Origin of the sequence: Clostridium sp. OF09-36 (assembly GCF_003481985.1) — a bacterium.
In the GTDB taxonomy this organism is placed as follows: domain Bacteria; phylum Bacillota; class Clostridia; order Lachnospirales; family Lachnospiraceae; genus Brotaphodocola.
The window spans coordinates 1-57,671 of sequence record NZ_QUMD01000015.1 but is presented as its reverse complement, the minus strand read 5'-3'; the positions used below and the strand labels follow the sequence as shown (position 1 = coordinate 57,671).

The following is a 57,671-nucleotide window of genomic DNA, read 5'->3' as shown; positions in this document are numbered from 1 at the left end:
AACAGCGTGTTGGCATTGTTGTTATCGAAGATGATGGCATCAAAGTTGCAGGCACCCAGACAGCGTCCGCAGCCGACACAGTGATCCTGGCTGACATGCATTTTCCGGGATCCCTCATCGAATACCAGGCCGCCGTTTGCGCATTCTTTCTGACAGCGTCTGCAGCCTCGGCACATGCTTTCCTCAATGTGGGGCTTGCCGCTGCAGTGTTGCTCAGTTTTTCCGGCGCGGGAGCCGCAGCCCATACCGATGTTTTTGATGGTACCGCCAAAGCCGGTCATCTCATGGCCCTTAAAATGAGTCAGGCTGATGAAAACATCGGCATCCATAATAGCGCGGCCAATCTTTGCGGCCTTGACATACTCGCCGCCCTTTACCGGTACTTCAATATCATCGGTTCCCTTTAAGCCATCACCGATGATAACCGGGCAGCCAACAGAAAGAGGAGTAAAGCCATTCTCCCAAGCGCACTCCAGATGCTCCAGAGCATTCTTTCTGCTGCCCGGATACATGGTGTTACAGTCAGTAAGGAACGGCTTTCCACCCAGTTCCTTTACCACATCGGCAACCGCTTTTGCATAGTTGGGGCGAAGATAGCTGATATTGCCCAGCTCGCCAAAATGCATCTTGATGGCAACAAATTTGCCGTCCATATCCAGATCAGCAATGCCAGCCTTTTTGATGAGTTTTTTCAATTTGGTTGGCAGACTGTCACCAAACGCAATTGTGTGAAAATCTGTAAAATAAACCTTGGATTTTTCCATACAATCTGACTCCTTCTATGTATAAGATGAATCCCGTGGATTTCTGAGAGATATTTTATAATAACTGAGAAAAAAATTCAATGAGCTTTTCGGAATTATTGAGTATTATTCAGAAAAACTATCTGGTAAAAAATTCACATTTTGATTGATTTTTGTCATGGAAGCGTGTACTATAAAAAAGACAAAGATATATGTAAATGATGACAGGCAGTTTGAAAGAAAAAGTTACTGTTGACAGCGCATGAAAATAGTAACGGGAAAAGGACAGGTGGCTTGCGTGGAAGGACAGAAAGAAATGAAACCAGATAAGATTTATATTCAGATGCTTGGAAACTTTAGTATGGTGTATCAGGGAAAGTAGATTCAGCTTGGAAAATGGCTGAGCGCGAAGATGATCCATCTTCTCCTGCTTTTAATCTGCAGCAGAGAAGATGGCGTCAGCCGTGAGGAACTGATCCGTCGGCTGTATGATGCCGGTGAAACGGACAGTCAGGCAAGCAATTCCCTACGTGCCATGATTTTCCGGCTGCGCCGCAGCATTCAGGAATCGGGACTTCCGGAGGGAGAATACATCTCTACCAGAGGGGGCCGTTACACCTGGACCAATCAGCCGCTGGAAACGGAACTGGATGTAGAAACCTTTCAGAAACTCGTGAAAGCAGCGTTTGAAGAGGTTGATCCAAAGCTTCGCGCGGATCTTTTAAAAACCGCCTGCCGATCTTATCATGGAGATTTCATGCCGGATATGGTGTCAGACGAATGGGTTGGAAAGACGAGCTGGCGCTACCGGGAGCTGTATATGCGCAGTCTTCGGGAACTGAACCGTCAGCTGAAAAAGCAGAAGCGGTATGAGGAGCTGCTGGAAGAATGCGAGCGGGTACTGGCCAATTATCCGCTGGAAGAATGGCAGAGAATGAAAATGGAATGCCTCATTTCCATGAAACGATACCGGGAGGCGGCAGCGTATTATGAGGCACTGGAGCAGGAGGCCAGACAGACCTGCAGTCCGTTCATGACTGGAGAACTGAAAGAAAAATATCTCAAAGCAAAGCATATGATCCAGTACGAATCTGCCAATCTGGACCAGATTCAGGCTGACCTGGCTTGCGAACCGGAACAAGAGGGCGCGGCATTCTGTGAGTATCTGGAGTTTACGGATATTTACCGGTATCTGCAGCGAGTATTTGCCCGGGAGGGCATTACTTCCCAGCTGCTGCTCCTGACACTGACCGATGAGAGCGGAACAGACCCGGAGTCATCTCCGGAACTGGAAAGAGCACGTTCCGCCGCAGAATATGCCATTCGAAAAACATTCACCCGTTCGGATCTCTACACCCGCTATGGCAACAATCAGTATCTGGTACTGCTAAGCAGCCCGGAACTGCGAGATGGAAAGAAAGCACAAAACGGCATTCAGAAATATTATGAAGAAGCCAGCCGCAACGCACGGATTATGCTGAAATGCGAACAAAATGCGGTGAAGCTGGAAGACAAGTAGACCAGCGGAAAAACAGATCAGAATAAACCAGGAGCGACAGATCCTTTGTGGGGGATGTTGCTCCTGGTTTTGTTTTGGAGAAATAATGATAAGACAGATGATCAGTGCCAAGTTTCTAATCAAAATGCACCAATATTCCGATTAAAAACAAGCCAACATTCCGATTAAAAACAAGCTAACATTCCGGTCCTAAATTATCCAACATACCGAGTGATTTTATGCCAACATACCGAAAAATATTGAAATGCACATAATTTTGGGATATACTATGGATATTATGAGTGGAAGCGAGGCATTAAATGAAAAAGTATAGAAAACGAATTGCGGATGATATACTGGCACGCAAGCTGGAGGGCAAGGGAGCAGTTTTAATTGAAGGACCAAAATGGTGTGGAAAAACTACCACTGCAGAACAAATTGCTGCAAGCATCTTATATATGGATGAACCAGAGAAGAAAGAACAAAACATTGTCATGTCTGAGTTGAATCCCAAGCGGTTACTGAAAGGTGCAGCGCCACGGCTGATTGATGAATGGCAGATTGCACCAAAGCTGTGGGATGCCATTCGTTTTGAAGTTGATCATCGCGGTGAACTTGGGCAGTTTGTGCTTACCGGTTCTGCGGTTCCGGTCGACACTAAGGAAATTACTCACTCTGGTACCGGTCGTTTTACCTGGCTGACGATGCGGCCTATGAGCTTATACGAGTCAGGCGACTCTACTGGTGAAGTCAGTTTAAAAGACTTGTTTGATGGTGCACTGGAAATTGATGGCGCTTCTGAACTCGACATTGATCGCTTGGCATTTCTGGTATGTCGTGGTGGCTGGCCACAGGCAGTGGACATGAGGGATGAGATTGCTTTGGATCAGGCAATGGATTACTATGATGCTGTTGTGCGTTCTGATATTAACCGGGCAGATGGTGTGCAGAAAAACACAGAAAAAGTTCGGCGGCTTATGCGTTCCTATGCCAGAAATCAGGGGAGCCAGGTGGCGAATACCGTGCTTGCACAGGATGTGTCTGCAAATGATGAAAGCTCAATGAGCGATGAAACAGTAGCATCTTATATTAATGCTCTCCGTAAAATATTTGTAGTGGAAGATATGCCGGCGTGGAACCCGAATCTGCGTTCTAAGACCGCTATCCGCTCTTCGGATACCAGGTATTATATTGATCCGTCTATTGCTGCTGCGGCATTGGGAATTGGACCGAAAGACCTTATGAATGATCTCAAAACATTTGGTTTTCTCTTCGAAACACTTTGTATTCGTGATTTACGCGTTTTTGCAGATGCTTTGAATGGAGAGGTTTACCATTATCGGGATAAGGATGGTCAGGAATGCGATGCGGTTATTCATTTGAAAAATGGCAAATATGGATTAATTGAAATAAAATTGGGCGGCGACAAACTTATTGAAGAGGGAGCAGCAAGTTTAAAAAACATGGAAGCAAAAATTGACACGGATAAGATGAACGTACCATCATTTCTTATGGTTTTAATTGGTATCGGTGACTATGCTTACCGCCGTCAGGACGGAGTGTATGTTGTACCAATTGGGTGTTTGAAAAATTAAGTGTAAATATCCCTGCAGGAAGGGAAAACAGAATGAAGCTGGCACCGACTGCCTTTGGTGAGGGCAACCGCCTGTTCACTGAATTCAAGGGAGCATTGACGGAGAACTTTGTTCTTCAGACTTTGGTGACTCAGTTTGAAGTGGTTCCCCGGTACTGGACACAGACAAATCCTCCTTACGAAGTGGATTTTCTGATTCAGCGAGAAAATGATATTTTTCCTGTAGAGGTCAAATCTGAAGCTGGATGATGATATGCTGAACATTCCGCTGTTTATGGCAGATCAGACAGACCGGTTGATTGGTTTGGCATTAAGGCAGAAAAAAGAAAGAGGGTAACTTCATTGATGGTGCCAGAAATGGAAATGTTGGAAAACTAACACTGCCAATACCCCAGATGGAATGGGACAATGGCATTTATATAAGGAAGAAACACATGTCTTCAAAGCAGGCAGTTGCCGGTTTTCATACAGAAACCGGACAACTGCCTGCTTTTCTCTGCGAAAAAATACAAATACCTGTCCTTTTTTAACCAAAAAAGTTCACAAACTTTTCGTATAAAAAACACAAACATATTAAGAAAAAATTATGAAAACATGAAAATATAATAAAATGGAAAAAACAGATAAAAAAGTGATAAGGGGAAACGCCACTTATGACGAATATAGGCGAAAAACTTAAAAAATGTATCAAAGATATTGCTGCCGGAAATAAATAATAAAAAATATTACCAGTGTACTCTGTTGACACTTTTTATGCATGGGTTTAATATAAAAGATACTAGAATAATAGGCTAACTATGCACAAAAGGGACATTGACATATGATAAAAGAAAAATTTGAACTTTTAAGAAAGCATGGAAAAAAAGTTGTAGCAGGGCTTTTGGCGGCTACCATGACGATTGAACAGGTTCCATTTGAGATTGGAGGTGGAACCATAACGGCAGAAGCCGCGGGAACGGCGAATGATCCGACAGATGAGCTTTATATCCCGCAGCTGTTTGCTACAATCTCATATAAGAAAACAGATGAATCTCAGATAAATAACGCGATTACACTGTCGCGTTTAACTTCACAGGACACAACGATTACGATTACAACAGAGGAAAGCGGATATACCATCGACAAGCCGGGACTTCATGTGGATACGCCGGTTATCTTCTACAGTGAGGCGGAAAAAAAATATTTTGCCAGACTTGTGGGACTGGACAGCAGTGGAAACCCTATGGGACCGTATCAATATGCAGAAGCCAATGGGCTGGAGGTAGTTGGTGGTGTTGCGGTTCATTTCTCTGGTATTGATGGATGGGAGTATGTAGATACGGAGCTACGCAGAGTCTGTATGATGAATGGGACGATGAAGACGAAGCGGATGTGACGGATTCTGTAAACGTTGAAAACAGTCGGTCTGCTGCAGCTGTGGATGAGAAAACTGCGGAAAAATCAGAATCGACTGTAGATACTTCAAATGCTGAGCAGGAGGTATCTACAGCAGAAGCAGAGACAACAACAGCAGAAGCTGCAAAGAAAACCGAAAAAGCTGGATCCGCACAGGAAACGGAAAAAGAAACAAAAGAATCTGCAGTGGAGACAGACACGAAAAAAGAAGAGTCCGAAACAGAAGCAGGGACGGAAACAAAGGCAGAGGAGTCTAAAGCAGAAGCAACGACAAAAGCAGCGGAGTCTGTAACAGAAACAGAGACGGAAACAAAGACAGAAGAGTCTGCAACAGAGACAGAAACGGAAACAAAGGCAGAAGAGTCTGCAACAGAGACAGAAATAAAAGCGGAAGAAGCTGCGAAAGAAGCAGGAGCCAGTTATGACATTGATGTGTACGACGGTGATCAGATCCCGACATATCCGTATGTATTAGAGCCGAACAGCGCTCAGATGCTGCAGGTCCTTGGCGATGAGGGATACTATTGGGGCAATGTAAAACTTAAATATCAGAAGAGCATATCAACATCGGATCATCTGACCATTAAAGCCAATTTTAAGTTTTTCATAATAAATAGGGAAAAGTATCAAATCCCAGAGGGATTGGAAGCTGAATGCCAGGCATGGATTGATATGGAAGGCTTTACAACGCCGACCGGAGAGAAAAAAGATAAATATGATTTTGGAGCAAACTGCACAGCAGGAGCAAAGAAGACCGATCCGAACTCCTTTATTCGTTTTCTATATTCCAATATTGACTGGACTTGTTCTTTGAAGACCATCAATGGTACAAAAGAAAAGCCGGTTGTGGTATGGCAGAAGAATAACTATGCGTCCTATTTGCTGACGATTAAAAATACTTCCGGACTTGTAGATGGCGAATTGAAAGAAGACCGCATGGTTCCGGATGAGACCATATTTTCCAATTACGATATCACCATAAAGCCACCTTATGATACAACTGAGAAAGCATATTCAGAATCGTGGCAGTATACGAGATATTATCGCGGAGAAGATGGCACAATTCAGGAAAATCCGGACTATTGGAACAGTAATAAAGACGAGAGCGAGACAGACAATAAGGACGATGACAGAACATATACCGGAAAATGGATTGCCAATGACCTGTCGAATGTACATTACCGCGCGGAAGAATATGATAACAGCGGTGGTGCCGTGATTGTTGATGTCACGGATGTTCCGAAAGATCTCTGGGAAACAGAGAATCCTGATGACCTGATAGCCAAAGGAGGAAAATTGATTGGTTACCGGCATAGTACCGGCGCTAATTTCACGTTCCGTGTGCGCAATCAGACTCTGTATCCACCGCAGTTTGGTGAGAATGATAACGGCGATCCTTATATACCTGGCTATTCGAAAGATCCGGATAAAAAGATTAGTCGTGCATACCGTGTGTTCGTTCCGTTTACCAGTTCTGTATACGGGCAGCGGGGCGATACCGTAAACATTGATGTCCAATCAGATGCGTATGTTTATTTTGGTGGAAATGGAATCGCAAGTCAGGAGGCCATCAGAGCCATTGAGGCTAATGCTGAAAATTCAGATGAGCATCGTGTAGCGGATACGGGAGTACCGTTAATAGATGACAGACCGGAGGAAGAACGGGAAGCAGCATTGCATTATGGAGAAAAACAGGAAGACGAGCAGTCGGAAGAAAACGCAGATACTCAGGAACTGGATGAAGAAGATTCTGCGCAGGTTCAGGCAGATACAGCGGTTTTGGACGAAACTGCAGATGAACAGCCGTCTGGAACCTGGACAGTCGATGAGCAGCCTGGAACAGATACAAAAGGCCTGGGACACCGTCTGTTACAGACTTCAAGTGCGACTACCTATTTCACGCTTCCACAGTATGAACCATCCGGTGAGAAAACATTGCAGTGGGCGGATGCATATTACGCAGGAAAGAAACTGGTTTATACATTAGAGAATGTGGGAATTGCAAACTCAAAAACCAGTGGCGATTTAAAACTGAATTTTTCAGCTCCGATGTATCGTCCGAATGTAGTGGATACACTTCCGGATGCATTTGATCTTCAGGAAATCCAGTTTGTATTTCCTAAGCGCCTGAGTGACGATTATAGTAAGGATGGAAAAAACCCGGCAGATTATTGGCTTGGCGGAACAGATCCGCTTCTTGGAGTCGGTATAGTAGGAGATCGGGATCAGAATGAATATCCAGTAATCGAATATGTTGAACCAGGCAAGGAATCTGATAAGAATAGAGTCTGGATTCCGGTAGACCGTGAGAAAACCGGTGATTTTAAACTGCTGTCCGACACAGCAGAGACGATAAATGGAGAACCGGCTAACGTCTACTCTATGGATCTGACGAACTACTTTGATGAGCTGGGGATTTACCCGAAGCTGGTGCGTATCAATTACCGCTGCTGCTGGGTACCGCTTACAACCTGCCTGGGTAATGTACGTTTGGTTGGTGTGTCAAGAATCGCAGGACAGCGGGTCAATACGATCAATACCAACTTCAACATTCTGCTTTTTAAGAATGAACGTTTGCCGGTGGCATTGGAACAGGGACAGCTGACAGATAAGGTTGGATATTTTGACCTGGATAATACTGTGATGAACTACAAAGAGAAAAAGTTCAGCACAGATCCGGCTCATGTAGAAAAGTCTCAGATTGAAGCTAATGTTTTTGCCGAGACAGAAATTAAAAACAGACATAACACGGACCCGGATAAGCTGGAGACACCGATTACGCTGGATTATGGTAATTACCTGATTCAGGTGAAAAATAAGATGCCAGCAGAAGGTTACAACGTAGATATTAATTTCAAATTAAATAAGGAAGAAATTGATCAAAGCGAGGATGCAAAACCGAATACTCTGGTACCAGCGTTCTTCACAAAGGGAATCCGCATTAGCAGACAGCTTTTGGAAGCGGGAAAACCACATTATAAGAGAGAAGATGACGGTACTCTTACAGAACAGCCAATCCTGATCCTGAACTATGCGGACGGAACGAAAGTAACCTATACGAAAACGGAGCTGCTGCGCGATTACCTTGTAACAGATCCGAATCAGGGAATCAATCCTCATCAGGAGTATGTTGTAGATTCTGTTTATATTGATCTGGAGGGTGAGAAGAAAAACGGATGTCAGATTGAAACATTCACCTTGTCCTATGCCTCCTTTATGGCCAGCGATGATCTGAAAGATAAATTTGGAACATCGGACGATGAGAATACATCCGGAGATGCCGAAGATCCCATGGATTATCTGTGGATGCGCGTTTACGGAACTTCCTCCAGCATTTGCGAAGCAACCGGTACGAGTAAGGTTGAGGTGACTGGATGGAAAGACCGCCTGACTGGACAGATCTTTAAGGATGAGGATGAAAATATTTACACCTTTGAGGATGATGGAATCCTGAAGTTTGTTATGGCTAAGCGACCATCGACGCAATGGTAACCTGGAGTCATAACGGAAAGTCGTTTTCCTCAAAACAGCAGCCGGTTCCGTACCAGCAGGAATTTTCCTATGATCTGAAATTAGGAAATGATTCTACTGCAGTTATGTATACCGGAACGGTAGATTTGGGCCTGGATATGTTCACGAACGGCGATGATGTTCCGGATGGACTGAAACACCGGGGCTTTGTACTGGATTGTCTGGAATTTGATGTAAAACATATGCTGGGCGCTTCTGCGGATAACTGGGCAGAAATCGACCAGATCAAATTTTACGATGTTGATGATACCGCTGCAAATGCTAAGCCAAAGGCAACTTTTACAGGGCAAGAGCTGAAGCAAAATTATGTTACTAATGGTATATTAACCATTAAACGTGAGGATATTTTTAAGCAGAGTAATGAGACAGCGGAATCCTGGCAGATCGGCCGGGTAGTGATCTGGCTGAGCGATATGGATGACCAGATGACAGAAAACAGCGTACAGATCGGCAGCGATGGTACGACGACAACGCTGGACAAGCGTTTGTACTGCAGCCTTATCGGACATTCCAATGTGTATGAGCAGGATCTGGAACTGAAGAACTCTTTTACAGCAGAGACTATAGGTACCGGAACAGTCAAGTATGTATACAAAGGAGAAGATCTGGGACTGGATGACGAGGGAAATGCTCTTGGAGTGAAAAAGCTGTATGTAGATCCAAATCCAAATGTTGTTCTGGGGCTGAAAAACAGCACTTCAAACGGCAATTACAGAGATTCTGCGAATGGTTACTCTTGGCAGTACGCAGTTACGCACCCGAATGGAACAAAGGAATACAAATACATTCAGGCCGGTGTGGCAAGTGCTGGTGTAGAGCAGACCATTTCTGTCAAGCTTACAAACAGTGGAGATCCGGCTGTAAATGATGGCCTGGCCTCCGCTCTGATTGCCGGAGTCTTGGAAGTGCAGTTCCCAAGCTGGGTGAATGATGGACTCACCTCCGATGCAATAATGAATCCGCAGCCTGGCACTACAATATTGGATGATTATTACCAGCTCCAGAAAGGCAGAAAAGAAGGATTTGTTTCCAGTGAACTGCGAATCCCGGATGATCCGGCAAAGACAGGTGCGATTCGTTCTGTTATCATTGAGGGTTATAAGTACGATAGCAGCAACAAGCTTGTGAGAAATGGAAAGAGGATTATCAGTGGTCAAGATCTCGCAAACCTTAAAGATCAGAATGGAGACTATGTGATCGACAAAAAGGTGTGGGAGACTCCGTCAACCACAGCCGGAGATGGTCAGGATACCATTCTGCTTCCGGCCAAGTTTACCGTGATCTTTGAAAATTTCCATGGAGATGTGGATGATGCAAATCCTGTAAATGTGGAATTAAAAGGTGCGGCGAGCTATGGTGGTGAGTACCGGTTTGAAGCATCCTTCCATACGGAAGAAAAACGTCCGCAGGATGTAACAGATCGTGTGCCGAAGAACGATGATGACACAGACAGAATCCGCAAGGCAGGAGAATACTATGCCGAAGCAAATGATGTGTTCTGCGCAGTTTTGAAGTCTGCAAATAATGCGTATCTCGTAGCAGATTCCTACTATAAAGCATATCAGGATGTTGCGGATCGCGCAAAACTGATGGGTTATGACCAGCATGATCAGACCATTTATGTTCCATACAATCAGCATGAGAAGGAGTTCCACTATTATATAGGAGCATGCAATAATAGTAATTATGAAAAATACATGCTGACTATGGGAACCTTGTTCATTAAGCTGCCGTGCGTAAAAGATACGAACGGAAACGCTGCCGGTTTCCTGTTTGACAGTCTTATCATTGACGCGGATCAACTGAGTAAGTATGGTTCTGTGTACAGCGTGGAATTTGGCGGACTGTCTAATGACATACAGTATGGCGAGGATGTTGGTTACAACTATGGACTGAAGAAAGAGGAGACTCTGGTGATAGCCGGTATCAACGAAAACCTGGATGGAGTTAACGATTCGATCAGTAACTATATGCAGGGTGGAAAGCTTGTTATTACCAAAGCACAGATGGAAGCGAAACAGGGCAAGAAACTGGATGGTGTACGCTATATTCGTATTCGTTTCCGGAATGTAAAGGGCAATGCGGCTTCCAATGCGGATTTCGCAACAATGCAGGCAGAAGGAGTTAAAATTCGTGTTTGCGGAACCACCAATGTGTATGCGGATTATGAGGATAACAGCGGACTTTACAGCGAGGCTGCGTTTATTCGCCCGGAACAGCTTCAGTTTTATGGCTATACTGCAAACACGAGTCTGGAACAGATCTTCAGCCCTGCTAAAAGTCCGGCTCAGAGCGCAAAACCGTACAGGACAACAATGTATGTGGAAAAACCGCACCCGTATGGTTTCCTTCAGGCAATTTTTGAGGATACAAAGCTCAAGGATGCAAGCGGAGCCCCGCTTAATCCGAACTACGGTAGTCGGACAGCGAATGCCAATACGAACTATTATAATTCGTCATCGGAGAATAAACGTTCCATAGATGCACCACTGGGTAATGTGGATGATCGGGCAATGTATGACAGATTCCAGCACAGTTATCTCTTTACTTATGGAAATAAGTTGTTCCAGGATAGAAACAATACGGCGAGTGTCTATCGCCCGTATAGTGACCGCAGTTACTCTGATATTCCGGATGCCCGATTCCGTGTGAATGTTCCGATAGTATCAGAGAGTACCGGAAATATTGGTTTTGACGTGACCGGTCTTTGCATCGATAAGGACATCTGTGAGTATGGTACGAACCCGGCCCTGACATTTTATGATGCGTCCGGAGCTCAGATTGCTTCGTACAATGAAACACAGCTGAGAAAGATGGTGACCGATGCGGCGGCAGCAGCGAATGGTGGAACATCTGTTACATCTGCTACCATTGGACAGAAGACTGGCGGCGGACAGGTGATTGCTGATTTGGATGGAAATCCGAAGATTGCAGTAGTAAAAACGATGCCGCAGTCGACAGATGCAAATGTAACATATCTGGTAACAAGTGAAAAAATTGCATCGATTGAGGTTAGTTACGATATTTATTATGGCAATGAACATATCCCTGATGTAACCTCACAGGATTATGCAGCAGCAGCTCCGACCGAAAGTGCATATATATTTGATAGTTCTTACTGGTATAACATAAATGCGGTGAAACCCATCATTAATACGGTAAGTCATCAGAACTGGATCCGTATTTACGGAAATCCGGGAACCTTTAATGAGAAGCAGGCGAACCAGAATCGGTATGGTGGAAATCTGACGGCCACTACGAAAGCAAAATCTGCGCTGCCAGAGACTACATCTGACACCAACCCGAAGGGCTATCAGCAGTGGAGCAGCAGTGAGAAAGTATCTCCGGCACTGGATAAGACATATGTACAGAATATTGATATCCGTCCGGCCAAGGCTGTCATGACCAATAAGGTACTTCCTTACGGAGCATCCAATTCAAGCTGGAGTTACGACAACCGGGATAATGTCAAACGAGAGCGCAATGCAACCATAGGCGGACGAAGAGCGTACTATGCAGTAAAGCTTGGCAATACAGGAGCCAGCCGTGCATATTACGGAATTGTGAAAGCTGAAGTTCCGGTTACCAAGACACCGGAGAGTCAGGGTCAGACCTACATTCGTGGTTTTGAGGTGGATGAACTTACCTCAGATGAATTCCTGATCCCGAATATTACACGGGAAGGATATATCTGTCTGGATACCATCACCTTAAAGGAACATAGACCGGTAAACGGGGACGTCGCGGCTCAGGTGGTGATTCAGGCTCAGAAGGTGAAGGGAGCAGATGGCGTAGAGCGTTCCGTATACCCAACAGAGGCTACGCTGGACAGTTATCTGTATACATTGACGTATAGGGGGCGCCGAGGAGAAGAAACGACCAGAACCGTAAAAGCTTCGGATTTGATCACCAAATCTGATGGACAGCTGAAGCTGGAAGTAAAGGAGAGCGTGTGGAACACTGCCCAGGAACCGTTAGAGCATGTGAAAACAGTTTCTATGGCGGTTGGTCATTACCAGAGCAGTTATGAGGATCCGGTTTCTTCCCATAACACTTATGTAAAAAAGAATGAGAGCCTGTTCATGATCAAGGGTTCACCGAGTGGATATATTTATGCGGAAGATGGGAATGGCGATATTGGCAGCAACACAGATGCTATTAAGAAACTCACTCTGACTGCAGACTGGAGCTGCCTGTATGAGACAAGCAGCAAACTGGGAACACTGCAGTCCAGTGCCCAAAGTGAGGGAACTCTGCTGTTATCACCGTCTGAGGCTACGATTAAAATGACTGCAGTAAAGGACCGCGGAGAAGGAAGCACGCTGACAGATGTTTCTTACGAGAATGAGAAAGATACCTATTATCACATTCTCCTCGGAAATGATTCAGAAAGTGCCATGTCTCAGCCAATACTGCGGGTAGAACTTCCGCTGAATGACAATGAGCCGAAGTATACTCCTTATAAAACAACCGGCACTGAGAAAGCGGATGCGCCTCAGGAAGAACGCCGACGTGGTTTCCAGATGACAAAGATTCGTCTGGACAAGGATATATTCGGCCCGCCAAAGGCAACGAGCAGTGATGCGGACAGTACCGGTGAACTGATGGAAATCCGGGTATATGGATATGCGTCTTCGAATGAAAGTGCAGACGCAGATGGAAATGCGCCGCATGTCTGCACAATTGAGCGCAGTGAACTGCTGAATCTGTGTGGTCCTGACTACACCATTCCATTCGATGCCTGGTATGTTCCGGGTTCAGAGGAGAAATGCATCAAATATCCGGTTTGCGTAGAACTGGTATTCAGCTCCTTTGGAAGTCAGGTAAAAGATGATAAATGCGGTGCGGTAGATATTTATGGTCAGATTAACCGTTATGCGGATTACGAAACCTATCCACAGCAATTTGCTGAGAAGAATGGCTATGACAATGCACTGACAGCAAAGGCTACATTTAAAGATTATGTAGCTGGAACAAACAGTCTGATTCAGAGTGCAGATGGCGTTGAACCGGAAGTATCCGCGGCATTTTCCGTGAAGGAACCGCGACCAAAGGTTCATGCGGAAAGCTATTACTACAAGCGTGCGGGAGGCATCCTGGAAAATAAAGATACGGAAGACGGGGATACACAGTACAACGTAGTTCCGTACTCCAGAGAGTATCTGTCTGTATTTGGCCTGACCAACGACAGTATTTCCCGTATGGAGCAGTTCCGCTTTGAGATGAAACCGGATATGGGACAGGATGAAGGCGAGCCAGATCGTGGTTTCCATACCATGGATATGATCATCCGCAGCAAACTCTTTGAGGAAGCGGTGATCGACCGGATCACGATTGTAGATGCATTAAATAAGAAGAAACTGGTTCTGACCCGTGATGGCTACACACCATCGCAGCCGTCAAACCTTGCATCTGACCGAGATCCGTATAGTAGACTTCCGCGTGCGACAGAAGGAATCGGTGATCCGGCACAGACCAATGGAAACGGTGTCTTTAACCTTAAGCTGTATGACGAGAATGGAAACGATATAACCCCTGCTGGCATGGCGACAACGCTGCAACGGGAAACTGAGAAGACGAATCCGTCTCAGGTAGCTTCTCTGGGCAAGGGACTGTATCAGACCTATGAAGGAGATCTGGTCATTCCGCGAACCCTGCTTATCAGCTCAGCGAATGGAACAACAAAACTCGGCATGACCACCATTTCCAGTGTGATCATTGAGGGCTCTGATTTCCTGCCGATGAGAGCAGGACAGGAGGACGAAAGCCTGAGTGTAAATCCGATTATGGATCAGACCCAGACCGGTTCCGAGTCTGTTGTGTTTGTGGGAATCAGCGATAAGGAAATCAAGGACAATGATAATGCTGTAGAAGGACAGAAGCTTCAGAATGCCCAGAAGACAGAAAACATTGGAACCTTTGATACCCTGCTGTACAGTCATACCTATGAGCAGTATGAGAAAGCAGAGCAGCAGGATACAACAAATCTGGTAAATGGATATCAGGACCAGCAGGGAAATAACTTTGCGGAGATTGCGGTTCTGAATCATAAGCGCAGTGATACCGATGAGACTTTCGTGTATACACCGAGAATGTTCTTTGATACAACAATCAGTGCGGTATTTAAGGACGCTCCGCAGGATGAAGCCGGATATCTGGATTCCAAGCGGTTCACAGATGAGACACGGGGAAAGTATCAGAATAGAAACAAATTAACAACTCCCTGGTATTGGATTAGCCATCCAGCAGGTAGATGGCCGCATGAAGATCCATACTATTATAAGGATAACACAGAGGCGAAGATTGGTTATAAGGCACTTGCCGCCTACACGGTAGATTTCCGGCAGCTTGGTGTAAATGATAAGATTTACAATTCGGGCTATCCGAATAATCTGTATGCGGGCTGGTGGAATTCTGGTGTCAAACAGGTAGAAACAAATTCCGCAGATTACAATACGGCGGCCAATGTCGATATTGCAGTATCTCTGCCGTCTGACAGGTTTGAGGCATATTATGTCAAACTGCGTCCTGCATTACGCCCGTATCTCAACCATATTACCGTGTACCCGGTTGACGGAGATCCGTATGTGATTACCAAAAACCAGTGGCAGACTAACGCAGACGTACAGGTAAAGAAATGGAATGTAACGGAGGATGGCGATGAACACTGGTGGCGTATCAATCTCCTGGCCACGGATACAGACCGTTTTACACATCAGACGATTCCGGCCTACGATGCCCGTGTGTTAACGGCCACCAGATCCGATGCACTCTATTATGAGACTGCATCATTGGTGAAAGAAACAGGCAGTATTGATAAAGTAGTATTGAACCTTTCCATCAATGCAGATCCTGCCTCCGGCGAGACGGAAAACCTGTGGGATGCAATTGCTGCAGATGAGGGAACCTGGTATCAGGAACCCCAGGATCCGGAGATTCCGCCAATTAGTACTTATATTGATGAAACAGGTGAAAAAATCAAGACGGATAATCCGCCATACAATCAAACCTATCAGGTTCAGAAGCAGAATACCCGTCATTCCGTGGAGATTGCAGGACGTGTTCTGAAAGTTGGACCGCAGGAGGCTCAGGTTGCGGCACGTCTGGAACTGGGAAATCAGTTCAATATGGATGCATCTACATCAATGGATCCGTCGTATCAGGTAAGAGCACAGGATAAAGTCAGCCATATCCGAGTTCAGCGTTCCGCACTTTATGATGCGTGGTTTAAGAACAGCGATCCGGTAGGAAATGGCTCGCTTACCATCAACCGTAAGGATGATGCGATAACAAGAACAAAGGATAAAACCGTCTTAAATAAAACGAGTGGAACAGAAAACGGAAAGAGTAGCTGGTCTTATCGTGACTGGTATGCATATCAGACAAGTTATGGTGCTACATATTCTTATGCGGAATGGCATGCGGGACATCTGGAGGATGCAGCTTCCATATATGTAATCCCTCCGGTGATTCGCCAGAAAAATGGACTTGGCATGCCGGCTGACGGGGCACCGTTTGCAGATCCGAGTGGAGATATCACGAAGAATTATCCGAATACTTCTGACGTTCCGGCTTATGGACTTCTGCGAGGCTATGGACTTGGAATTTACCAGCAGAACCATGATGGAATCGAGATTGCATCGGCAAGAACGGGTCATTATGATGAGGTGCCTTTACGGGATGATTGGAATGGAAGAATCACGCATGCAGACTATGTGAGCATGCGCGATACACTCCCCTATATCGGCCGCAGGGATGGCCTGTACAAGGGTTTCTTCAGCCGTTATCTGGAAATGTCAGACAGCATCAAGCCATATCTGATGAATGTGGAGATTACAGTTCAGAAATATGAGCAGGATGCGGATGGCAATACCGTAGGGGAGCTGAAATCGGATTACCAGAATGGAACACCGACTGCAACAGGTTCGAAAGTTTACACAATACCGTATACGGATATCTGGAACGCATACAAGTCGGCTGCTGATCAGACTCCGGAAGCGCTGGATGGACGAATCCTGTTCTGTTATAAAAAAGACACCACAGGTTCTCTCTATGGAAATGATCATCTGGCGTCCAGTTCTGATGCAGAGCTTTCCAGCAAGGGTACAACGGCAGAACAGCCGGGCGATCCATTGAACGATGAGATGCTGATCTGGCAGGTAAGTACCCGAATATCATTCAGCTCGAAAAGAATGAGTATCCGACCCAGATTGCTGTACGTCTTGTGAATGTGAAGGGCAGCGCGGAGCAGACCGATGAATATGTGGTTCCGAATGCGTATGATCCGCAGCATGACGAGATTGAACAGCATACCAATGGAAAAGATCCGGACTGGTACGCAATGGGAAATGTCTGCGATATTGCGCCGGATGGAAAGACATTTAAGCTGAATGCATTACGCAGCGATTCGAGTGTAGACCCAGCTCAGACGGAAACAATTCCTAACACCGGTGTGTCCATGCAGGGTAATTACACAACGCAGCAGTATGGACAAAAACTGGCAAACTATGCGGACGGACTTGTGGGATTCCTTCAGAAAGAAGAACAGATTCCGCAAAAACCGGAGGAGCTGAATGATATCACAGTCAAGGAACAGGCAGAAATACTGACGAATGTAGATTCTTGTTATCATACTACCACGGAAGTATATGTGGAGCCGGTGGATAGCAACAAATACTGGACTCACAACTACGCAAACCTGGCTATGTGGTATGCAAAGCAGAAAGAACCTGCAGGAAAAGTTGAGACAAATGCAGTAGGCTCCGGGATGAAGGTACGCCGGAAGAAAGAAAACGGGGTACCCAGATAGACCCGAAGAAGGCTGACTCATCATCATATGACCAGCTGGAGAAAGATAATACGGTTACCCCGATCACTGATTTCTACGATTACGGGGCAGATAATAAAACGCCGAACAGCATTCGTTACCGTGTATGGGCTACCAACACGACAGCGAAGGGCAATTCAACGGAAATTCCGGGACTGGATGACAGCGGCGTTTATTACAACGAACTCAACTATGTGGATGTGCTCCCGGAGGGACTCCGGACACAGCATATCTGGATTCCGATCCAGTTTATCCGAAAGACCATCAGCGATAAGCAGAGTAATGGTTCCTTCGATACTGAACAGCTGAAAAACGTAGTTGGTGAAAACAAGTTCGCGGTATCTGAACTTATGCTGTATACAGCAAAAGAAGCAAATTGGGCCTTAACTTCTGCAGATGGACGGACAGACAGCGGTAAAGTTGCAACCTATAATTTATATGAAGCAATGCTGAACTCGCTGATTAAGGTGGATGGAGACCTGAGTCAGGCCGGATCCGTTCTTAAGGATGACGGAAGTGCTGAACCCATCAGTGGAAAGAACATTAAGGATTACATTTTCTATGTGGATGCTTCCGGAAACCGCACGGACAACTATGCAGATGCGGTTTACTATGAGATCGATGTAGAAAAGATGTTCGGAACAACGAAGGATGGAGATATTCTGACACCGGCTAAGCTCGATGCAGATTCCGGCGGCGGATACTTCCTACAGAACAATCTTCTGGCTATGGATTACAGCCTGAAGGTACGGACAAACTGGAAGAATGATTATCACCAGAATATGCTCCGTTACTTTGGACCGAATGTAGCCGGTGATGCAACACTGACTGGAAACGAAACCATAGATCCGGCAGAGCTGCTGTTTGATGGTATTTTTGCAGAACAGTACCATGATGCAGATCCGAAAGTAACACCTGAGTGGGATTTAAAGAGCCGCCCAACGGTAAAAACTAATCCGCTGGAGCTGTCCAGAATCATCACAAATCAGGTAAAACTGCATATGCATACGGCCAGTGTGGAAAGTGTTACCCATGTATCCAATAATGAAGGATGGAAAAATATCAGTAAAGAATTTGATAACTATAAGAAGCTGCGCTTCACAAACCGTGCAGCCAAGCTGAATATAGCAGTGAACCGCCTTCCGTATAAGAATGCGGGACAAAGTTCCATCCCAGATCCAGATGCACAGGAAAACAATTTGCATGAGCCGAGAGGATTCTCCTATGGCGGTAATGATTTTGATAAGGCCAATCCGGATACAAAAGATAATCAGTATGACCAGACCGTCGATGTCAGCAGTCTGCTTCCGGGCGACCGGGTATCTTACTACGTGACAGCGGTGAACGCGAAAGACGATGTACCTACCGAGAGTGGTAAGCTGCGTCAGAGCGTTGACTGGATCAACCCGGTAATCCGTTTTGTAGCACCGGACGGCATGCGTATTGCAAGATGGATCTATATGCCGGATAATTTCGATCTGGGAACACTTCCGCGAGTGAATCGGGACGGTTCTGAGGTTCCGGGTGCTGACCCTCAGCCAGTCAGTGTGGCTGTGGCAGATTCGGATGCAGTTGGATTTACCCCGATCGGACATGATAAGATTGAAGCGTTTGATACAACCGGAGAAACAGGAACGATCACAGATCTTGCTGCGTATCCGTTAGTTCCGGAGAATAAGGAACTGAAGGATGAGTACAGCGGCATGGAGATGGAACGTCCGAACTTCTTCAATCTTGCGAGAACGTTCTCCACGTTTAGCGCAAAGACGGTAACGAATAACGTGGTACGGGATATGGTATGGCAGATCCATGGCACAATTCCGGTCAACAAGGGTATTCGTATTCTGGTTGTGCTGGAGGTGGAAAATACTGCGAATAACAGCAGCGCCAGCCTGACTTCCCAGACGAACCAGAGTAAGCTGCTGGAAACCCAGGTATTTGTAGGTGGACAGAAAGTCCATGACTATGAACCGTTCTACTTTACGAGTACCAAACCGCAGGGTTCCGCGAATCCGAAGGCAAAGGAAGATTACACGTATACTTCTAAAGATAACACGATTAAAGGTGTTCTGGAAACGAGTGGTAAGAATACTTCTTACGCTGAACAGAGTGCAAGACAGGAGACCATTGACAGTGCTTCAACGGTTGCTTATTACCGTATTCCGTCTGGAAATACTACGGAAAAGGAAAACGTGGAGGACTTAAATGGAACCCGTGCACAGGTAGTATCAGGTGGAATGAAGTTCTATACACCACAGACTCCGCCGTCTGCCAAGATCCATATGGATACGAAACTCGATGGAGAAACGGCGGTTCTGACAGTCGGAACTGCGAATGGCAACAGCAATGATGCAACGGCAGGTACAATCCGCAATGAGCCGAAGCGCTATGCAGCGTATATGGATCTCACTATGGATTTCCTCTCTGGCAATAAGAATCTGATGGAAGCTATAAGCGTTATGGACTGAAGGATCTGAAAGAACTTCAGGGTTTCAAATTAAACCGTCTGCCATCCTGGGATGAGCTGGCGTACAATGCCGTATCCGGAAGTGATTCGAAGTCGTATCCGGATAGTGACCGGACTGCAGTGATGTATATACAGTTCCGGGGTGATCTGAATGAGGATGGGGAACTTAAGGATTCGATTAAGAATTCGAAGTTGCTGGATGTTGCATATGATCCGGATTATCCGGCTAAAGACCGCTATGCGAAGGATGGATACCGGAAGGTATATTCCGCAGAAGAGATAAAAGCCTTAGGTGGACATGATTCGGAGCTTGAACAGGGAGAGGAGTGGTATTACTGGCATACACCAGATGACGATTATCCAGATGGCCGTTATCGTCCGGTTGATCCGAGAGAGATTGCGCGCTTGCGTCTGGAGTACATCGGACTGAATGCCGTGGACAAAGCAACAGGAGATTATCTGACAGTTCCGGTTGTTAAGCTTTATGGAAGCAGCTGTTGGGCAGACATTAAGAAGAATGTCGTTCCGAAGGATTACGGGTATAACTACACGGTAGATGTTACCCAGGAGTGGTACCGTGACGCTTCCGCAGAGGATAACTATACGACGATTGGAACCGGAAAAGCCACCAGCAGCAACTGGGGCAAACCTGCCAAAGACTTTGAGAAGGATTACCAGAACGAAACCGGTGTTAAGGCTTCTGTATCGGATGCAGCTGATTCCACATCAACCGCAATCGAGAAAGATACCTACCGTTTTGGTATTGGTACAATGGTAATGGCCAATGTACTGCGCCGCATGCCGCAGATCAGCATGAAGGCAGAAACCTTTGCTGCAGAAGGTGATCTGACAAATGAGACCGCGAAACCGATCTATTCCTACCGTCCAAATCAGGATCTCTGGAATAAGGTTACCATAGAAAATGTACAGAATACGTTGTTTACAACTAATCCGGGGTATTATTTGGAGAATACGACGTCTAGCGGAACGCTAAAGCCGGAGTATACAGGAACTGCGAAAGTAGACAATCCGTATACCTGGAGTCGAGATCCTAACAACTACTCAGTCAGCAGCAGTAGTATTAAAAAGGAACATGTACTGGGTACCGGTCCGGTATATCAGCCGACAGTCATTGATAAGGTACCGGCAAGTTACCTTACCCTTCCAGCTGAACTGGTTCCGGTAGATCCAGAGACTGGAGAGCGGATTCCGATTGGTTCAGATCCGATTACCCTTGACTGGAACAAAGTGAAGAAAGCGGTTACTGTCAAGTGGTATCTGGCTGATGGTAAGACCCTGAAGACGGGGTATGAAGATCCGGTAGTAACCGTTTACCGGTTACGGGCACAGGATGTTGGTGGTATGGAGGCATTTGACCGCAATACCATGAGCCAGGTTGCAGGAGAGATTGCCCCGAATAATACTACAGGCAGTACCAGAGCATATGATACCGATTACTATGTTTATACCTACACCTTTGCCAGCAAAGATCTTACCTCTGCGTTGGAACGCGGAGAGAAGATTGAGATCAGCTACAAGACCAGGGCGAATGAGAAGGAACTTCCGGTTACGACCTTTAAGGATTCGGATGAAAACGGAAAGATCATGTATCTGCCACGGATTGGTGAGTATAACTATCAACAGTATGCTATAAACAGCTCGGAGAATCCAAGGGGACCTTACATCAGTAGTACGGGAACGCAGGTAATGGATATGAACCTGCTGCTTCATGATGTTGGATTTACTGGAAAGCGGGATGGCATGAGCCGGTGCTATATTCCAGTATTGGATGAGGCAGGAAATGTAACTTCCTATGTTCCGAAGCAGACTGTGACAACCGATGAGACGGGAGCGGAGCAGAAGACTGATCGGCTCTATTGGGATGATACAAAACAGCCGCGGTATGAATTCCTGGATCGGAGCACGGTACAAATCCCTGGAAATAAGGCGATTTCAAATAATAATTCAGGATCTCTTGGAGACCATGGGGTTTCCGGACGATTCTTTGACTTTGACATGCAGACAGGTCAGCGTCAGAGTGTTGTGGTGGACGCAGAAACGCCTGCGGCTGCAAGTGCAGAGCAGACTCAGGAACTCAGGTATTGGAGATTAATCTCATCTAATACTCATCATGATTGTGACTGGTACAGCCTGTTGATGAATGCCCGTACCTATCAGCTGACAAAGGCACAGACGAATGACCCAACAAAAGATCCTAAGCAGGATTATGCAAATTATGTGGATCGAGGCATTGAAAAATGGGCGAACGACATAGCGGATGAAAAAAATGAAACGGATCCGGATTGGGCAGAAAACATTCTCTGGGCCGAGGATAGTCTCCATCTGCAGATGGCATGGCTGGCCGGATACGCAAACCTGATGACCGACCGGTATTATGCCGGAGATATCAATGGGGAGAATGACCAGATTGAGGCGAAAGAATACACCAGTGGTTATAGCCGTTTCCTGTATGCAGATCCGAATCTTCGTGTGTACACACCGGCTATGCAGTATGGCGATAAATTTCAGACACGCCTGACCGCAATCAACTATGGTGACTGGCCGTTAGATGGTGTAACCTTTACCTATGTATATCCGCTTGGCACCATGCCGGAGCTGGATGATGATGATAACCCGGTGATTCGCGATGCGCAGTATGGTGGCGCATTGGGAGATACGGATACGGCAACTGTTGGAAGCATACAGCTGCAGACTTCTGCAATCATTCTGCAGCGGCCAGACAAAGATGGTAGTCCGGTAAAGAAGCTAGATAAAGATGGTCATACGGCAGAACTGTACAAGGCACCGAAGATTGCCAAGGATCCGGTTCTCGCGGATGATTATGATTCTGGTATAGAAGAGACGGATTCGTACTACAGCGATGAAGATGTGCCGTGGGTAGTGCAGGTTCAGGTGAAAAATCCGCTGAAACAGTGGTGGGGAAGAAATCTGACTGAGCCCAGTACGGAAAAACAGTACCAGATTACGGTAGACCTCTCCGGCGTGGTATATGGACAGCCGGATCAGGAAAAATACTATGATATGGTCTATGTGGCTCCGTGGACGGAAGAGGATGGAACGCAGAATCAGAATGCGCTGTATTGCCAGATCTACGATGAGAGCTATCGAAGCGGTGATATGCTCCCGGGTATGGCGAACAATAGTTATACATCCTGGCTGCCGAAAAACAATTACCAGCAGATCTATGGTATGGATAAATTCTATAAGTACAAAGGATATTATACTTATAGTCCGTATTCGAGCTATATATCTACTAGCAATCCTCGTGTATACGCACCATTTACTCCGTATTTCACTGGAAGAAACTGGTTCAGTTCCACTTATGAAAAAGCGCAGACCACAGAGAAAATCCCAAAGAAACTGGACAGCCATACAGCGTTTACAGACTACTGGGATGGCGCAAGCCACTATGCAGTCAGCGGAAGCCAGGCAAGACTCTTAAAGCCGGTAGTACGCCACTGGAGTGAAGTAGCCGATGGCACCATACCGATTCAGAACCAGACAAAATTCGATGAGTTTTATCAGGAACTGGAGACCCCGTTTACCATCAGCCTGTTTGCGGAAAACCAGTCTGTGATGAATAATTTGAAGCTGGGCTATCGTTATAGCAGTATTGATGGTAAACTTCAGGAAAGTGCAAAGACGCTACATTATCTGCCGTATGATGAACTGTCAGGAACAGGATCAGGAAAAGTTCTGAAATATACATATCCGTTTATTTCATATAACAACAATTATGGATATGTGCCAGATTATGATGATCTGAATGGTGGTTATATTCAGACGTATGATACAGAGAAGGGCATTTATCAGAATCCGGCCAATCTTGCGGATATCAATAAGGCAAAAGTGCAGGATGGCGCAGCTTATCCGGTGCCAACTCTTTCTGTATTACTGCCGGAGGGTATTGTACCGGTAGATGAAGACGGAAAGCCGTGGCCGAAGAATCCGCAGTCCGAGCAGAGCTGGAGCAATTCTGATCCTGACTTTATGGTTCGGGTACGGAATGTAAGCACCCTGCAGGATAAGAATGGAATACCGTCAGCTGACGCAAATCAGACAATCTCCGATCCAACGGTATCCCGTAAGAATTACCGTGCTGAAGTGGAGTACATTGCAGAAGCAAAACGCTACATGGTACGCCTGGTTCCGAAGGAAGGCGTGGCTGTGGTAAACTCTGACTCCTATGATCCGCTCACGAATCCGCAGGATTCAAAGGATATGAATAAGGTTCTGAATGCACCGAAGCTTGCATGGAACAAAAATATCCAGATGGATGTGCGGGTGATGGCTGTGGAGATGCCGGATGCAGAGGTAACAGCTTCGAATGATCATGATCAGAGCATCGCCTATGCAAAGGAGAATGAGCCGGAGAGCAATATTCTTCTTCGCAGATGGCAGCAGAGCCGCAGCTTTGCTTCGGCCTGGATCGACGGATTCAAGTTCCTGACCGATGACCGGAATGACAACGAAAAGGGAGATTCTGTTTTCCATGAAGTGGGCAATCCGTTCAGCGTAGGACAGGAGTATAGTGGTTATTACATGGATCATGTGAACTGTGGAACAGGTGAGCGGTTTGGTTATCCAGAGAGTTACAGTTATAGGGATTATGATCATAGGAATAGTTACCACATCTTCCGTGATACCAGACTGGACAGCACTGGACCGGATGGCAGAATCAAAGACCGCACGCTGCTTGGTGACATGGAGCGTGGCAAGGAATCAGACACCTCTTCCTTTGTTGATGTGGAGGACTATTCTGGTAATAATATTAAGGAACAGTCCGACCTGGAAAAGGAAGGTTTTCTGACCGCGCGGGTAATCAACGGTGGCCATGGATTGAGAAAACCGGTTCCAGTTCTGTATCAGGATCTGGATGTAAACGGAAACAAACAGCCTGGCATGCAGGAGGATGGAAAGACCGTAGGCGGCGCATTTGTGGAAAACACAATGAAGATCTACGTGAAGAATCCGAACATCATGCTGGACAAGAGGGTTGCTCTGGACATGGAATCTTCAGGTACAGGTGATAATGATGGCTGGCCGGATTATCAGGGTCGCAGCCTTCCGAATCAGGATGGCACAGGATATGAATCTGACTACGATGACTATGCTGAGAATCCGAACCTTATAATTGGAGAGGATAGCGTGGAAGATGCAGCCGGCAATGGTCTGGATCAGAATGGTATCGGATATGGAAGCCGTCTGTGGTACACGATCACCGTACTGAACAAGCCTTCCGATTCACCGATGCAGAAAGAAAACGACAGCAGCAATCCGGATGCCGGAGGTCAGAGTGCGCAGAACAGCCGTCTCGACAACCAGAAGAACTATGCTAAGAACGAGTATCTGACGGATGAAAATGGAAACCGGAGAGTTCTGGACGATCTGACAGATCCGACGGATACGAATGGAAAGCCGCTAGAGCCAGAAAAAGTGTTGCTTAACAGCAGCAATGTGGCCTTAAAGGTGCATCGTTCGAATCCGGATGACGAGGAGGATGCTGCGAAATTAACCCAGTATGAAGAATCTCTCCGTCTGAGACGCAAGAAGCTCTCAGAGAGCGGACATGTTGCGCATGGTGCTTTCGTATTCTCGGATTACCTGCCGTGGACATTGACCTACGACTCGGATGAGAACTTAAGCGGTATCCGAATCCAGACCTATGATGAGTTTGGAAAGGGAGACAGGCTTCTGACAGCAGAACAGGCGAAGAAAGAGGGATGGACGATCTACGATGAGACACCAGGAGATATCACAGATGACAAGGTTGAGCATGGTTTCGTCCGGATCACGGTAATTCCTCCGGCTGTCCTGACAACACAGGAAGCCGTGGAGAATTCGGATCAGCCTTTCGCAGAAAATGAGGGAGATGCCTACAAGAGCATTGTAGATGGCAACCGCCCGTCCGGTTACCTGGCAAGCGGTCAGAAATTTGCAGTAAAGATCCGCACCAAGGTAGTAAATATTCCGTCAGTAGGAGACCCGGAAGCGGCAGACAGCCTTTATGATGAGAATGGACGCAGTAAGGAAATTTTCTACAACCGCGCGTTTGTAAACCTGGAGAAGCTGGATGGTCATTATGATCTTCCGGATCAGGGAATCCTGGTGAAACCGGAGAACAGCTCCAGTCAGGAAGGCTGGTTTGGAAATCAGAATGAAGACAGTATTTCGTACTATAGCGGTACGGATACCTACAGTCAGGATGGTTCCAGTCCGGTAGAGAAAACAACTGTGCGGGATGGAGCAGAGCTTCCTGCTTCGAAATTCATCAACCCGGCATCGAACAGCAGTCTGAACCTGCAGACGAACAATAAGCTGAGCATTGAAACCCGCGCTGGTGAGGATAAGAGCTATAACCAGAGAAATACAGAAGGTCATAAAGACCGTTATGCCTTTGATACGGCAGCAGGTTTCCGCGTGGTAAGCCCGATGGGATACGCGAGGGTAACAACAAGCCGTCCGGTAGAGATGCGAAGCGGATCACCGACAGATCCGGCTTACAAGTCTGTAGATGACATCAACATGTATATGGCAGAGACCAGCCTCCTGCGTGGTACAGTCGGAGCACTCTATACAGTCTCCAACCTGCCGTTGTACGGCAGAGGACTGAACGAGGACAGCCCGGATATATCAGCAGCAAACTTAAGCGAGTATTCTTCCGCTTATAAGGTAACCACAACGGTGAAATCTGTGAAGCCTGGTGTATGGTCGATTCCGGATAAGGGACTTCCGGACATTGGCATTGCTTCGAAAGATTATGTAGATGAACTGGAGAAAAATCTGACCGTAAGCCTGTATTATACTTCCAGAACGAAAACTGGAGATTACCGTCAGGAGATTACCGATGGCTTTGATTTGGGTAACTCCATGTGGGAACCGCTGCTTGATATCAATGGTGATGCAATTAGTTATTCTTTGGCAAAACTCAAGGGAAGCGATGCACAGAAAAATGGTGTCGAAATATTACCTAAGATTCAGAAGGATATTAACCAGATCATGTGGGTTATTTCCGGTGGTAATAATGAGGAAGTCATGGAGAAGTATCCGATCCCCGCGGGCTTCCGACTGGATGTCGATACGGATTACAGAAAGGCTGGAAAGCAGGATGCCCATACGGTTGAGAATCTGGCAGATGGGTCTGTAAATGGATATTATCCGAGACATGAAGTTTCGTTTGCAACCTCATCGAATGCAGATGATATGCAGACAGATGGTGGTCTGATCTGTATGAACCTTGATGTTGCGAATGACAACAATATGCAGCTTCGAACCAGCACGTATACGGCTAACTATACAACCGCATACATTAAGTATGGAAGGGGACGATACAGCAAATTATACAGCAATGATTACAGGCACTATGGAACCAGCGATAAACCAGGAAAGAGTTATGCGGAGGTATACAGTCGTTCTGGTATGATCCTGACGCAGTATAAGCCATACGCAGAACTGAAACTGGATGGCCGTTACTTCAAGGAGAATAGTAAAGACGGCAAGGTACAGAACCGGTACTTTGCATGGTCTAACGAACTGAATGTAACGTCAACCAGTAATCTGGTTGGCTTTACGGTAACGCTGGACAACATTGATCAGGATCGTTTGAGAGACTACGGAGATCCGGATGCGGAGCAGAAGGAAGATAACTTCATGAACCCGACCATTGTGGTGAAGGTTCCGAAGGTATTACTGATTGATTCCAAGAACTTCTCGTATGTGCCGTATGACGAGGTTGAAAAGGATTCCACAAATCCGCTGAATCCGGCCTTCACGAGAAAACAGAACTCCTATGGTGAAAATGAGCCGTTGTACTGGACTTACCGTGTTGTTCACAGGGAGTACGACGCAGATGGAAATGTCATTAAGGAAGAGCAGCCGCAGCAGTACACAGATGCGGATCTGAAGAATTCCGGTGTTGGCTATCAGCCGTGCAGTACGGATTCCAGTGATGAATTCCTGCTGAAGTTCTTCTTTACCGGTACCTTAAAGCCGGGTGATACGATTGTGATTGATTATCTGGCCAGAAGCCGTGTATCGGATGCGTCCGACCCGCTTACCCGCGATAAGGAAACCAATGCCTACGCAACCGACCAGGTAGGTAACCCGCAGTGGGTAAAATGGAAGAGCGATGACCCGGAGGAAACTGGTATTCACAGAGTCAGTGATGGTAAAGACTATGATAACGATAGCAACACCTCTGACATGCTGCTGATGGTAAGAAATGATGTGATTGGTTTCGAGATAGAGGGCAAGTACCCACGAATGAAACTGGTCAGCACCGTGCTGGATCCGGATGAAGAATTATCGTCTAAGAGTATTCCGGTTCCGGTTCTGGAAGGTGAGAACTATGACTACAGCCTGTTGTTGATCAACTCCGCAAAATACAGCATTGCAGAGCCGGATACTTCATTAAAGCTGGAGCCGATCCTGTATGATGTGCTTCCGTATCCGGAAGATGAACGTATTATTTCATCGAACGGAAAGTCAGTTAGTCGAAGTTCCATGTGGAATCCGTGGATGCTTCCGGAAAAAGAAAACTTTACGCTGACCATGAAAACAACGGCAGATGAGCAGATCAGACGTGTGACGGACAAAGGCATTAAGGCTAATTCGGATGGAAGCTACAATATTCCGGATGAGGAGTATCAGATCTGGGTCGGACCGGTTGTGGTAGACCGGTCTCAGGATGGAGATCCGAATGAGATAGGACTTCTGGATGTTTCGGATGCAGACAGTATTCAGGCAGGCGGTATCAACAATCTGTTCCCGCTGAATCTTCGCGGTGACATAAATGATTTTTATAACAACCTGTATCAGCAGCTTGCGGTATCCGCTTACGGAACTGACAGGCCGAATAACAAGATCAATTATGATACAAAGGGTAACCGGATTCAGGACAACCACATTACGCTGGAAGAGCTGGATGCATATCGGAAGGCACATCCGGAACATTATGAGGAACTTCGCAAATCCCTGCGGGATATTGCGGTAACCTTTAAGAAATGGGATGATACGAGTGAGTATAAGATGTATGCAACCACTTCATTTATCCTGAAGTATCGGGTGGAGACACCGCTGAACCTTCCGGTTTACATTGCCGCAAAGGATGAGATAAAGCAGGCATCTATATCAGAAAGAGTTCAGCAATACAAGGCAGCAAACAGCTTTGTTGGAACAACCGATGGTGATAAACCGCAGGAGTCTGGTAATGCGATCACTTATGTATTCAATCCGGAAGACCGGGGCGAGATTGGTGATTATGTATGGCTGGACGACAACGCGAACGGAAAGCAGGATGAGATCGAGTATGCTGTACCGGAAGGCACAGCAGAAACCGGATTCTCCAGACTGCTGCCAAAGCGGAAAGCGGCACGGAAAGATGCAGACACAGGCAATCTGGTTTACGATCCGGATTGGGGTGACGGACTTCCGGATCCTGGTATCAATGGAGTTAAGGTAGAGCTTCTGGATGAAAATGGTCTGCCGTGTAACTACAACGGTGAGGCTGTTGGCGAGAAGCGTGCCGATGGAAAGTACCCGAGATTGAATCCGGATGGAAAACCGATGTATGATGCATCTACGGGAGAAGTCCTTTCCGGTTATGGTCCGCTTAGCACCGTGACAAAGTCCGATTACTATGGCAACCAGGGTTACTACATATTCCCGAATCTGTTGCCAGGCAATTACCGCTTACGTTTCACCATGCCGGAGGAGTACAATGATTACGGTCTTACCACATGGGAGATTGGAAAGAAAGCCGATGCGTCCGTAGGCATGCAGGTGCTGACACCGGATGATCATTTCGATGGCTTTGGTGCGGCAGGTACCGGTCAGTTTGACGCGAAGACCCTGACCTTCCTTACCTCGGATGTCATCCATGTAGAGGCTTCCGACACAGATGAAGAGCGGGTATCCTACGATATTGGCGTAGGACTTCCGGTTGTATACGGAGGAACCGTATGGATTGACGAGAATGTGAATGGTATTTACGACTCTGCAGAGGGCGATGACCAGGAGCATGGTTTTGTTGATTACGAGTACGGTGAGACAAATCCGAGAGCCGCTCAGGTAGTTGCAGTCCTGAAAGGCCAGGAGAAAGACGCGTCTGGCGCTCTGCTTCCGGCTCTGGACATGAGAGGCAAGCCGATGATGACGTATACACAGCTGCCGAAGCCGTCAGATCCGGATACGCCAGATACACAGGCAAGAGTTTCTGAGGATCTGAAGACTGGTGAGTATGTATTCCCGTATATGTATCCGGATAAAGAGTATGTATTCTACGTGCTTCTGCCGACAGGAACCGGTGGAAAGACGCTCTACAGACTGACGCAGTCTCTTTACTCAGATCCGCTGAAGTACGACTATGATAATGACGGAAAGCAGGATGGATCTACGAATGCGTTCAAGACTGTAGCTCCGAAAGATGCTTCCGGTAATCCGTTGTACATCACAGATGAAACGACAGGCTTTGTTCTTCGCAGACAGCCGCAGATGCAGATTGGTTTCGGCGTCATGCGGGCGGATACCAGTGTCATGACCGGTGTGATCTGGGATGACTCCTCGGATGTGCAGAAGCTTCCGGATGGAAGCAGCGCTCCATATGACGGAATCCACAGAGATGGCTACCAGGGCGTAAAAGATGTAACAGTAAATCTGTACGCTTATGGCTGGGCCGGTGAGGAGTTGGGCTGGAGAGCATTGGAAAAAGATGAGGAATCTGGCGAACTGAAGTTTGTTGAGCAGATCGCATCTATCGACGCGACGGCAACGCCAAGTGATGCAGTGCCTGTTGGATCAGTACAAACCACAGAGAACGGAAGCTGGCAGTTTAAGCTGCCGACATTGCAGGATATGGGTAAAGCTTATCTGGTCGGTTACCGGGTAGGTGTTCCGAAGCTGCCGGCTGGTTATACGCCTACATCGCTTCACAGTGCAGCTGGTGATTACCAGACAGACAGTGATCTGGCTGGCAATACCTGGATGTACCGGAGAGGCAAATCAAAGATGGATGGCACGCCTGGCGGAAGCAGCACTGCGGTAATTGATCCGGATCATGCAGAGTTCCACTACAAAGATGCGCTTGAACCGAGTATCTATCTGCCGTATGATGAGTGTGGCACAGATGAATCCGGATCAGTTGCAGGAATGAATCCGGTCAGCCTTGCCGGAACATGGTATGACGCCAATATGGTTCATTCCATTGAAGCGGTTGATGCCGGATTGATCCCATACGCGAAGGGAACGGTTCATGGTGTAGTCTGGAATGATGTTGGCAAGGAACTGGGAAGACTGACATACAATGGTCTTCGTGACGACGGCGAGGAACGCATTGCAGAGATTCCGGTTCTGCTGCAGTACAGAAAGAATGATGGATTCCTGAATGTATATCAGTTTGATCTGGCTCATTATCATCTTGATCTGGCAGCCCTGGGTCTGACAGAGAATGATCTGTGGAGCAGTGGATCTTACCTGTTCCCGATGAGCCTGAGAGCGGAGGAAATCCTTCAGGCAGAGGCGAAGAAAGATGTAGAGCGGAGAGATGAAAAGCTTCGCGAAGCAGAGCAGCTGCAGGAAAAGCAGGTTTCCGTTCTGGAGCAGCTGGCTTCCAAAGAGTCAGAGCGCAGCCAGAAGCAGAGCCAGAAGGCAGAAAACACGAGTCTGATGGCTGAATTGCAGGAGGCAGCGGATGCAGCTGAACTGAAACAGTCAGCAGCTTCTGCGGAAGCAGAAAAACAGCATCAGAACAAGCTGAATGCGGATGCTGAGATCAAAACCGTAAAGGATGCGATCACAGCAGCAGAAGAGTCCGGTGATCAGGAAGAGTTAGATCGTCTGAATGAGCAGCTGGAAGCACTTCAGAATGACAGTGCACACTATCAGGAGCTCTACGATCAGGCGAATGCAGAAGAGTATAAGTATCGTCGCCAGAAAGAAGCTTATACCAGTCAGGTAACAGCTAAGGAGAAAGAGAACAATGTCCTGACACGGGAGATCAACGTTCTGGATCGAAGCATCACAGATCTGGAGAACCAGAGTGCAGACCTTACGGACAAGATTGCTGCAGCGAAAGCCGCAGCCGGTGATTCCTACATCAGCATTGCGATGGTTAAGACCAATGTGAACGGGGAGTATGTCTTTGACAATCTGCCGATGTTCGATGAGCGCGAGCCGATCATGCTTGCAAGTGGCAAGGTGGAAGACGAACCGGTTCCGTTTGAATATCGTATCCTGGTGGATAAATCCAGCCAGTCTGCGAATGGAGACGAGGTTGAGTTTACGACCTTCCATGTTTCCAACGATGATCCGAAGAAGAAGGATATCAACTCGGATGTTCAGGTACTTTCTGAGGATGATTACACAGGCGAGAACCTGAGTGCACGCCTCGGAATCGACCGGAGTGATCTTGGTGTTTCCGACAGCTTCCGCTTCATGCAGCGTGATGAGAATCTGGTCAACAGCTACGATGGCCACTTCCACGTGCGCATGGATCAGGATGAGCCGGAAGAGATCCGGGAGATGCGGACCGCACAGATGGATGCCGGACTGCTTCTTATCCGGAACCAGATTGTGATCGGTGGTTACGTCTGGAACGATGCGGACCGTGACGGTAAGCAGGATGCTTCCGAACAGGCAGTTCCTGGAGCAACCGTAATTCTGTACCGGTATAATCCGGACGCAGACGAAGCCTACTACACATATGAAGTGGTAGATGATGCACCGCTGGCATCGCCTTCTAAGGCATCGCCGTCGATTGCGACATCCTCCGATCAGAAGAGTGATCTGAAGAACACCGGAAACGCATGGATCGATAAAGACCGTGAGGCTGGCAGCGATGTCACACTCGCAGGTAAGAAGAAGATCCGCATCACCGGTATTCAGACCCGCGGTGCATGGCAGATTTACAAGGATGGCACGAATATGGTGACCACAGGATCCGATGGACGGTATGAATTTACCGTACCGGCGGTGAACAAGAAGGCCACGAATCCGGAAGACCGTCTCTACCGTTACCGTGTAAAAATCATTCAGCCGAATGGACAGGAAACCATGATCTGGTCTGATCTCCAGACCAACAATAAGCGCGAAGACAGTGATATTGTTCCGTCGAATGCGTTTATGGATCTGCGTGTGGATCGTCTGGACAAGATGTTTGGCAACCAGTTAAAGAATAATCTGACTGGCGACAGCAACCTGATCTCCGGACGGATCCCGAAGGGAACCGAACTGGAAATCCCTGGTATCTATGATCCGGGCAACCGGAACAAAGATCTGTTATCCGGACTTGGCGATGTCAATGGTATGGTAGATGAAAACAGCTGCTACCGGATCGGTATTTCTTCCGAGTTTAACATTTACGAGGAGCCTGCAGTGCAGAACTTCGCGAGAGCTGTAAGAAGCCTTGCGAAAGCCAATGTATCCTCCGACTGGATGCCGAATCTGTGCTACATCAAAGACGACCTGACGATGGATGCAGGTATGTTCGCTCAGGAGAAGCCGGTAATTCCGGATGAACCACAGCCGAACAGACCTGGTGGCCACGGCGGTCATGGTGGCGGCGGTCACGCGGCTGCGCAGCCGACCATGCCGACCATCGAACCGTTCCCGGAGGAGACAACGGGACCGGCAGAGGAGGAGAATCCTGGTCTCTTCGCAATTCCGAAGACGGGTGTATTCCCAATCGGTCTTGGCGCATTCTTCGTAGCTCTCATTTCCGGCGCTGTGATGTTCGCAACACGCCGCCGCAAGGAGGACGAGGAAGAAGAACATAAGGATAAGAAAAACGAGGACAAATAATAAGTATGAAGTTTTTCGGGAGCAAGAACACGGAGGCACGTGAGAAGCGTGCTTCCGGAAAATTCAGTAACAAAAGGGCTGTCGCTGCCACAGCGGCGGCCCTGCTCCTTGTTATAGGAGCGGTAGTTTATTTCAGCCGACCGCAGGTGTTCCTTGGCATCTTCGCGGATGATTCTGGTCTTGCGATGGTGCGGGAGGGAAGCGCGGATGGCATTCAGAAAGACGCGGCCCGTAAAAAGGAGCTGCACGTTCTGGTGAATGATGCCCTTGGCGTCACGAATCCTGCTTATGCACAGAATGAGGGAGACCGCATGATTTCAGCCATGATCTTTGAACCGCTGATGCGGATGGGAGGTGATGGTCATTTCAACAGTGTCCTGGCAAAATCCGTTTCGATGAGTGAGGACGGAACTTCCTGCCAGATTACCCTGGAGAACAAGATCCGTTTCAGTGACGGTACAGAGATGACGGCAGCGGATGTGGCATTTTCCATTGCAGCTATGTGTCTGACAGCCGAGGAGGATGGAGATAGCCTCTATTTAAACATTGAGGGACTCGAAGAATTCCGGAATGGTTCTGTGGAGATCCCGTCCGGCATTGAAGTGACGGACGCAAAGCACGTGACAGTGCATTTCGCGGTGCCTTCACCGGATAATGCCCTGATCGCGGAGTGCCAGATTCAGAAACGCCCGGAGAACATGGAAGATGGTATAGCCTTGGTGCTGCCGCAGATTTCCACTGCGGGCATTGGAACCGGTGCTTATGTGAAGGAAGAGGGGCAGACCGGCGGAAATATCCGTTTGACGGCTAGCGTGTATTATCATGAGAAAATCCGTGATATCAAAACTGTGGTATTTGTTCCGTATGGAACCTATGAGGTGGCAGATGCCATCAGCCGCAATGAAATTGATGTGGCTGTACTGAATGGAAGTGGTTCTGATTTTGATCCGTTCTACGATGCAAAACAGTTCATAATCTATGAAAAACCAATGGATTCTGTATTTTATCTGTCGGTGAACAGAGATTGCTCCTTGCTTCGCCGCACGGATGCCCGCAGGGCAGCGGCTCTTTCCATCGACCGGGATTCCCTGGCAGGAGGAGCGCTTTCACGGTATCTCATGCAGGCAGATGCCATGGCTGGGAGAATAGCAGCCTGGCCGGAGATGATCCGGCAGTTCTAGACCGGGATACGGCAAAGGAGCTGTTAAAGGGCGTAAAAGAGGAGATGAGCGATCCGTCCATGAAGCTGGTGCTGCCGGTTCTTGCCGACAGCGATATCCAGAAGGAGATTGCGAAGGAAGTGAAGGATGGCCTGAACCATACAGGCTTTTCTGTGGAGGTGAAGTCCTTGGAGCAGTCCGAGTATTTAAGGGAAGTCTATATGCTTGGCAATTACGACCTTTTGATTTCCAGCTCCGGTGACTGGCAGAAACCGTCAGCTTACAAGCGTCTGATGCAGAATAGTCAGGGGCTGAATACATCCACGGCCAATGAAGCGCTGCAGAGCAGTCTTCAGAGCCTTTCCCACGTATACGACTGGAAATCCCTGGAGAAGTCCTTAAAGGAGACCAACACGGTCATCAACCAGACCATGCCGGTGATTCCGGTGGCAAGACAGAAGGAATTTGTAGCGGTTTCTGCAGACCTGCAGGACTACAAGATGAGTCAGTATGACGCGTTCATCCACAATGTGTGGGAGATCCGCGTGAAGTAAAAAATTAAGACAGCCTGGAATGTCAGAATGAAACCAGGCGGCTGTTTGCACATTGCGGGAACCGCGGTGAGAAAACAGCCGCGAAAACGGGAAAGTGAGGGAGACAACATGAACGTACGCAGATGGATCAACCGGGTCAGCAAGGTGGTATTCTTTGGGGCCCTGGTGGTGGCGGCACTGGATTTTGCCTCCCTGTACCGTTTTGAATCCAACATTGATGAGGTATGGCAGACCGCCTACCGCACTGAAGTGCCACGGAAGGAGAGTGTGGCGAAGACTTCGGATTTTGATCTGGCTGCTTTGCAGGCCAAAAACCCGGACTGCATCGGTTATATCCGCATTCCGGACACGCCCTTAAGCTATCCGGTTATGCAGACAGAAAAAGACAATGGAATGTATTATTTGAAATATGATTTTGAACATAATCCTTACAGCAACGGAATGCCGTTTCTGGATATCCGCTGCGATATCAAAAAGCCATCCGATAACTTGATCGTGTATGCGCACAACACCAGGAACACCAAGATGTTCAGCACCCTTCGCTTTTACAAGGATGCGTCTTATTTTACGGAGCACCCGGATGTGATCTTTGACCATGCGGGAGGTGGAGGCAGGTATCATATATTTGCCGTATTGTTTACGAGCTTGAATGAAGAGGAGAACCGGAAGCTGTTCTCTTATATTGATAGAGATCCGGAAAAACCGGAGGGATGGGAAGCGTTTCTTACTTATTTGAAGAAGAACCGGCTGTATGACACGGGAGTGGATGTGGACAGTGGAGATGAGATTCTGATGCTGTCTACCTGCTACCGGCAGATTGAGCAGGGACGCGCGCTGGTATTCGCGCGAAAGGAACGGGCCGGTGAAGGCCAGGAAGTTTCACAGGAAGCAGGAGTACAGGAAGATACAAAATAAAAGAGAAGAGGCTGTGGCAGGCCGGGAAGAAGGATGACATGTTATTACAGGCAGGAGAAGTAGACTATCGGGAAACAGAATTATACATTGATGTGACGGAGAACCGGCTGTATGAGGTAATGGTAGAGGGAAAGGACAGCGAAGACCAGAAAAAGCAGCATTCCGGGATGGAGAAACAAGAAAATCCGGAGCGAGAAAACGGTGCTGATCCGCAGGAATGGCTGGAGGAGCATTTGTACCGCTACATCAGCCATGACCGCCACCGTGAGCGGACCAGAAAGCTTCTGGCGCGGGAAAATCTGGAGAAACGCTACCGGGATGGTCGGCATCTGTTACGGATTCAGTGTCATCTGGTGGTCGCGGAACGCCTGATTATTGTGGAGGTGATGGTATACCTGTTTCAGCGGACTCTGGAAACGCCGCTGGAGGCCCATATCTTTATCCGGGATGAGACCCGCCATTACATGGATGACATGATGAATAAGATCATTTACCAGAAGGAGTATAAGACAATGGGCATTGTGAATCTGGATCACGCCATGATCAATTTCCGTTCCTGTCATTTTTCGGAGACCAGTATTCCGGTGAAGAAGAACGTTCCGTATCAGGGAATCATTGACCAGATGTGCGCCACCCACATTCAGGCGAAAGAGCGGGACCGCTTTGTGGAGTGTACGGACCTGGCGGGATTGCGCTGTCGGCTGGAGCAGACCGGTCAGTATTCCTTCATCATCCACAATGTGAATCATGATGTGGAACGCTATATTTATTACTGGTTTGACAAAAGTGACAGCCGGATCATGTTTGTCATCGACGATATGACCAGGGAAATGCAGATTGATTCCCAGACCGGGCTTTTGAACCGGGATGGATTCTTAAACCGCACCGGGACGATCCTGATGCGCAACCCTGAGAACCGCTACGCCATCCTGTACTTTAATATCATGCGGTTTAAGGCCATTAATGACCTGTTTGGCTATGAGATGGGAGACCGGATCCTGAAAAAGAGCGTGGAGGTGCTGCAGAACAGTTTTTTAAAGCCAGTCATCATTGCCCGCATGGAGACGGATCATTTTGTGGCGCTGGTAAGAGAAGAACAGCTCGATTTAAAGCGGATGATGGAGGTTTTGCGTTTTACCTATAGGGAGAAGGAGACGCACATCAATGTGCAGTGCCACTGCGGCATTTATTATATCCCGGCAGATACAAAGATCAAGGTGTCGGAGATGTGTGACCGTGCCAAGCTGGCGAAAAATTACATTTCCAATCACTATGTGCAGCCCTATGCCATTTATCAGGACAGCATGAAGCAGGATTATGAGGAAGAGTGCCTGGTGATGATCAATCTGGACCAGGCCATGGAGCGTCATGAGTTCCAGGTTTATTACCAGCCGATTTACGAGGCTAAGACCGGAAAAATTGTGGCAGCAGAGGCGCTGGTGCGCTGGATTCCGGAGCCGGGCAGGATGGTATCGCCTGGGCGCTTTATCCCGATCCTGGAAAAGAGCGGACATATCACCCGGCTCGATTTCTTTGTGGCCGAGCAGGTGCTGACATTCCAGCGGGAGCGTTACCATGCGGGAAAGGCCGTGTATCCGGTATCGGTCAATCTGTCCCGCATGGATCTGATGGATGAACACATCATTCAGATGATCCGGAAAAATATACTCCAGACCGATCTGCCTGCGGACATGGTGCGTTATGAGGTGACAGAATCTGCCTACACGGACATTACGAAGATGGGAAGCCATTTCCTGGAGGAAATGCGGGAGCAGGGTGCCAAGATTCTCATCGATGATTTTGGAAGCGGAACCTCCTCCTTCAGCACCATGCGCGATTATTCCTTTAATGTGGTGAAGCTGGACATGGGCTTTATCCAGTCCATTGGCAAGGGCCGAAAGGAAGACAACATGGTTCTTTCCATCATCGAGATGGCCCACCGCATGGACATGAAGGTGGTAGCCGAAGGCGTAGAGACCGCAGAGCAGCTTGCGTTCTTAAGAGCTTGCGACTGCGATTATATCCAGGGATATTATTTCTCAAAGCCGCTGCCGCAGAAGGAGTATGCGCGGGTGCTGGATGAGGAATGATTTTCGGATAGTTCGCTCTTGACATTCCCTTTCACTTTGCTATAATAACAGTGCTCGTTCGGAGGGCAAATCATTCATAAGAAATGATAAGCCGTATAAGACGGCAGGCTGAGATGTCTGCATTCTTATACGGCTTTTTTGTTGCTTTCCATATCGCGGAAGCATCCGCGAATTGCATGAAATTCAAACATACGGAGGAACGTGAAATGAATCAGAAACACAGTCTTACGGAGGGAAATATCTTAAAGAGCCTTCTGACCTTTGCCATTCCGGTCTTATTCAGCCTTCTTCTGCAGGCGCTTTATGGCGGCGCGGATCTTCTGATTGTGGGACGGTTTGCGGATACGGTGGATGTGTCCGGTGTGGCGACAGGAAGCATGCTGCTTTCTACCGTGACGAATATTATTACCGGCCTGTCGATGGGAATTACCATTGCGGTGGCCGAGAAGATTGGATTAAAAAAGGAGAGGGATGCCGGAAAGGCCATTGCTTACCGTAGTCATTGCCTGCCTGATCAACATTGCAGGAGACCTTCTTCTGGTGGCCGGGTTTCATATGGGAGCCGCTGGTGCCGCAACAGCCACGGTGCTGGCCCAGGCGGTCAGCGTGATCATTTCCATGGCCATGATCTGCCGGAGAACACTGCCCTTTGCCTTTCAGCGGGGAGATATCCACTTTGACCGGCAGCTGATCGGCAAGGAGTTAAAGCTTGGCATTCCGGTGGGACTTCAGGAGTTTCTGGTGGGAGCCTCCTTCCTGGTGATTCAGACCGTGGTCAATTCCTTCGGCGTGACAGCTTCTGCAGGTGTTGGCGTGGCCGAGAAAGTATGCGTGTTCATTATGCTGGTGCCGTCTGCCTATATGCAGTCCATGTCGGCCTTCGTGGCTCAGAATATGGGCGCGGGCAATCCGAAGCGTGCCGACCGGGCACTGTTATGCGGTGTTTCTACGGCTTTCTGTGTGGGCCTTATCATGTGCGTGTTGACCTTTTTCCATGGGGATCTCATGGCGGCCCTGTTCTCGTCCGATGCGGTGGTTATTGCGGCAGCCCACAGCTACTTAAAGGCCTACGCCATTGACTGCCTGCTGACCTCCTTCCTGTTTTGCTTCATCGGTTACTTCAATGGACGTGAGAAAACGCTGTTTGTCATGCTGCAGGGCCTGATTGGTGCCTTTGGTGTGCGAATCCCCATTGTATGGCTGGTGAGCGCATCCCGGGTGCCACACTGTTTCAGATCGGCCTTGGCACCCCGGCCTCCAGCCTGGTGCAGGTAACACTGTGCCTTGGAATGTTTTTCTGGATGCACAGGAAGAAGAACATCGGTACGCGGTAATAAATCCTTAAGAGAAACGTTCACAATAATCAATGGTAATTAAGATTCCTCTCTGGTATACTATGGGTGCGTGAAGGAAAGCAGTGTGATCCTGTAACCAAAACGATACGGCAGAAAACATGTGCCATGGCATATGTTCACGCCGAACCATGATTACAGACAAGGAGATAGAAAGTATGAGAAAAAATAATAAAACCATCACCGCCATTGGCATGGCAGCACTGATGACTGCAGCAGGGGTTCTGACCGCCATGGCGGCACAGTCCCCGACCATCGTAGCCGGAAGCGGCATGAGCCAGAGTGAGGCAGCAGGACCGGGCATGCAGAGTCCGGAGACGCAGGAGCAGGCACCCATCTGGGGCACTATCATCAGTGTGGATAATGAAAGCATCGACATGGACTGTCCGTCCGGCAATGTGTTTGAGGGCGAGGTCATTGTGAATATTTCCGGTGACACCCTGATCCTGGATGGCGAGAATGGTTATCCGGTTGAGGCAAAGGATCTTCAGGCAGGAGAGACGGTGTATGCTTATATCGGACCGGCCATGACCATGAGCCTTCCGCCGCAGACGAGCGGAGAAGTCATCATTGGCAAGATTCCGGCTGATATGAAAGCACCGGAATGCATCACCGCAAAATCTATGACGGAAAACGCGGATGGAAGCTGGACTCTTGTTTCTACAGCAGGCACCGAGTACGCGGTTTTTGCGGACTGCAGCATCATGCCGTATCTGACCAGACAGATCGTTTCCCTGGAAGATGTAGAGCAGGGCAGCAAACTGCTGGTGTGGAGTGATAGTGAGAACCAGGCGCAGAAGCTGGTGCTGTTTGCGAGATAATCAGGATCATGGGAACACACAGTGCGAAACAATCCGGTATCACAGAAGCCAGAAGAATGTAATAGAATGTAACAACGAAGAAAGCAGTCCTGCCCGCACAAAACGATGTGGCAGGGCTTGCTTTTATTGCATTACATATCGAGGAGGCGCCAGTGGCGCGTCTGATGATTACAGAGAGGGAAAGAATGTGAAGAAAAAGAAATACGAAGCGTTAAAATACACTGCCGCTGCACTTGTGATCGCAGCAGCAGGTCTCACAGGCGGCTGTGCAAAGAAGGCAAGCAGCACAGAACGGATTTCCGGTGTGGAGAATGGCACGCAGCAGGAAATTACCCTGGCTGGCTCAGAACCAGATGCTTCTGATACTGGAGCAGACGCATCTGGAACGGAAAGCTCGGATTCGCAGAGTGCCAGTTCTGGTGTGCTGCCGCTGGAGGTTACTACTGAATACAACAATGACTGGGAGGATAACAAGGCACTGCTTTCTGTGAAGACCTCTCAGGTGCATCTTCTGGAGAAAGGGCATGAAGCGTTAGAGAAGGCCCTGGATACATTAAACCAGAAAAATTTAAATGACCAGAACACATTCTTTAAGGAAAACCAGGAGGATGCCAGACAGATGTATCAGGAGGCTCCGGAAATGTTCGAGGATAGTCACTGGGAATCTGAGCTTACTGTGATGGCGCTCCGGGCCGATGAAACGGTGGTGAGCCTGCAGCAGAGGGAGTACAGCTGGCTTGGCGGTGCGCATCCAAATACCTACAGCAGAGGCATCTGCTACGATACAAAGACCGGAAAGGAATTGTCACTGCAGGACATTGCAGCGGATTACGACGGAATTTACGACTATGTCTGCCAGAAGCTGGTGGAGGAGAATGATCCGGACATCTTTTTTGAGGGCTATGAGGACACCGTGAAGGCCATGTTTTACGGAGGGGAGCCGGATTACGGCAGTGTGCAGTGGTTTTTGATGAATGACCGGGTAGTGATCCTGTTTAACCAGTATGATATCGCACCGTATGCAGCAGGCCAGATCTGCGTGGAGATTCCGTTTGCGGAAAATGCAGGCCTGTTCCAGAAGCAGTATGAGACATCGAAAACATCTTACGTGAAGCAGATCCAGGAAAATGAAATCCAGGAGGCTGATGTGAACGGAGACGGAAAGAAGGAAGCAATTTCCTATACTGTGGACCGCGATGAATACGGGATTGGTGGAGCTATTACCGTAACCTGCGACAGCACCTCTCTCAACACAGAAAAGCTGATCAGCCAGGATTACGGCGCTTCTGGCGGTTATTCCTCCGAGGGTTACCTGATCCACACTGAGGATGGAAAAACATATCTGTATCTGCAGCATCAGAGTGACAACGATGCCCATTACATCAACGTGTTTGATTTGAGCAAAGGGACACCAGCTTTTGTGGGTTCCTTAGACAGCAGCTGGTCAGGTTCTCCGATCACCGATCCGGAATGCTTCCCATTGTGGGACCGCATGGATGTGCTCGGAACTTACAGCGCGTATCGGATCTACCATATCGGAGAGGGTGGACTTCCAAAGACCGATGAGACTGTGTACCGTCTTGGAAATATGTATAAGGAATATCCGGTTACGCTGGTATCGACACGGGAACTGGAAGTTACCGTTGGAAATGATAGCTCTGTGGATTCCTGGAAGCAGGAAACACTGCCATCCGGAACGTCTTACACGATCATCGCTACCGATGGCGAGAGCTTTGTGGAAGCACAGCTTACGGACGGACGCATCTGCCGGATCCCGGTTACGAAAGCAGCAGACGACTGGGAGTGGAAGATCAACGGAGTCAGCGAAAATGACTGTTTTGAGATGGTACCGTATGTAGGATGATGGAAAGACCAAACAAGGAAGGATTTGCGCAGATGAAAATAAGAGGTGATTTTCACACACACACAACGTACTGCGACGGAAAGAGTACACCCCGTGAGATGGTGGAGGCGGCTTACCGCATGGGGCTTACCGATTTTGGAATATCCGGCCATGCAGATTATTCGATGTATGAGCCGGGCTTTGGCATGTCTGATGCGATTCTGGCATCTTATAAGCAGGAGCTGCAGAAACTCAAAGAGGAATATGCCGGGAAACTGAATCTGTATATCGGCATTGAACTGGATGTGCTGGGACCGCGCCAGCAGGCGGATTATGCCATTGGTTCCACCCACAGTGTATTAAAAAACGGGCAGCTTGTATGTGTGGACGATACGGAGGAAAAGCTGGTACAGGGCGTGGAAACACTCTGGAATGGTGACTGGTACGCGTTTGCGAAGGATTATTATGAGCTGGAGGGAACAGTATACGATCGTCTGAAGTGTGACTGGGTGGGACATTTTGACCTGCTTACGAAGTTTAATGAAGGATATAAGCATTTTGATGAGACGAAGGATGCGTATCTGGAACCGGCACTTGCAGCGATGAAAAAGCTTCACGGGCAGGGACTCCCGTTTGAGATCAATACCGGTGCCATGTCACGCGGTTACCGGACAGCTCCGTATCCGAACCGGATTTTATTGAAAGAGCTCCATGCCATGGGCGGCCGGATCATGATCAATTCCGACAGCCACAGTGCCAGTACCATTGCCTATGCCTTCGACATGGCCGGACAGATTGCCTATGAGTGCGGATTCCGGAAGGTGACGGTGTTAAGTCCGGAGGGATTACGGGAAATTCCATTCAATTAAAAAGTAGCTGCCGCACGTTAGTGCGGCAGCTACTTTTTTGACTTATGAAAAATATACAATCTTATGCATTCTTTCCCTCAGTCTCAAAATATTCTTTTGTCAGCTTAAACACGGTGCCAGATAACAGGAAGACACCGATCAGGTCGGGATTGCCATAAGACCGTTGAAGGTATCTGCGATGTTCCATAACAGTCCCAGATCGATCGTTGCGCCGAGGATGGCAACCAGGGAGTAGGCAACCATGAATGGCTTGATGATTTTTTCATCGAAGATAAACTCAATGCAGCGTGCCCCATACAGTCCCCATCCGATGATGGTGGAGAAAGCAAAACAGCACATGGAAACTGCGGTGAAGATCGATACCCAGCTTCCGTAAGTGGAAGTAAAGCCGGAAATCGTCAGTTCAGCACCTGCAGCTTCTCCGTAAGCGACCGGAACACCGCTGCAGAGGATAACCAAAGCGGTCAGGGTACAGATGACAATCGTATCGGTAAATACTTCAAAGATGCCGAAGAAGCCCTGCTTGACCGGCTTCTTGGTGTCAGCGCAGGCATGGGCAATGGATCCGGTACCAAGACCAGCCTCATTGGAGAAGATGCCGCGGGATACGCCGCGCTTCATGCTGGTAAAGAAGCTTCCAATCACACCGCCGGTCACGGCCTGCGGATGGAACGCGCCTTCAAAGATCATGGTAAATACCAGCGGGATGCGGTTTGCATGAAGCAGAACCACACCAAGTGCCAGAATAATGTAAAGAAGCGCCATGAACGGAACCAGCTTTTCTGCTACATTGCCGATACGTTTGACACCGCCTAAAAGAACCAGGGCAACCAAAGCGGTCAGAATGATACCGATGACCAGGCAGACAAACGGTTTGCTCTGGTCCGTGATCAGATTGTAGTTTTCCAGTGCAGAGTTGATTGCGGTGGTGATGGTGTTGACCTGAGTCGCATTTCCGGTTCCGAACACAGTCAGTACGCCAAAGGTGGAGAACAGGACTGCCAGCCAGTTCCATTTGGGACCAAGTCCATTTTTGATGTAGTACATCGGACCGCCGACCAGCTCTCCGTTTTTGTTTGTTTCACGGAAATGAACGGCCAGGGTTACCTCAGAAAACTTGGTACACATGCCGAGTGCTGCAGAAATCCACATCCAGAAGACTGCTCCCGGGCCGCCGATGGCGATAGCGCCTGCCACACCGGCGATGTTTCCGGTGCCGACAGTAGCAGCCAGTGCCGTGCAGACTGCCTGGAACGGAGTCATGGCACCGTCGGATGCATCGCGCTTGCGGAAGATACGTCCGATGGTTACGCGGATCGCGTAGGGAAATTTACGGATCTGCAGAAAGCGCAGGCCAAAGCTTAAATACAGGCCGACACCGATGATACAGATCATGGCCGGAACTCCCCAGATGAAATTGTTGATCACATTGTTGACCGATTCGATTGTGTTTAACATAGGGTTACCTTTCTTTCGTGGTAAAATAGATGGTGCCGCTTCAAAACATGGACATGTTCTCGTGGAAAATTTTGGAGAAGAAAAGATGAAAATTTCCGAAAAACACAAAAAGAAGAGCAGCACAAACCGCCGAAAAGACACAGACAGGAATATGCCCTTGATACACGGACAAACGGAGCTGTGCGGCGGCCGAATAAAAAAATGATAACATAACACAGGAAAAAAGTATAGTAAAAACATGGGATAACATCGGAAAACCTGGAAAAAACATCAAAAAATAAGTACAAAACAGAGTCGCGGAAGCCTTATTGGCATGCCGGACAGAAAAAAGAAAGCACCGGTTCTAGGAGAAGAACAGGTGCCCGGTCAGGATCTTCAGACCGATCAGGATCAGAATGATACCGCCGGTCAGTTCTGCTTTGGATTTATAGCGTGTGCCGAATATAGTACCGGCCATGACTCCGGTCACAGAGATCACAAAGGTGGTGCAGCCGATAAAGGTGATCGCCGGAAGAATGCTTACATCCAGAAAGGCGAAGGTTACGCCGACAGCCAGCGCGTCGATGCTGGTTGCAACGGCCAGGACCAGCATGGTTTTGGCATCCACCGAGGCATCGCAGGATTCCGTCTCCTGGTCCAGTGACTCCTTTATCATGTTAAAGCCGATGATACCAAGCAAAATAAATGCGACCCAGTGGTCGTAGGCTTTGATCGCGCCCTGGAAGCGGATGCCGAGCAGATAGCCGGTCCACGGCATGAGAGCCTGGAACCAGCCGAAATACAGGCCGATGATGAGAGCATGCTTTGGGTGCAGCTTTTGCATGGAAAGTCCCTTGCAGACAGAAACGGCGAAGGCATCCATGGAGAGGCCTATAGCCAGAAGAAATAATTCGGTCAGTGACATGTGTAAATCCTTCACTTTTTCTTAATTTTATGTGGGGCATCGCGAATTCTTGCACCCGGTGGGGACTTCTTGGCGGGCTTTTTTTACAGAATGAACAGTTGCTTGGCCAACTCCTCCCATTTGATTTTGAGGGTGTGGATTTCTGCATGACAGCCCTGTTCGTCACAATTCTGATCGACCAGTGGAGAAAGAGCGAGAATCATGCCCCGGCGGTGATCGGCGGTGTGAGTGCAGTGCTGTTTCTTTTGTTATTCGGTGCTTCACGGTTTATGCTGCCGTTTCTTCTATTAAATAAGCGGGAACTCCCAAAAAGGATCGAATATCTGGGAAATGTGTTTCCTATGGCAATTATGGCGACTCTTGTGGTATACTGTCTGAAGAGTGTGCCGGAAGCTGCCCTGCAGGACAATCTGATCTTGTTTGCGGGCGTGGTGGCCACTGCGGTTATCCATATCTGGAAGAAAAGTTCCATTTTGAGCATTACGGTTGGGACGGCCGTGTATATGGTGCTGGTGCATTTCGTCTAGGAACGAGAAACTGTGGCGTGGAATGCAGCATGAATCGGCTGCCATGACCGGCTGCAGCAAATGAAAGGGAAACATATCAGAAACAGAAACATACAAGAAACAGAAAGGTAGATACGATGTTAAATCAGTTTTCAAGAACAGAATTATTATTTGGAAAAGAAGCGATGGAGCGCCTGGCCCAGTCCAGAGTTGCCGTGTTCGGAGTTGGCGGAGTCGGTGGCTATGCTGTAGAAGCCTGGTGCGGAGCGGCGTTGGTGCCATTGACCTGATCGACGATGACAAGGTGTGCCTCACGAACTTAAACCGCCAGATCATCGCAACCAGAAAAACAGTAGGAAAGTATAAGGTCGATGTGATGGAAGAGCGCATTCACGACATCAACCCGGATTGTAAGGTAACCACACATAAGTGTTTTTACCTGCCAGAGACAAAAGATGATTTTGACTTTTCCCAGTATTCCTATGTGATCGACGCAGTCGATACCGTAACGGCAAAGCTGCAGCTGGTTATGGAAGCGCAGGAGAAAAAGGTGCCGATCATCAGCAGCATGGGTGCCGGAAATAAGTTAAACCCAGCCATGTTTGAGGTGTCAGACATTTATAAAACCTCCGTCTGCCCGTTAGCAAAGGTCATGCGCCGGGAACTGAAAAAACGTGGCGTGAAGAAGCTGAAGGTGGTTTACTCCAAAGAGCAGCCGACCAGACCGATCGAGGATATGTCCATCAGCTGCCGCAACCACTGCATCTGCCCGCCGGGAGCAGCACACAAATGTACCGAGCGCAGGGATATTCCGGGCTCCAATGCATTTGTGCCGTCCGTTGTGGGACTGATCATCGCCTCCGAAGTCATTAAAGATCTGGCAAAATAAACGATATGGTTAGATTTCCTTTCCAAGGAACATCGTGAAGTTTCCGGTTGCCACCAGCTTTCCGTCTTCATTTGTGATATCCACGCGGCAGACGGCGGTCTGTCTTCCCTTGTGAACGATATTAGATTCCACATAGAGCGTTCCGGAACTGACACCGCGCACAAAGTTAATGCCGGCGCACTGGGTCACATTTGTGACCTCGTAGGCATAGGTGGCCATGCCTGCTGCGATATCGCAGAGAGAGAAGAGAAAGCCGCCGTGTGCATTTCCATACAGGTTTAAGGCTTCCTCCGGCAATTCAATTGAAAGCCGGGCATGGCCCGGTTCTACTTCTAACATTTTTAAGTTTTCCTGTCCGCCGATGCGCTGAATGTGTCGGCGGAGTCCTTCTATAATCTCAGGTCTTGTGATCATAAGTAAAATTCCTTCCTTTCCATGCTAGAATATAGCACCAGAATCGCGGTTTTACAAGTGTGAAAAATATGTTATAATTTTACCAAAGAATGCAAAAATCCTTCAAACAGCTTGAGGGTTTTTAAGGGGGAAGGGGAATGTATCAGAAATATAGTATTGGGACCATGGCAAAGCTGCTGGGGATTTCGTCGGAAGCGATCCGTTATTATGAAAGCCGGAATATCATAAGTCCGGTGCGAGACCCAGAGACGGGATACCGGTATTACAATACTTGGGACTTTCATATGCTTTTGCGGGCCAGACATTACCAGAACTATGGATTTTCGCTGGAGGAAGTGGCAGAGCTGTTCCGGAGCCATGCTCTGGGTGAGATCCGGGAACGCATGGTGGACCAGGAAGCGGTGATCCAGCAGGAAATTGTCCGGCAGATGAACCTGTTAAAGCGCATCCGGCAGAGCCAGAAGATGCTGCAGGATGCCAAAGACAGTGTGGGAAAGTTCCGGATCGAGGAACGGCCCGGAATCTACCGGATGAATACGCAGAAAAACTATACGTTGTTTAAAAAGAAGGAACAGCTGGAACTGATCTCGGAATGGACTGAGAAGGAGCCATTTGTCTTTTCCTGTGCGGTGTTTTACCAGAATAAGATCAAGGCCGGAGAGTCGGAATTCGATTTTGGAATGGGGCTTCATGAGGAATATGCCCCGCTGTTGCATGTCGCCGAGTCAGAGCTGGTACAGTATTATCCGCCGTGTCCCTGCGTCCATACCTGTGTACCGTCCCGGTCGGGAAAGTACTTGTCGTTGGAAAGTCTGCAGGGCGGTTTTCAGTATCTAAAAGAAAATGGCTTAAGCTTGCCGGGGATGTAGTGACCCAGGTGGTGTGCATGACAAAGCCGGAGGAAGAATATTATAACTGGCATATTGTCTGGTTCCCGATCAAGGCGGAATAAAAGCGTGAACAATAACGATGAAAATCCCAATGGGTGAGTTGGTGTCGGCGATGCAGATATCCTTGGTGGAAGAAAAAGAAGCATCGCTGATTATAAAAAGTTGATATTGTGAAAAAATAATAGAGTTTTGCTAAAAATACAGCAAAAATGATTGTGCAGAGTGCCAAAAAGCACTCTGTTTTTTTGTGCTAACTGTCCCATTGACCTTAAAACGGTTTGAACAGGTATAGTGTGGGTAAGGCAACAAGTTAAAAAAATAACGGAATATGTAAAAGGAGAAGGAAAAATGAGTACAGAGAAGAAAACAGTATTGATCACAGGTGGTGCCATGGGACAGGGACGTGCCCATGCAGTAAAGTACGCGGAGAACGGTTTTAATGTTGTTCTTGCCGATATGCTGGATCCGGAGGATGAGAGATTTCAGGAAACCATCCGGGAATTAAAGGAGCTTGGTGCGGATGTTCTTGCAATGAAGGCAAACATCTGCAGCACACCGGATATGGAAGCGCTGTTTGCAGCTGCCTGGGAAAAATTTGGACGTCTTGATGTGGTGATCGCAAATGCAGGTGTGATCAATTTCGGTAATACCTGGGAGCTGACCGATGAGCAGGTAGAGAAGGTCATCAACATCGACCTGATCGGTACCTGGAGAACCGACAAATACGCAACCCAGTATATGTTAAAGCAGGGCTTTGGAAGAATCATCAACATTGCTTCTACCAGCGGCCTGTACGGAACTCCGAAATTAGCAACCTACTGCATGGCAAAATGGGGCGTTCTGGGACTGACCAAGACTCTTGCGAAGGAAGTAGGAAGCAAGGGCATCATTGTCAATGCACTTTGCCCGACCAAGGTAAAGACCCCGATGTGCGAGACCCAGAGCTATGTAGAGTTCATCAATGAACTGACCGGCAAGAACTTTAAGGACTACAAAGAGATGTATGCAGGCGTACCGTTCCTGGATGTAGAGGATATTTCTGACATGGTTTACTGGCTCGGTACCAGCCGCGCAGCAGGCAAGTTCAACGGAAGAGACGTTGCGCTGGATCTTGGCACCCTGCAGTGCTAGGAAAAGCTGGGGATATACAAATGGGTAACTTTGGTTTTAAAAATGTATCAAAGAGAAACAAGATTGATCTGATGGAGTATCTGTGTTATGGACTGGGTGACTTTTCCTTCTGTTTCATTTACGGTGCGATCGGTTCCTATATCGTGTTCTTTTACACCGATGTGGCCTGCATCAGTGCCGCGACGGTAGGAACGGTGCTGCTGGTCAGCAAGATATTTGATGGTATTTCTGATATGATGATGGGATACATCATAGAAAATGTCCATTCACCTTTGGGAAAGGCCAGGCCCTGGCTATTGTGGATGGTGATTCCGTACTGTATTGGCTGTGTCCTCTTGTTCACTGTGCCAAACTTCAGTGAGACCGGAAAAGTCATCTACGCATTTCTGTCATATAATCTGATGGCCACCTGCATTTTCACATCCATGAATGTGCCGTACGGTGTGTTAAGCAGTGTTATGACGAACAAGCAGAATGAGCGGGCGCTTCTGTCGATCAGCCGTGCCAGCCTCGGGGCTCTGGGCGTCTTTGTGATCAGCTCTTATGCACCGGACCTCGTTGAAAAATTCGGCGGCGGCCCGGCAGGCTGGCAGAGAACCTTCCTGCTTGTGGGCGTTGCTTCCATTGTCCTGTTCCTGATCACGTTTTTGGGATGCAAAGAGCGGGTCGGGTCCGGTGTCATGGAGCAGAAGACCGGAAAGAAAAGTTCGCTTTCCCTGCTTCAGGGCGTCAAGATCCTGTTTGCGAATAAGTACTGGTTTATCATGCTGCTGATCAACATTTTCTATACAGCCATGACAAGTCTGTACGGCATGAATATGTATTTCGCAAAATATGTGATGCAGGATGCGGGCTACAATAAGACCATGATGATGTGTTCCACCTTTGCTTCCATCCTGGTGCCGCTGCTTCTGATCCCGGTTGTGCAGAAGATTGGAAAGCGCAATGTGGCTCTTTACGGAGGGGCTGGAATGGGCATTGCAGGACAGCTGGTGCTGCTCCTGTTTGCAGAACGGTCCATGGGTCTGATGTACCTGGGCCTGATTCTTCGCGGAATGGGTGTTGCCTGCATCTCTGCCACAAAGTTTGGCATGATCGCAGACAGCATTGAGTACGGTGAATACAAAACCGGCACCCGTGCGGAGGGCTTTGTATATTCCGCAGCATCTCTGGGCGTGCGTGTTGGATCTGCTCTTGCCTCTGCCGTGATCGGCTGGGTGCTGGGGGCGTACGGATATGACGGAAAGCTTGTCGTTCAGAGCGCAACGGCAATGAAAGGAATCCGCATCATGTTCTACTATGCACCACTGGCTGTTTTCGTGGCGATCCTGTTCTTACTGCTGTTTTATAAGCTGGACCGGGAGTACGACACGATCATGAGTGTTCTGGAGGAACGCCACAGACTTCAGGAAGAGGAAGTATGCTAGAACAGTGACAGAAAAGTTTTAGAGGAGTTTTCAAGAAGTTTCAGGGAAGGCTTCCATGGAGTTGTAAGAAGCTTCCAAGAGTTTTAAAGAAGGAGAGTTTTAGAGTATGAAGATTACAAAAGCAACACGCTGGAGAGTATTCGCAGGCGTATGGCTGCAGAGTCTGTTTACCTCTGCAACCGCATATTTCAGCTTATTCTGTATTCCGTTAACCACAAAGTTCGGCTGGAGTGATTCCGCGTTTGCGCTAGCGTACACGATTTACATGTTTACTTATTGTGCAGTTGGATTTATCGGCGGTTCCCTCGCAGAGAAGATCAGTCCTAGGACCACGATCTACATTGGTCTCTGCCTGTTTGCCGGCGGCTGGTTCTTAACCGGTTTTGCATCCAGCATTCCGCAGCTTTACATTTTCTACGGACTGATGGCTGGTGCCGGCGGCGGTATGATCTACCCGGCATGTCTCCCGACTGCATTAAAATGGTTCCCGGACCGTTCCGGTTCTATTTCCGGTCTGGTTCAGGCAGGCGCTTCCTGCGGACCTTTCATCATGAGCCCGATCGCCCAGATGCTCATCACCAAATTAGGTGCACAGATGACCTGCCGCGTGCTTGGTATCGTATTCCTGATCGGTGTTGGTGCGGTTGCATGGATGATCGTTCCGTGTCCGGAAGGCTGGGCACCGGAAGGCTGGAAACCGTCTGCTGAGCAGGCAAAGGTATTAAAGACCAGGGATTACAGCATGGGCGAGATGGTGAAGACCCCGGTATTCTGGGTACTGCTCCTGATGTTCATCTTCGCAAACGCAGCAGGAACCATGATGGTTTCCTTCACCAGCCCGATCGCACAGCGTCAGATCGGACAGTCTGCCATGACCGCAGCATTATGCGTATCCATTATGACCCTGTCCAACATGTGCGGACGTATCGGCTTCGGCTTCATCTATGATATTTTAAAAGGCTGGAAGAGCCTGATCCTCTTGATGGTGATCAATGGTGCATCCATGTTAATGCTGACTCAGGCATCTACCTTACCGTTCTTCCTGGTATGCGTTGTGCTGGTTGGCTTCTCCTTCGGCGGACTGCTTGTTGTATTTGCCCCGATGGTCCGCATGATCTTCGGATCCAAATTCTACAACCGTAACTACGGCTTGATCTTTATCGGATACGGCATCGGTGCTTTTGTAGGACCTAAGATCAGTGCCTACTTCTACGACACAACTGGCCAGTATACCTTAGGCTTCATCGGATCTGCAATCCTGGCAGCAGCAGCGATCGTCCTGATCGTGGTTGCGCAGAAGATGGCTGGAAAGATGGAAAATGCACAGTAAATAACAAATAAATTGAAAAATGAGGGACCGTGGAAGCTGCCGGAGACAACTTCCACGGTCTTATTACGTTAACAATATTGTTATATGAAAAAATCTCTCAGGAGCGCTTGTACAATCTCCGAAACAAGTGCAATATGCCGCAAATTGGTTTGACAATTTTGGGGAAAATGCCTAGAATAATACGTAGTGCAAAACACAGGAGGGGCCGGTATGAGGGAGATAAAAAAGAATATTTTTCTGGAAACCATTCCGTACGAGAACCGCCATATGAGTCCCCGCAACCTTTATATTATCCGTGGAGAAGACCGCAGCCTGATGGTCGATACTTCCAATAATACGGAGCGGGACTGGAATATTTTAAAGGGCATGGCCGATGCCCTTGGAATCGATTATAAAAAGCTGGACATTTTCATTACCCATGAGCATCCGGACCACACAGGCCTGGTCCCAAGATTACAGGCACTTGGTGCCCGGGCGTTCATGAACCCGGATGAGACCAGAAAACGGGTAGACCTTTTGCACAGCTATCTGGCTGATGAGCATGCCCGGATCGAGAATCTGCGTATTGTCGGTGTTACGAAAGAGGAAACGCCGGAGGTATACGACACGTTCATGGAATACACCACAAAGGCGTATGCATCCATGGAAATCCCGCCGGAGCTTCAGTTTATTCCCATCCATCCGGGTGAGATGCTTTCTTATGGCGGGTATTGTTTCCAGGTTGTGCTCTTAAAAGGACATACCTTCGGGCAGTGCGGGCTTTATGAGCCGGAAAAAAAGCTGATGTTTGTGGGGGACCAGATCATGACCACCATTGTCCCGATCGTTGGTACCCAGGAGACGGACCTTGGGATGCTCAAATGTTATCTGGACTCCCTTAGTGAGCTAAAGCATAAGTACCGGGATTGTTATTTTCTTCCCTGCCATTATGGGGAGATCAAAGATATTGAAAAAGAGGTAAACCGGATCATTTTCGGTTACATGGACAAATGTGAGAGCATGAAGCATGTACTGGAGGAGGCTGGTACGGCCCTGACGACCCGCGACATCAGCGTGCGGACGTACGGGAGAAGCCAGGGACCGCCAGATTATGCACATTTTGCTTCCTGCACCAGATCTGGGCCAAGACCTTTTCCTGCATGGAATATATGATGGGAGAGGGCTTCATTGAGCGCTCGGAACGCGATGGCATCATATACTGGAAGGCAATCTGACCGGAAAACCGGTTTCCGGTGTGGACGGAGTACCGCTTCCAAGTGAAGGGGCACAATTCGTCAGATCCTTCTCGGGCAATCGCTTCCAAGTGAAGGTTCACATGGATGACCGCAGCTCGTTCCAGACCTGGTTAAAATAGCCGGAAAATTCCGGGGCGTTTCTGCGCTTTAAGGGACTGTCGTACTGGTCACTGAAGGATAAGGGAATCTCTGCCCTGATCCGTCCGGGCCTTGCGGAGAGGACCAGCACGCGGTCAGCAGTGCTGATGGCTTCTGCAAGGTCATGGGTGATCAGTATGGCAGTCTTTTTTGTGTCCCGGATGATCGAGGCAATGTCATCGCAGACAGAAAGCCTGGTCTGGTAATCGAGGGCGGAAAAGGGTTCATCCAAAAGCAGCAGGTCCGGCTTTAGGATCAGGGTACGGATGAGTGCAGCCCGCTGGCGCATGCCGCCGGAAAGCTCAGAGGGCTTTGCGTGCGCGAATGCAGCAAGACCGTAGCTTTCCAGCATTTCATCCAGCTCCTGCAGGGTTTCCTTATTTTTCTGGTGGCGGATCTCCAGCCCCAGAGCGGCATTTTCCCGTATGGAGCGCCATTCAAAGAGGTGGTCCCGCTGCAGCATATAGCCAATCCCGGAGCGCGCCTCCCTGATCGGGGTATCTTCTATATAAATGCTTCCTTCCTCCGGGGAGAGCAGCCCGGACAGGAGATTGAGCAGTGTGGATTTGCCGCAGCCGGATGGACCGACGATGGCGAGAAATTCACCGGGGCTTACGGTGAAGGAAATATCGGAAAGGGCGGGGGTAGCTCCGCTTAAGGTGTGATACGAGTAGCTGATCCCGCATGCTTTTAAGAGGGGTTCCATGGCTGGTCCTCCTTCCATTTATATTTTATAATATGAAGAAAATGCAATACGGTTCCTTTGCGGGTTTTCCCTGTGATAAAAATTTCCCTGTTATTATTTCTATATTATTCCATTTTATTGGCACAAAAGCCCTTGCATTTCCGAAAAACAGGTGCTATAATAACAACGATAACATGATAATCTGACAGTCTGAGAGTGGGCATACGTCCACTCTCAATTTTTTGCCAGAGCGCGGTGATGCCGGAATGCGCAGTTTGTACAGGTACTTTTGGTATGGCTGGAAGACAAGAGGCAGCTGCCCGTCAGTCTGAATGGCAAAGAATGATCTGCAAACAGCGGATTGTCAGTGCATGACGTGAAGAGAGGTGACAATCATGACAAGAAGAGAAGAATACGAATCCAAAACAGAAGCATTCCTGCTTCCGGTTCTTGCAGAGCACAATTTTGAACTCTGGGATGTGGAATATGTAAAGGAGGCCGGCACCTGGTACCTGCGTGCCTACATTGACAAAGAGGGCGGCATTGCGGTAGACGACTGTGAGGTCATCAGCCGTATTTTGAGTGACTGGCTTGACCAGACCGATTTCATCGAGGACAGCTACATTCTGGAGGTCAGCTCCCCGGGACTTGGACGTCCGCTGAAGAAGGAGCGTGACTTTGAGCGCAGCCTGGGCGAGGAAGTAGAAATCCGTCTTTACAAGGCCCAGAACAAACAGAAAGAATTTACCGGAATCTTAAAAGCATACGATAAAGAAACTGTGACCATCGAAACGGCAGAGGGCGAACTGGTATTTGAACGTCCGGACATTGCACTGATCCGGCTGGCGTTTGATTTTTAAACAGAAGGATTTTAGGAGGATAAAACCATGAATAAGGAATTAATCGAGGCATTAAACCTGCTGGAAAAGGAAAAAAACATCAGCAAGGCTACCCTGCTTGAAGCAATCGAGAACTCTCTGCTGACTGCCTGCAAGAACCATTTCGGCAAAGCAGATAACATCAAAGTAAACATCAACCCGGAGACCGGTGATTTCTCTGTATACGCAGAGAAAGAGGTTGTGGAAGAGGTAGAAGATCCGTTAACCCAGATCAGCTACGCAGAAGCAAGACTGAAAAACCCGAAGTTCTTCTTAGGCGATATCATCAACTGCCCGATCGAGTCTAAGTCCTTCGGACGTATTGCTACCCAGAACGCAAAGAACGTCATCCTGCAGAAAATCCGCGAGGAAGAGCGCAGCATGCAGTTCAACGAGTGGTATCAAAAAGAGAAAGATGTGGTAACCGGTATCGTGCAGCGTTACCTTGGCAAGAATGTCAGCATCAACTTAGGAAAGGTTGACGCGATCTTAAACGAGGCTGAGCAGGTAAAGGGCGAGGTATTTAAGCCGACCGAGCGTATCAAAGTGTATGTCCTGGAAGTTAAGGACACCCCGAAGGGACCGCGTATCTCTGTATCCCGCACTCATCCGGACCTGGTAAAGCGCCTGTTCGAGGAAGAGGTTACCGAGGTAAAAGACGGCACCGTTGAGATCAAGGCAATCGCCCGTGAGGCAGGCTCCAGAACCAAGATCGCTGTATGCTCCAACGACCCGAACGTAGATCCGGTTGGCGCATGTGTCGGCATGAATGGTGCCCGTGTCAACTCTATCGTAAACGAGCTGCGCGGTGAGAAGATCGATATCATCACCTGGGATGAGAACCCGGCATTCATGATCGAGAACGCACTTAGCCCGGCAAAGGTCATCTGCGTTGTTGCAGACGAAGAGAGCAAAGAGGCACAGGTTATCGTTCCGGATTACCAGCTTTCCCTGGCAATCGGTAAAGAGGGACAGAATGCAAGACTGGCAGCACGTCTGACCGGTTACAAGATCGATATCAAGAGTGAGACTCAGGCAAGAGAGCTTGGCCTGTTCGAGGAAATGGGAATCGACTATCAGGAAGAGGGTGTCTATGACAACCTGGATGCTGATTTCGAAGTATCCGCTACCGATGATTATTCAGAGAACAAAGAAGAGTTCTAAACGCAAAAACAGACTGGGCGTGTAACGGAAAGTTACCGGACAGTTACCTGTAAGACTGGAACAAGATTGGAATAGGAAGTGAGCAATTGGTGAATGCGAAGAAATTTCCGCAGAGACAGTGTATCGGCTGCGGCGAAATGAAAAACAAAAAAGAAATGATCCGTATACTGAAGACACCGGAAGGGGAATTCGTAGTCGATGCGACCGGACGAAAGAACGGGCGCGGCGCTTACATCTGCCCGTCTATGGACTGCTTCAAAAAAGCAGTAAAGGGAAAAGGGCTGGAGCGTTCTTTCAAGATGGCAATTCCAAAAGAGGTGTACGAGACACTGGAAAAGGAGATGGAACAGCTTGGATAACAGACAGAAAATCCTGAACCTGGTCGGACTGGCAACCAAGGCCGGGAAGACTGCAAGCGGAGAATTCTCTACGGAGAAAGCCGTAAAGAGCGGAAAAGCCCACCTGGTCATCGTATCAGAGGAGGCTTCCGACAACACGAAAAAAATGTTTACCAATATGTGTACTTACTATAAAGTCCCCATCTTGTTTTTAGGCGGAAAAGAGGAACTTGGGCATTCCATGGGCAAGCAGATGCGTGCATCGTTAGCCGTTGTGGATGCAGGACTGGCAAAGGCAATCGTGAAACAAATGAATATAATCGGAGGTAGTGAGTATGAGAGTAAATGAACTGGCAAAAGAGCTGGGGAAGACCAGCAAAGACGTATTAGATGTGTTACAGAAGAACCATCAGGATGTAACATCCCATTCATCCAATGTAAGTGATGCACAGGTTAGCATGGTAAAGAAGGCTCTGGGCGGCTCTGAGCAGAAGGCTGAGGGTGCAGCACCGAAGAAGAAGCTGGCAGCGGTATACCGTCCGCAGAATTCCCAGCAGAGACCGGCACAGCCGAAGCAGGCAGCACGCCCGCAGGCACAGAGCACAGCTGCACAGGCGCAGCAGGCAGCAGCACCACAGGCAAGCAAACCGGCAGAGGGACAGCAGGCAAGACCGGCACAGACCGCAGAAAACCGTGACAACAACCGTCAGGGCGGCTTTAACGGAAACCGCGATAACAACCGTCAGGGTGGTTTTAACGGAAACCGCGATAACAACCGTCAGGGTGGTTTTAACGGAAACCGCGACAACA

The 57,671-nt window shown here is 48.2% G+C and carries 32 protein-coding genes and 3 pseudogenes (1 of these 35 running past the window's edge); 30 read left to right on the top strand and 5 right to left on the bottom strand.

Features of this window, described 5'->3' with window-relative positions:
- Positions 1–764 carry the 5' portion of a DUF362 domain-containing protein gene (locus tag DXA97_RS12465; protein WP_118720411.1) on the bottom strand. Its footprint begins 367 nt before the window's first position, so 764 of the gene's 1,131 nt are visible here — the first part of the coding sequence; the start codon lies at positions 762–764; its stop codon lies beyond the left edge, outside the window.
- A gap of 391 nt (positions 765–1,155) precedes the next feature.
- Between DXA97_RS12465 and DXA97_RS12460 the strand changes: the two genes are divergently transcribed.
- The 18 genes and pseudogenes from DXA97_RS12460 to DXA97_RS12380 all read left to right on the top strand — a co-directional run bounded on the left by DXA97_RS12460 (position 1,156) and on the right by DXA97_RS12380 (position 43,474).
- Positions 1,156–2,262, top strand: a complete 1,107-nt coding sequence (locus DXA97_RS12460; protein WP_118720409.1) for a BTAD domain-containing putative transcriptional regulator — start codon at positions 1,156–1,158, stop codon at positions 2,260–2,262.
- Between the two features lie 299 nt (positions 2,263–2,561).
- The gene (locus DXA97_RS12455) at positions 2,562–3,836 is read left to right on the top strand and encodes a DUF4143 domain-containing protein (protein ID WP_118720407.1); all 1,275 of its coding nucleotides are present in this window, start codon (positions 2,562–2,564) and stop codon (positions 3,834–3,836) included.
- 29 nt (positions 3,837–3,865) lie between these two features.
- A pseudogene (locus DXA97_RS12450) lies at positions 3,866–4,172 on the top strand (DUF4143 domain-containing protein); the annotation flags it as partial.
- 483 nt (positions 4,173–4,655) lie between these two features.
- The gene (locus DXA97_RS12445) at positions 4,656–5,210 is read left to right on the top strand and encodes a hypothetical protein (RefSeq protein WP_118720405.1); all 555 of its coding nucleotides are present in this window, start codon (positions 4,656–4,658) and stop codon (positions 5,208–5,210) included.
- A complete protein-coding gene (locus DXA97_RS12440; protein WP_147355568.1) occupies positions 5,138–8,722 on the top strand; it encodes a hypothetical protein in 3,585 nt (1,194 codons plus the stop codon). The genes DXA97_RS12445 and DXA97_RS12440 overlap by 73 nt, the downstream gene beginning before the upstream one ends.
- On the top strand, positions 8,716–16,989 hold the full coding sequence (locus tag DXA97_RS12435) for a hypothetical protein (protein WP_118720401.1): 8,274 nt from the start codon (positions 8,716–8,718) through the stop codon (positions 16,987–16,989). The genes DXA97_RS12440 and DXA97_RS12435 overlap by 7 nt, the downstream gene beginning before the upstream one ends.
- Entirely contained in the window at positions 16,986–17,570 is a 585-nt protein-coding gene (locus DXA97_RS12430; protein ID WP_118720399.1) for a hypothetical protein, read from the top strand. The genes DXA97_RS12435 and DXA97_RS12430 overlap by 4 nt, the downstream gene beginning before the upstream one ends.
- A gap of 212 nt (positions 17,571–17,782) precedes the next feature.
- Positions 17,783–20,056 carry a hypothetical protein gene (locus DXA97_RS12425; RefSeq protein WP_118720397.1) on the top strand — a complete coding sequence of 758 codons (2,274 nt, stop codon included), beginning with the start codon at positions 17,783–17,785 and terminating at the stop codon, positions 20,054–20,056.
- Positions 20,057–20,178: 122 nt separating this feature from the next.
- Positions 20,179–33,870, top strand: coding sequence for a hypothetical protein (locus tag DXA97_RS12420; RefSeq protein ID WP_118720395.1), 13,692 nt, complete (start codon positions 20,179–20,181; stop codon positions 33,868–33,870).
- Between the two features lie 5 nt (positions 33,871–33,875).
- Positions 33,876–35,051, top strand: a complete 1,176-nt coding sequence (locus DXA97_RS12415) for an ABC transporter substrate-binding protein (RefSeq protein ID WP_118720393.1) — start codon at positions 33,876–33,878, stop codon at positions 35,049–35,051.
- A 44-nt stretch (positions 35,052–35,095) separates the two neighbouring features.
- Entirely contained in the window at positions 35,096–35,584 is a 489-nt protein-coding gene (locus DXA97_RS12410) for a hypothetical protein (protein ID WP_118720391.1), read from the top strand.
- 108 nt (positions 35,585–35,692) lie between these two features.
- Positions 35,693–36,499, top strand: a complete 807-nt coding sequence (locus DXA97_RS12405; RefSeq protein WP_177291737.1) for a class B sortase — start codon at positions 35,693–35,695, stop codon at positions 36,497–36,499.
- Between the two features lie 38 nt (positions 36,500–36,537).
- Positions 36,538–38,589, top strand: a complete 2,052-nt coding sequence (locus DXA97_RS12400; RefSeq protein WP_118720387.1) for a bifunctional diguanylate cyclase/phosphodiesterase — start codon at positions 36,538–36,540, stop codon at positions 38,587–38,589.
- 206 nt (positions 38,590–38,795) lie between these two features.
- Complete coding sequence (locus DXA97_RS22245) at positions 38,796–39,269, top strand: MATE family efflux transporter (protein WP_347561594.1); 474 nt, start codon at positions 38,796–38,798, stop codon at positions 39,267–39,269.
- Complete coding sequence (locus DXA97_RS22240; protein ID WP_347561597.1) at positions 39,208–39,864, top strand: MATE family efflux transporter; 657 nt, start codon at positions 39,208–39,210, stop codon at positions 39,862–39,864. Before DXA97_RS22245 ends, DXA97_RS22240 begins: the two co-directional genes overlap by 62 nt.
- A 235-nt stretch (positions 39,865–40,099) precedes the next feature.
- A complete protein-coding gene (locus DXA97_RS12390; RefSeq protein ID WP_118720385.1) occupies positions 40,100–40,762 on the top strand; it encodes a hypothetical protein in 663 nt (220 codons plus the stop codon).
- A 187-nt stretch (positions 40,763–40,949) separates the two neighbouring features.
- Positions 40,950–42,626, top strand: coding sequence for a DUF3298 and DUF4163 domain-containing protein (locus DXA97_RS12385; protein ID WP_182436884.1), 1,677 nt, complete (start codon positions 40,950–40,952; stop codon positions 42,624–42,626).
- Between the two features lie 32 nt (positions 42,627–42,658).
- On the top strand, positions 42,659–43,474 hold the full coding sequence (locus DXA97_RS12380; RefSeq protein ID WP_243032207.1) for a histidinol-phosphatase: 816 nt from the start codon (positions 42,659–42,661) through the stop codon (positions 43,472–43,474).
- A 61-nt stretch (positions 43,475–43,535) separates the two neighbouring features.
- Here the strand turns inward: DXA97_RS12380 and DXA97_RS12375 are convergent.
- A pseudogene (locus DXA97_RS12375) lies at positions 43,536–44,932 on the bottom strand (sodium:alanine symporter family protein).
- A 343-nt stretch (positions 44,933–45,275) separates the two neighbouring features.
- Positions 45,276–45,836 carry a manganese efflux pump MntP family protein gene (locus tag DXA97_RS12370; RefSeq protein WP_118720381.1) on the bottom strand — a complete coding sequence of 187 codons (561 nt, stop codon included), beginning with the start codon at positions 45,834–45,836 and terminating at the stop codon, positions 45,276–45,278.
- A gap of 98 nt (positions 45,837–45,934) precedes the next feature.
- Between DXA97_RS12370 and DXA97_RS12365 the strand changes: the two genes are divergently transcribed.
- Together DXA97_RS12365 and DXA97_RS12360 are read left to right on the top strand one after the other, a co-directional pair.
- Positions 45,935–46,363: an AzlD domain-containing protein gene (locus tag DXA97_RS12365; protein WP_243107648.1), complete on the top strand. Its 429-nt coding sequence runs from the start codon at positions 45,935–45,937 to the stop codon at positions 46,361–46,363.
- 116 nt (positions 46,364–46,479) lie between these two features.
- Positions 46,480–47,231, top strand: a pseudogene (locus DXA97_RS12360) (tRNA threonylcarbamoyladenosine dehydratase).
- A 9-nt stretch (positions 47,232–47,240) separates the two neighbouring features.
- On the opposite strand, the gene DXA97_RS12355 reads toward DXA97_RS12360, so the two are convergent.
- On the bottom strand, positions 47,241–47,645 hold the full coding sequence (locus tag DXA97_RS12355) for a PaaI family thioesterase (protein ID WP_118720379.1): 405 nt from the start codon (positions 47,643–47,645) through the stop codon (positions 47,241–47,243).
- A 137-nt stretch (positions 47,646–47,782) separates the two neighbouring features.
- Here DXA97_RS12355 and DXA97_RS12350 point away from each other — a divergent pair, with 137 nt between their 5' ends.
- The 5 genes from DXA97_RS12350 (at position 47,783) to DXA97_RS12330 (ending at position 53,575) form a co-directional block, all read left to right on the top strand.
- The gene (locus DXA97_RS12350) at positions 47,783–48,514 is read left to right on the top strand and encodes a MerR family transcriptional regulator (RefSeq protein WP_118720377.1); all 732 of its coding nucleotides are present in this window, start codon (positions 47,783–47,785) and stop codon (positions 48,512–48,514) included.
- Positions 48,515–48,883: 369 nt separating this feature from the next.
- The gene (locus DXA97_RS12345) at positions 48,884–49,666 is read left to right on the top strand and encodes an SDR family NAD(P)-dependent oxidoreductase (protein WP_118720375.1); all 783 of its coding nucleotides are present in this window, start codon (positions 48,884–48,886) and stop codon (positions 49,664–49,666) included.
- 20 nt (positions 49,667–49,686) lie between these two features.
- A complete protein-coding gene (locus DXA97_RS12340) occupies positions 49,687–51,093 on the top strand; it encodes an MFS transporter (RefSeq protein ID WP_118720373.1) in 1,407 nt (468 codons plus the stop codon).
- 106 nt (positions 51,094–51,199) lie between these two features.
- The gene (locus DXA97_RS12335; protein ID WP_118720371.1) at positions 51,200–52,423 is read left to right on the top strand and encodes an OFA family MFS transporter; all 1,224 of its coding nucleotides are present in this window, start codon (positions 51,200–51,202) and stop codon (positions 52,421–52,423) included.
- Between the two features lie 210 nt (positions 52,424–52,633).
- Complete coding sequence (locus DXA97_RS12330; RefSeq protein WP_243107647.1) at positions 52,634–53,575, top strand: MBL fold metallo-hydrolase; 942 nt, start codon at positions 52,634–52,636, stop codon at positions 53,573–53,575.
- Between the two features lie 159 nt (positions 53,576–53,734).
- On the opposite strand, the gene DXA97_RS12325 is transcribed toward DXA97_RS12330, so the two are convergent.
- On the bottom strand, positions 53,735–54,502 hold the full coding sequence (locus DXA97_RS12325; protein WP_118720369.1) for an ATP-binding cassette domain-containing protein: 768 nt from the start codon (positions 54,500–54,502) through the stop codon (positions 53,735–53,737).
- 374 nt (positions 54,503–54,876) lie between these two features.
- Between DXA97_RS12325 and rimP the strand changes: the two genes are divergently transcribed.
- From rimP to DXA97_RS12300, 5 genes are all read left to right on the top strand, one after another.
- Positions 54,877–55,341: a ribosome maturation factor RimP gene (rimP, locus tag DXA97_RS12320; RefSeq protein ID WP_118543777.1), complete on the top strand. Its 465-nt coding sequence runs from the start codon at positions 54,877–54,879 to the stop codon at positions 55,339–55,341.
- 27 nt (positions 55,342–55,368) lie between these two features.
- Positions 55,369–56,523, top strand: a complete 1,155-nt coding sequence (gene nusA, locus DXA97_RS12315) for a transcription termination factor NusA (protein ID WP_118543778.1) — start codon at positions 55,369–55,371, stop codon at positions 56,521–56,523.
- A gap of 89 nt (positions 56,524–56,612) precedes the next feature.
- On the top strand, positions 56,613–56,882 hold the full coding sequence (locus tag DXA97_RS12310) for a YlxR family protein (protein ID WP_118531989.1): 270 nt from the start codon (positions 56,613–56,615) through the stop codon (positions 56,880–56,882).
- Positions 56,875–57,210: a ribosomal L7Ae/L30e/S12e/Gadd45 family protein gene (locus DXA97_RS12305; protein WP_118720367.1), complete on the top strand. Its 336-nt coding sequence runs from the start codon at positions 56,875–56,877 to the stop codon at positions 57,208–57,210. The genes DXA97_RS12310 and DXA97_RS12305 overlap by 8 nt, the downstream gene beginning before the upstream one ends.
- Positions 57,197–57,671, top strand: a 475-nt coding sequence (locus DXA97_RS12300) for a translation initiation factor IF-2 N-terminal domain-containing protein (protein WP_243107646.1), incomplete at its 3' end; no start/stop codon positions are given. The genes DXA97_RS12305 and DXA97_RS12300, both read left to right, overlap by 14 nt.

What these genes read in the sequence shown, in the direction of transcription:
- DXA97_RS12460 (WP_118720409.1), top strand. Translation starts at nt 1,156, where the DNA reads ATGATCCATCTTCTCCTGCTTTTAATCTGCAGCAGAGAAGATGGCGTC.
- DXA97_RS12455 (WP_118720407.1), top strand. Translation starts at nt 2,562, where the DNA reads ATGAAAAAGTATAGAAAACGAATTGCGGATGATATACTGGCACGCAAG.
- DXA97_RS12445 (WP_118720405.1), top strand. Translation starts at nt 4,656, where the DNA reads ATGATAAAAGAAAAATTTGAACTTTTAAGAAAGCATGGAAAAAAAGTT.
- DXA97_RS12440 (WP_147355568.1), top strand. Translation starts at nt 5,138, where the DNA reads ATGGGAGTATGTAGATACGGAGCTACGCAGAGTCTGTATGATGAATGG.
- DXA97_RS12435 (WP_118720401.1), top strand. Translation starts at nt 8,716, where the DNA reads ATGGTAACCTGGAGTCATAACGGAAAGTCGTTTTCCTCAAAACAGCAG.
- DXA97_RS12420 (WP_118720395.1), top strand. Translation starts at nt 20,179, where the DNA reads ATGTATATACAGTTCCGGGGTGATCTGAATGAGGATGGGGAACTTAAG.
- DXA97_RS12415 (WP_118720393.1), top strand. Translation starts at nt 33,876, where the DNA reads ATGAAGTTTTTCGGGAGCAAGAACACGGAGGCACGTGAGAAGCGTGCT.
- DXA97_RS12410 (WP_118720391.1), top strand. Translation starts at nt 35,096, where the DNA reads ATGAGCGATCCGTCCATGAAGCTGGTGCTGCCGGTTCTTGCCGACAGC.
- DXA97_RS12405 (WP_177291737.1), top strand. Translation starts at nt 35,693, where the DNA reads ATGAACGTACGCAGATGGATCAACCGGGTCAGCAAGGTGGTATTCTTT.
- DXA97_RS12400 (WP_118720387.1), top strand. Translation starts at nt 36,538, where the DNA reads ATGTTATTACAGGCAGGAGAAGTAGACTATCGGGAAACAGAATTATAC.
- DXA97_RS22245 (WP_347561594.1), top strand. Translation starts at nt 38,796, where the DNA reads ATGAATCAGAAACACAGTCTTACGGAGGGAAATATCTTAAAGAGCCTT.
- DXA97_RS22240 (WP_347561597.1), top strand. Translation starts at nt 39,208, where the DNA reads ATGGCCATGATCTGCCGGAGAACACTGCCCTTTGCCTTTCAGCGGGGA.
- DXA97_RS12390 (WP_118720385.1), top strand. Translation starts at nt 40,100, where the DNA reads ATGAGAAAAAATAATAAAACCATCACCGCCATTGGCATGGCAGCACTG.
- DXA97_RS12380 (WP_243032207.1), top strand. Translation starts at nt 42,659, where the DNA reads ATGAAAATAAGAGGTGATTTTCACACACACACAACGTACTGCGACGGA.
- DXA97_RS12370 (WP_118720381.1), bottom strand. Translation starts at nt 45,836, where the DNA reads ATGTCACTGACCGAATTATTTCTTCTGGCTATAGGCCTCTCCATGGAT.
- DXA97_RS12355 (WP_118720379.1), bottom strand. Translation starts at nt 47,645, where the DNA reads ATGATCACAAGACCTGAGATTATAGAAGGACTCCGCCGACACATTCAG.
- DXA97_RS12350 (WP_118720377.1), top strand. Translation starts at nt 47,783, where the DNA reads ATGTATCAGAAATATAGTATTGGGACCATGGCAAAGCTGCTGGGGATT.
- DXA97_RS12345 (WP_118720375.1), top strand. Translation starts at nt 48,884, where the DNA reads ATGAGTACAGAGAAGAAAACAGTATTGATCACAGGTGGTGCCATGGGA.
- DXA97_RS12340 (WP_118720373.1), top strand. Translation starts at nt 49,687, where the DNA reads ATGGGTAACTTTGGTTTTAAAAATGTATCAAAGAGAAACAAGATTGAT.
- DXA97_RS12335 (WP_118720371.1), top strand. Translation starts at nt 51,200, where the DNA reads ATGAAGATTACAAAAGCAACACGCTGGAGAGTATTCGCAGGCGTATGG.
- DXA97_RS12330 (WP_243107647.1), top strand. Translation starts at nt 52,634, where the DNA reads ATGAGGGAGATAAAAAAGAATATTTTTCTGGAAACCATTCCGTACGAG.
- DXA97_RS12325 (WP_118720369.1), bottom strand. Translation starts at nt 54,502, where the DNA reads ATGGAACCCCTCTTAAAAGCATGCGGGATCAGCTACTCGTATCACACC.
- rimP (WP_118543777.1), top strand. Translation starts at nt 54,877, where the DNA reads ATGACAAGAAGAGAAGAATACGAATCCAAAACAGAAGCATTCCTGCTT.
- nusA (WP_118543778.1), top strand. Translation starts at nt 55,369, where the DNA reads ATGAATAAGGAATTAATCGAGGCATTAAACCTGCTGGAAAAGGAAAAA.